Genomic DNA, 57,473 nt, shown 5'->3' on the forward strand with positions numbered 1-57,473 from the left:
CGTGATGAGAAAGGAAGGGATGCCGGTAGTGGTCGTGAGATAGCCGTTGAGCGCACCGATGGCCAGCGCGATCAGCAGCGCAATGCCCGCCCCCACCCAAGAGTTCAGGTGCAGATTGTAATTGAGCATCGTGGCGGCCAGGGCCGCGGTCGTCACGGCGACACCGGAGGAGAGGTCGAATTCATCGCCGATCATGAGCATGCCCACTGCCAGGGCCATGATGCCCATCGTGGACGATGCATAGAGCACCGTGGCCAGCGACTCAAAAGAGCGGAAGGGTGGGGCCACGATCATGAAGAGCGTGAAAATCACGATGGCGCCGAGCAGGCTCGCTAGCTCGGGGCGGCGAATGAGTTTCTGAAAGAAGGAGCGCTGCAGCATGCGTTCATCGGCCGCGCTCGCCGCGGCGGTGTCGCTCATCGCAGGCCCTCCTTTGCCGCGGCGGCGATGGTGTCCACATTGCTGGCATCCACGAAGGAGGGACCAGTATAGACCGGCCGGCCACCGCCGACGGTGGTGCCATTGCGCATATTCAGCCACAGCGAATCCACGGCCAGATAGCCCTGCAGATAGGGCTGCTGGTCCACTGCCCACTCGATGTCTCCAGCGGTGATGGCGCTCACCAGTTCCGCGTTGGTGTCGAAGGTAGAGATCTTGGCCTCGGAACCGGCCTGCTCCTTGGACTTCACGGCGGCCAGCGCGACTGGGGCCACCAGCCCCATCACCCGATCGATACTCGGATCCTCCGTGAGCTTCGCCTGCAGAGTGGAGGTGACGGAGGTGAGGTCCATGCCATTGACATAGAGAATCTCCACCGAACCGCCGGCACCGGCCTTCTCGAGGCCCTTCTTCACGCCCTCGCAGCGCGCCTCTTGGGAGGAGTTGCCCTGTTCGTGGATCACACAGAGCACATTCGATGCATTATCTGCGGCGAGGCGCTCGCCGGCGAGCTCGCCGGCCACGGATTCATCCTGGCCGAAGAAGCCGCTCAGGCCGTAGTTCTGATACTCGTTCATGCCGGCATTGAGCCCCACGACGGGAATGCCGGCATCCACGGCGTTCTGGGCGGCGGGGCCGATCGCCTGCGCATTCGGCAGGGTGACAGCAATGCCGTCTACCCCAGCATCCACCGCCGACTTCACCAGGTTCGCCTGATTCGGTGCCTGCGGATCGGAGGAGTAGCGCAGCTCAATATTGCTCTTCTTGGCCGCATCCTCCGCGCCCTTGCGCACCAGATCCCAGAAGGTATCGCCCGGCGCGCCGTGGCTGACCATCGCCACCACCGCGCGATCGGTATCGGCCCCGCCGAAGCCAGGGCCGCCGCCCGTGCCGCCACCGGAGTCGCTGGGACGCGGGGCGCCGCCGGTAGAAGAGCAGGCGCTGAGAAGCAGCGCCAGCACCCCAATGAGGGCCATGAGAATAGTGGCGGTGGAGGTGGCGTGCCGCGAGAACGGCGAGGACACACGGTGGGAAAGACCTAGCATAACTATTGATTCAACGGAAGCGCCCTCCCCGCTGTCAAATGCGTTTGCCCAGCTCATCCGCCATTTCTTGAACGATTAAGAATGGCTGTTCTGGCTTTTTAGCGCAGAGCTCTCCGAACAAACTCCACCCGCGGCCACACCCTAGAACCCGCACTAGGCCCCGCCCCAGAGCTCGCGGGCCGCGCATCTGCTGCCACCCTGCCGCCGCGCCATACACCAGAAGAGGGGCATTCCCAGTGTCTCCACGGCCACATCTCTAGCCCTAGGGATTAGCGTAGCCTAACCTTGAAATTAGGTGCGTATGAATACTTTTCCTAGTTCAGTGAGGTGGTACTTGTGCCTGATCCCCGCTCCCACGACTCTCAGCTCGCCCTTGAGGTCACGGACCTTCGCTGCGAGCGAGGCTCGGCGAAGAAGCGCGTCCCCGTACTCAAAGGCGTGAACCTGCACATAGCGTCTGGGGAGATTGTCGCGGTCTTAGGTGCCAATGGCGCCGGTAAGACCACTCTCATCAATGTGCTGTCCACTCTGCTTCCCGCATCCTCCGGCACGGCGCGGGTGGCGGGCCTCGACGTCACGACCCAGCCCGCCGAGGTGCGGCGTCACATCAGCATGACGGGGCAGTTCGCCACGGTGGATGAGCGGCTCACCGGAGCGGAAAACCTCATCTACTTCGCCCGTCTCGCGGGGCTGTCTCGCAGCGCTGCCACAGCCCGCACCACCGAGCTACTCAGCGAGTTCCAGCTGGACGCCGCCGCCCATCGCCGAGTGGCGGATTATTCCGGCGGTATGCGCCGCCGGCTCGACATCGCCATCTCCCTCGCCGTCCCGCCCACGCTGCTCTTCCTCGATGAGCCGACCACCGGCCTCGATCCGACAGCGCGGGCCCATGTGTGGGAACTCATCACCCGACTCAGTAATGAGGGCACCTCCATTCTGCTCACCACGCAATATCTCGACGAGGCCGATAGTCTCGCCGATCGCATCGCGGTGCTTGCCGACGGCGTGGTGATTGATGAGGGCACTCCCGCCGAGCTTAAGGGCCGTTATGGCATGCTCATCTGCGAGGTGAGCATGGATAGCGCCGCCCATGCCGAGAAGCTCTGCATGCAGGCCCACAAGGCCGGGCTATCCGCCCAAGTGGAACACAACTGCGTGCGCGCCGAAGCACCCCGTGGGTACCGCGATCTCGTTCGCTTGCTCGGTCTCTGGGAGGGCGAGGACAGCAGCATCGTGGACGTGGCGCTCACCCCGCCCTCGCTCGATGATGTCTACGCCGCCATTGCCGATAGCGGCGATGTAGCCGGACAGCACATAACCCCCTCCCCCAGCAGCGAGCAGCCTGCGAATACGGGCAGCGACCGGCGGGGGCGGCCATGACCTCCACTCGCATCCACCGCCCCCTCGAGGCGACTCCACGGCCTTTCGGGGCGATCGCCAGCATCTGGAAACGAGACATGCTGCGCTTGCTGCGCAATCAGGCGGCGATGATCTCCAGCATCATGATTCCGTCGATATTTATGCTCGCGTTCTATGCGTCCTTTGCCCGCTCCGCGGAGCACTTTATGGATAGCTATGCCGACTTCATCCTCCCTTCCGCCGTCACCCAGGCGATCATTTTCACGGCCGGTGGCTCCTGTCTGGCAGTCGCCGAGGATAAGGAAGATGGTTTCTACTCTCGCCTGCTCAGCATGCCTGTGCCCTCCTGGTCGATTGTGGCCGGCCGGCTCTTGGCCGATCTCACCCGCATGACCTGGTCTGGGGCGATACCCCTGGCGCTCGCGTTTCTGCTTGGGGCGCGCTTTCACGGCGGCATCGGTGCCGCCGCGCTCTTCCTGCTCGCCCTCGCACTCATTACCGTGGTGCTCTCCGCGGCGATCGATGGGCTGGTGCTCATCACCGCCCATCCGGTGTCCACGGCGCTGACCTTCCAAGGGCTCACCATCGCGATACTTTTGCTATCCACCGCCTTCGTCCCCGCGGACGCCCTGCCGGGGCATGTGGGGACGGTAGTCGCCCGTATTCCGCTCTCTCCCATCTTGGATTCCTTGCGCGCACTCGCCGCGGCCGAACCACTGGGCTCCACCGGAGTGGAGGCCGCAGTGTGGCTGGTCGTGCTCAGCGCGGCCGGATTCTGGGGATTTAGTACTGCGCTCAGGAGGGGCCATGTCTCTTAAGCTCACGTCTCTCATGCTGCATACGCGACGCCGTATTCTGCGCACCATCAGAGACCGCGCCAGCATGTCCGCAACACTGCTCACCCCCGTGGTGATGTTTCTGATCATGCGCATTCTCTTTGGGGATCTCATCGCCGCCTCCCAAGGCCGCACCAGCCCCGATCTCGCGGCGGTGTGCCTGCTCATAGTGCTCGGTGCCCAGTGGATGAACTCCACCTACTGCGCCTCCGAAACCGTCCGCGAGCGCACCTCCGGATTTACTGCCCGCATCGCCGTCAGCCCGGGCGGCACGGTCCCATTGGTGTGCGGCGAGACCCTCTATTATGCGATTCGCTTCCTCTCCGCGGCACTGGCGACGCTCATAGTGGGCGTGGCTGCTGGGGCGCGCTTCCACGGCGCGGCGACCATCACCGTTGTGCTGCTGGCAATCGTGATCTCCTCGCTCGTGTCGGCGCTCATGGCCACGTGGATGGCGTATTCCACCACCAATCCGGAATCGCTGATGATGGTCACCCCCCTGCTGATGACGCTGCTCTTCCTCTCGGCCGGAGTGGTGGGAACAGACAGCTTTGTCGAGCCCGTACAACCCTTCGTGCGGCATAACCCCATCACGCATCTCGTGGAGGGGGTCACTGCCCTCAGCGCTGAGAGCGATCCTGGCAATCACCTGCTCATTGCTCTCGCGTGGGCGGTCGGCGCCGGGGTGATCTTCCTCATCGGCGCGAGCCGCACCTACTCCCGCGCCCAGACGCAGCTGAGCTAAATACGACCCCTACTGTGTCTCATATCACCATTGCCTGGAGCACTTTGACCTGCTAGAAGTGGAAGAGCGCGTGTTCTTCTCCGCCCGAGGCGCTAGCGGGACACGCCGGACACACTATTTTTATCCGCACTAGGAAGGAGCGACGGCCCCTATGTTTGACCAACAACAGTTGAAGCAGAAGCTGTCGCCGTACCTTGTTCTCACGCGGATTCAGAGCTCGATTATCTAGATCGACATTCCGCCGCGGGGTACGGCAGACAGCACACACCGACTGTCTCCTCCCCGCGGTTTCTTCTTTCCGCTCCCCGTATACCTCCTCCCCCAGCATCGTCCCTGCTGCCGCTGCGCGAGACGAGCAGGCGAGGTGGCGTCGATAAGCGGCCCTGCTACTGCGGCACAGGACCGAGACAGCGGTGTGGTCACCACCCACCGATACTCACTTAGCTCATCGAAGGAGAGCACCTATGTCACCACAGCGCAGACGACGCGGCCGCCGCAGAAGAGATCCCGAGATCCGTTCGCTGCAGCCGCACTCCCCCATCGTGAAGAACTTCGCCTCAGAGATCGAGGACGGGGTTCTGCTCCAGGCCCAGCAGCTGGCCGCGATGCCCTTTGTGCACCCGCACGTGGCACTCATGCCGGATGCCCACATCGGACTCGGCTCCTCTGTGGGATGCGTATTCGGCACGATCGACGCCGTCATCCCCGCAGCCGTGGGCGTGGATATTGGCTGCGGCATGATCGGCGTACGCACCCAGTTCAGTGCCGCCGATCTTGCCGGCCGCAACCTCGAGCAGCTGCGCGACGCCGTCGAGGCCGCCATTCCCCTCTCCCCGGGAAACTACAACGACTGGCAGCTTGCGGACAGCGCCGATGCTCGCTGCCGCGAACTCAACGAGCTCGCCGAGGCCAACGATGTAGATCTGAGCCACTCCCCGCAGTGGCGGCAGCAGCTCGGTTCGCTCGGCGGCGGAAATCACTTCATCGAGCTCTGCCTCGACGAGGAGGAGCGGGTGTGGATGTTTCTGCACTCCGGCTCGCGGGGTGTGGGCAACCAGATCGCCCGCATGCACATCCGTATCGCCCAGCAGCTCATGGACCGCTGGTGGATTCCGCTGCCCAATAAGGATGTGGCGTACCTGGTCGATGGCACGCCCGAGTTCGATCGCTACATCAAGGATCTCACCTGGGCGCAGCGCTTCGCCTATCTCAACCGCGAAGAAATGATGGACCGCTTTGCCCGCTGCCTCGGGGAGTTCCTCGGTGCCGAGGTGGTGGAGGAGGAGCGCATTAACTGCCACCACAACTACACCGAGAAGGAGGAGCACTTCGGGCGCACCGTGTGGCTCACCCGCAAGGGCGCCATCCGCGCCGACGAGGACAGTCTCGCCCTCATCCCGGGTTCGATGGGCACGGCCAGCTATGTCGTGGAGGGAAAGGGCAATGCAGTAGCGCTGCGGTCCGCACCCCACGGGGCGGGGCGTCGCTTCTCTCGCAGCGAAGCGCGCCGTCGCTTCACCGTCGAGGATCTGGACCAGCGCATGGGCGGGATCGTCTACCGCCACGGCGATGCCTGGGTGGACGAGATTCCCGATGCCTATAAGGACATCGATGCGGTGATGGCCGACTCCGCCGAGTTGGTCCACATCCGCCACACCCTGCGCCAGGTGCTCAACATCAAGGGCACCTAGCGGCGCAGCGAGAAGCGCCACGGGCGGCGCGGCACGCACTGCATCGCGCCGCGCCGCCCTTAACGCTGTTCAATCATCGCCGGTATAGTCACCACACGTGGGTTATTACAGCATCAAAATGCACGCCAGTGCGCACGGCCAGCACATTTCGGGAGCTGAGCGCATCCTGCCGAAGGAGCAGCTCGCGGAGATGGCAGAGATCCTCGTCACGCGCGCGCTGACCCACCCCAAGGGGCAGGCTGCGGAGATCTCGCTGCACGCCACGGCGGTAGCAGAGGAGCAGATCGTTACTGTGCCCGCGCTCGAAACCAGCACGGTGCCCACCGACTCCCCGGCCGCGGCCGACGCGGTGATCGCCGAGGTTCTCCGCGAGGTGGGCGTGGCGGATGCCGCCCCCTTCGTGCGGCTATTGCGCGAGGTATCGGGGCTGCGCGGGGCGATGATCGCCGATGCCGCTACCGGCGCTCGGCGCGAACCCGATCCCCAGCGCGGGGTGCGGGTATCCACCTTCGACGCCACCGCTAGCTCGATGTCTGCGGAGAAGGAACACTATCGCGAGGCACTCACCCTCGCCTCCAAAGCCCTGAGCGCCCCCGGCATTGTGGCGGAGCTGTGCATGTCTGATGACCCCGACTACACCACCGGCTATATCGCCACCGCGGGCCACTACCGGCGCCTGTTGAACATGAAAGAGCAGGGCAGCACACGTGGTACTCGTGTCCTTATATATAGGGGTACGGACGCGGATCTCGCGGCGACAATTAACTATCTTGAGAACATCCCAGTATTAGTTGAATTATGAGCACACTCTCCCACCACTCCCGCGCCGCCAATCAGGTGTGGTCCGCCGAGGGCCTGGCACGCCAGATTCACACCTTCGACGGCTCGCAGCAGCCGCGCGGCACGATCGACGGCGAGTACTATCTCCAGTTCTCCAGCTCGGACTATCTGGGGCTCTCCACTCACCCGCGCATGCGCGAGGCAGCCACCACCGCCATTGAGCACTATGGCACCGGCTCGGGCGGCTCGCGCCTGACCACCGGCACCACCATGCACGGCGCCCTTGAGCGGGAGCTGGCCGAGCATTTCGGCTATGAGGACGCAGTGTGGTTCGGCAGCGGCTACCAGGCCAATCTCTCCACCATCGCCACGTTGGCTCAGCTTGCCGGCAGTGAATTGACGATCTTCTCCGATGCGCTCAATCACGCCAGCCTTATCGACGGCATCCGCATGGCGCGGCACACCGCCGGCTGCCGGGTGACTGTCTTCCCGCACGCCGACTATGACGCACTCTCTGAGCTGACTGCCACCTGCCCCACCACCTTCGGACTCATTGTCTCCGATGGGGTGTTCTCCATGTCCGGTGCGGTCGCCGATCACGCCCGCTTGGAGGAGATCGCGCTCAGCCGCGGCATGTGGCTACTTGTGGACGATGCCCACGGTGTGGGCGCCCTCGGCGAACACGGCCGGGGCAGCCTCGACGGTATCTCTCGCCCCGATGTGCTCATCGGTACCGCCTCCAAGGCGCTGGGCTGTTCCGGCGGTTATGTGCTCTGCGATGAAGACACCGCCACCTTGCTGCGCAATCGGGCCCGCAGCTTTGTGTTTTCCACGTCCTCCCCGCCGGCCACGGTGGCCGCCGCCCGCACTGCCCTGGAGATCCTCACGCAGGAGCCGGAGCACCAGCAGCGCTTGCACGACAATATTGCTTATCTGCGCGCGGGCCTGGCCGAACAGGGGCTGCCCAGCCCCGGGATCTCGCCCATCGTGCCGGTGGTGATTGGGGATGAGCGCGAGGCCATGGCTGTCAGCGAGGCGCTGAAACAACGCCAGATTTTCTGCAATGCCATTCGCTACCCCACCGTGGCCCGCGGTGCCGCCATGCTCCGGCTCACGGTGCAGGCGACGATGGAACATGAGGATATTGACGCCCTCCTCGCCGCCCTCGCTCAGGTGCGCGGCGTCTAGCCGCCCTGGGCCCGCAAGCCCCACGCCGCAACCGGATAGGCGGCGCCAAATATGGGGTATGCAGCGATTCCGGCGTGCCGCTGCGTAGCCCCGAGTGAGGGAGCCACCCCCAGCTATTTCCCCCATATAGGGGCAAGCTCGGAGGACTTATATACTCAATTCTATGACTATCGCACATATTGATTCTGGTTTCCGCCCTCCCGCAGGCGGTTTCAAGCCTGCACCCGTCAACCCCGTGGCGAACGAGTTTGATAATCCCGAATCGACCGGCAAGCCCAAGCCCTACGCTGCGGGTATTCCCGGTGTTGCGCACGCGATGCAGCACGCAGTGCCGAACCGCGGGTTGCTGCCGCTGCTCACTATGAACAAGCCTGGCGGCGTGGACTGTCCCGGCTGTGCGTGGCCCGAGCCGCCGCAGCACGAGCTGGGCATTGTGGAATTCTGCGAAAACGGTGCCAAAGCCATCGCGGAAGAGACCACCCCAGACCGCGCTGATCGTGATTTTTGGGCCTCCGTCTCCGTGCCCGAGATGCGCGAAAAGACCGATTATTGGTTGGGCAAGCGCGGCCGCATTACCGAGCCGCTGCTCTACGATCGCTCCAGCGGCGATGAGCACTACCGCCCCATCTCCTGGGAGGATGCCTTCTCCCTCATTGCGGACAAGCTGAGCACCATTCACCCCGATGAGGCCGTGTTCTACACCTCCGGCCGCGCCTCGAATGAGTCGGCGTACATGATTCAGCTGCTGGCCCGCCGCTTCGGCACCAATAACCTGCCCGACTGCGCCAATATGTGCCACGACTCCACCGGCGCCGCCCTGGGCGAAACTCTCGGCCTGGGCAAGGGCTCCGTGGTGATTGAGGACTTCTCCCGCACCGACCTGATTATCTCGGTGGGACAGAACCCAGGCACCAACCACCCGCGTGCCCTCGGCTCCTTCTCCAAGTGCAAGGAAAACGGCGGCAAGATCCTCGCGATTAACCCCATGCCGGAGACCGGCCTCCGCGGCTTCCGCGATCCCCAGGAGCCCACTGCTCTGGTGGGCAAGCCCGCCAAGCTGGCCGATGAGTTCTTGCAGGTGCGCCTCGATGGCGACCGCGCCTTCTTCCAGGCCCTCAACAAGGAACTGATCCGTCGCGACGCCCTCGATCACAAGTTCCTCGATAACTTCTGCTCCGGTGTGGAGGAGACGATCGAGCACCTCAACTCCCTCGACGATGCCGAGCTGCTGCGCGGCTGCGGGTTGAGCATGGCGGATATCAAGAAGGCCGCCGACATGGTGGAGGAAGCCCGCACCGTGGTGCTTACCTGGACCCTCGGCGTGACCCAGCACGAAAACGCCGTGTACACCATCCGCGAGATGGTGAACTTCCTGCTGCTCACCGGCAATATCGGCAAGCCGGGCGCCGGCACCGCGCCGCTGCGCGGCCACTCCAATGTGCAGGGCGACCGCACTATGGGCGTGTGGGAGAAGATCAAGGAGCCCTTCCGCCTCGCCCTCGAAGAGCGCTTCGGTTTCGACTGCCCCGCCGAGGACGGCCTGGGCACCGTGCCCTCGCTGCAGGCGATGCGCAGTGGCAAAACCAAGTTCTTCCTCTCTCTCGGCGGCAACCTGGTGCGCGTGGCTTCGGACACCTCGGTGGTGGAGCAGGCCATGGCCTCCAATGAGCTGACCGTGCACTTGTCCACCAAGCCCAATGGCTCCCACGCCTGGCCGGGCGAGAAGTCCCTCATCCTGCCGGTTCTGGCCCGCACCGATGTGGATAACAAGCCCTCCGGCCCGCAGAAGGTCACCGTGGAGGACTCCGCCGGCGCCGTGCACGCCTCTGAGGGACACCGCACCGCCAACCACGATCTCTCGCTGCGCAGCGAAATCGAGATCCTGGGCACCATCGGCAAGATGGTGTGCGGCGATGAGTGGTGGCAGCCAATGATCGACGACTACTCGGTGATCCGCGATCACATCGCGGCCACCATCCCCGGCTTCGAGGACTACAACAAGCGCATCGAAAACCCAGGCGGGTTCATGCTGCCTAATGGTCCGCGCCAGCGCGAGTTCAACACCCACGACGGCAAGGCCCACCTCACCGTCAACGAGACCAATGTGATCGACCTGCGTGAGGGCGAGCTGCTGATGAACACCGTCCGCTCGCACGATCAATACAACTCCACCATCTATGGTCTGGACGATCGCTACCGCGGCATCAAGAATGGCCGCCGCGTGGTGTTCATGAACCCCGAGGACGCCCGCGAGCGCGGGGTCCGCGATGGCGACTTGGTGGATCTGGTCTCCCGCTACTCCGATAGCGAGCGCCGCGCCCCGAACTTCCGCATCGTGGAGTTCCCCGTGGCCAAGGACTGCGTGACCACCTACTTCCCCGAGGCGAATGTGCTGGTGCCGCTGGATTCCCGCGCCCACATCTCCCACACCCCGGTGTCCAAGTCCTGCCGCGTGTTCATCGAGCCGCTGGGAAGGAATGTCAATGACTAATTCCTCCCCGGCCAAGGGCAAGAAGGACGACCCGGAGAAGATGGCGGCCATGGAGCACTGGCTCGATCAGGTGTGCTCCGAGCTGGGACTGGATCGCGCCCTGGCCGGCGATAACACCGATCAGCTCCTGGGACTTACTGGGCGTATCGCCCACGGCCCCAGCCGCCCCGGCGCGCCGCTGAGCTGTTTCCTGCTCGGCCTCGCCGTGGGGGCGGACACCGCCGGAGACAGCAGCGAGCTGGATCCCGAGCAGGTGCGCGCTGCAGTACGCGAGCGCGCCGAACGGCTCATCGGGTTGATCGAGGACTAAACCAGTCCGTAGTAGTGGGCAGGAGCACAGCGTCGATAAGCGCCCTGCCCACTACCTGACAAGGTGGAAAGCACAGCTGTGGGCAGAATCATTGATAATCCCCGCATCACTCGGGTGGTGCTGCGCGAGGATGAGATATTTATGAACGAGCGCAGCGATGCGGTGGCGGTAGAAGAACCCCTCGAGCTGCGCGTCGGAGGGACCACCTACACCACCACCATGCGTACCGCCGGCAACGATATCGAGTGGATGCACGGCTTCCTCTACAGCGAAGGGCTCATTAGCAGCGCGGAGGATGTGAAGGAAGCCCGCTACTGCGCTGGGGCCACCGGAGAAGACGGCGCCAACACCTATAACGTGCTGGAGTGCTCCTTGACCAGCGTGCTGCCGCTGCGGCCTCGACTGGGCACCATGACCAGCGCCTGCGGGGTGTGCGGCACCAACTCCATTCAGGAGATCACCCGCGCCGCCCGCTATCCCATCACCCCCATCGCCCCAGACCCACGGCTCATCGCCGCGCTGCCGGAGGCGCTGCGCACCGAGCAAAAAGCCTTTGAGAAAACCGGGGGCATTCACGCCGCTGGGCTCTTCGCCCCCGATGGCACGCCGCTGTTTATCCGCGAGGATGTAGGCCGGCACAATGCCTGCGACAAGGTAATCGGGGCGGCACTAATGGCGGGCATGGAGTTTCCCCTCGCCGGGCACATCATGGTGATGAGTTCGCGCGCCTCCTTCGAGCTGGTACAAAAAACCGTGCTGGCCGGGTGCTCGGGACTGGTCGCGGTATCGGCCGCCACCAGCCTGGCGGTGGACCTCGCCCGCGCCACCGGGCTGCTGCTCGTGGGGTTTGACCGAGGCGATCGCTTCAACCTCTACTCCGGCGAGCTGGCCGCGGTGAACACGGAGAGCTAGCTGCTGGCTCTGCTCTCGCTCCGCGCGCCGCAGGGCGGGCACATCAGCTCCTGATCACTCCCCTGCCGCCGCGATTCATCCCGCACACCCCTACCCCCGCTGCCCTCGCCGCTGGGCGCGGGGCACTACTCTATGTCATGGACGCTGGCACCGAGCGACGGCCGTATGGGATCTGTGTATAAGGCTGTACGCTGCTGCAAGGCGCCCGCCGCGAGCGGCCCGCCCCACCCAGCACGGTGCCACCCACAAGGACGCTGCCCGCGGCTCTCTGCGTCCGCCCTGCTTGTGTTTTCGGTCCTTCCCGGATCGCTAGGGCGCAGTACGCAGCGCCTCGGCGCTGCCGGCAACGCGATCGTGTCGTTGCGCCAGCTAGGCATCGCGTCCACGAGGCGGCAGCCACCGCAGAGCCTCACGGCACCGCAGGGCCTGTGCACACCAGCGGGCCCCGCGCCGCGCACGGGCAGGAAGCAGCACGCCCGTCCGGCCACAGCGTGAGATGAATGGGAAGGCACACGTTCTCGCCCCGCCACCGCGGCGGGCCACCCGCGCCGCAGCAGTGCCGCGCGGCTGGACGACACTGCCCGATAGTGCTTCATTATTGAATAAAGGAGAAGAAACGATGATTCGCCGCTCACTTGAAATCGCCATGGCCTTCATTGGCGTGCTGGTGGGAGCCAGTTTCGCCTCGGGCCGCGAGGCGCTGCAATACTATGTGGCCTTCGGTAACTGGGGCATCTTGGGGGCTGTCCTGGCTTCCTTGGCGATGATGATTGCCGGTGTCACCATTTTGCAGCTGGGCAGTTATCACCGCGCGAAGGAGCACACCAACGTCTTCGACGCGATCTCCGGCCCGGTCACCTCCAAGATCTTGGATGGTGCCACCATGATCACCCTGTTTTGTATCGGCTTCGCCATGTTCGCTGGCGCCGGCGCGAATCTCGAACAGCAATTCGGCTGGCCGGTGTGGGTGGGCGCGATATCGATGCTCATTCTGGTGCTGCTCACAGGATTATTGGACGTGGATAAGGTGACCATTGTCATCGGCGCCATCACCCCCTTCATCATCGTGTTGATCAGTACCGCCACCCTGTGGACGATTGTCCACTCCAACCCGGACTTCTCGACCCTGCACGAGCAGGCCACCCAGATCCCCACCACGCTGCCCAATTGGTGGATTTCCGCACTCAATAACCTCGGCCTGCAGGTGATCGTGGTGGTGTCGATGGCCATCGTGATCGGCGGTAACTTCCTCGATTCCCGCGAGGTGGGTATCGGCGGCATCGTGGGCGGTTTCGTGTTCCTCTTCCTGCTGGCGGTGCTGGTGGGTTCGATGTACATGTCCGTGGACACCGTCATGGAAACGGACATGCCTACCCTGGCGATGATCAATGACATTCACCCGACGCTGGGCTTCATCATGACCTTCGCCATCTACGGCATGATCTACAACACGGCGATCAGTATGTTCTACGCCTTCGCTAAGCGCGTGACCAAGAACAAGCCGCAGAACTTCTATAAGGCCTATTGCATTGCCGTGCTCATCGGTTTCGTGCTCAGCTTCATCGGCTTCTCCAATCTGATCGGCTGGATTTACCCGATTCTGGGTTATATGGGCATCCTCATCATGATCATCATCGGCTGGGCCTGGTGGAAGCACCGCGGTGACCTCGAGTCGGAGACGGAGCTGCGCCGCCGCGCCCGCGAGCTGCTGGGCAAGCGGGTCACCCCCGATGAGAAGCTCACCCGCACCGAGGCTCGGGAGCTGCGTTCGATCGCCTATAACTCCAATATTCCGGAAAAGGAGTTCATCTCCGAGATCCTCACCGAGGTGGACATCGATTCCGATTCGGATGAGGCGGAGCAGATTATCGCCTCCACTACCCCGACTACGCCCTCCTCATAGCCACTCTCCCCGCCTCGGCGGGGAGTTTTTCGCTTATCGACGCCATCCCGCAGCCGCTGTCGCGCGCTGCCGAGCAGCACCCCTCGCTGGAGCGCCGCACTAGGCTAGAGGACATGAAAAATATCGTGATTACCGGTGCCAGTGATGGGGTGGGGGCGGCGACCGCTCGTCAGCTTGTGGAGCGTGGCCACCGGGTGCTGATCGTGGGCCGCAACGAGGAGAAAACAATCCGGCTGGCCACCCAGCTGGACTGCACCTACTTTTTGGCGGATTATCTTGAGTTCGACCAAGTGCGCCGCCTCGCCGCGGATATTGCCGGTCATTGGGACAGCATCGATGTGCTCATGAACAATGCGGGTGGCATGTTCCAGCACTATGGGCTCAGCGCCGATGGCTATGAGCGCACCTATCAGCTCAATCACCTCGCCCCCTTCCTGCTCACAAATCTCTTGGTGCCGCAGCTCACGGAAGGAGAAGGACGGGTGGTGGGCACCTCCTCTATCGCGGCGCTCGTTGGAAAAGTGGATTTCTCTAACCTCATGCACACAGAGGACTACTCGTGGCGCAAGGCCTATCCAGATTCCAAGCTGGCCACCACCTTGTTCTGCGCCGAGATCAACAACCGCTGGGGCGATCGCGGCATCACGGGGCTGTCGCTCCACCCCGGCGTGGTGTCTACCTCCTTTGCCCGCGACGCCAGCCATCTCATGGGGGCGTTCTATAACAGTCGCTTAGCACCAAAGGTGATGGATACCCCGGAGACCTCGGCCACGCGCATGGTGTATCTCGCAGAGACGCCCTTCGGCGAGGGCGTAGAGCCTGGTGGCTACTATGTGCGCAATCGTCGCTTCCCGCTGCCGCCGAAGGGCCGGGATAGCCGGACCGCCGCCCAGCTGTGGGAGGATTCCGCCAAGAAGGTCGGGCTGGACTAGCGCTTTTTAGCGCAGGCGCAGCAGTCGCGAGATGCGGCGGCGGTTGCGCGCCACCCAGCGATACACGATCCCCGCACCAGGCAGGAGACATGCAAGGCCGAGAGTGCGGATACCGAGGCTGCGCCCGTGCTGGCGCAGGGCCATGCCGATGGCAGTATTGCCGCGGTAGAGCCGCAAGCCGGTGGTGTAGAGGGCGTGGTCGGTGATTTCCGCGCGCACGACCCGTGCCAAGCCCTCGTCGCTGGGGCTGGCCGGCTCCACGGCCACCCGCGGGGCAAGCTGGGCGAGCTTGAGCGCGCAGGCCTGGCAAAAACCGCAGTCGCCGTCATAATAAAAAACCGGTTGTGCTCGCATTTTTGTCTCCTACTGATCCTTTATTTGCACCCACGTGACGACAGCACCGAACTGACGTATTTCCCCGCCCGCGGTGCGCACCCGCAACGGGGCACCGAGGCTGCACTCGAGCACCTGCTCCCAGCGATAGCTGCGCGTCGAGCTCGTGCGCCGCCCGCGGCGAAACTCCACTAGCTCGCGGCCTAGCTGCAGCCGCACATCGTCTTCCACATCGATACACCAATAGCCTGCACCGCGCTCACTGCGGTGCAGGCCCTCAGGGCTGCGCTCGACGTCTGCGAGGCGCTCAATACGCTCAATCACGCCCAAGCGGTGGCTCATGCCCTCGGTGTCGAGCAGCACGAGTGGCATGGACACCTCGGCGCGGCGCACCTCGGAGAGAGTCCACACCGATGGCCGCAGCGGGGTGCGCGGGGTGGTGTCTGCGTGTCCCGAGCCGGCAGCGGAGCGTCGAGAAGCGCGCTCGGAGCTCTGCCGTTGCCAGCTGACTACCGTGTTGCCACGCAGGCTAAGCAGCCGCGGGTGGTCCGCGAAGCGCAGCACAAAGCGATCGGTCTCCGATAGTTTCGAGGGCAGCGCGGGCAGGCGCTGGCCGCGCACAGCCTGCAGCGCCTGCACCACCTCCTCATCCGTACTCGTAGCGCTGACACCATGGGTGCTCAGCCCCAGTAGAAGGTGGGCGAAAGGCATTTCCGGCTGGGCCTCCCAGGTACGGCGCAGCTCCTCGAGGATGATCGGGATACGCGTGGGATCACGGTCCACGGCCCCTCCTTTCGCTCCCTGCGGCGTCGGAGCTCACTACCCCGAGACGGCACCGCTGGTCTGGACACGAGCATAGCCCCGGCGCGATACGGAGTCGTTCCGGGGCGGGCCGTTTCGCCTCAGCGGACAGCAAGCGAGAGTATCCCTAGGTGTCACCTGCCCTAGGTGTTTTCTGCTATCCGCTAGAGAAATGATGGGTGCACCCTTCGCCTCACCGGAGCGGGCTATCCCTCGACGCTCACCGAGCCGTCGTCATTGACGTGCACTGACGCGGCGGCGGCACGCGCAAGATTCAGGCGCTGCCAGGACCCAGCGGCGGATTGATCGTCCAGTGGGGCACCAGCGGGAGCGGCAGTCTGGCGCAGCACCTCGGCGCGCTGCTGCCAGGTGAGTTCGGGAAATATCGAGCTCAGCAATACCGGTGCAGCCTCAGGAACGATCATCGGTGCCGCGGTGGTGTAAACGGGTGCGAAACCATAGTCGAGGCGCTCAGTATAGGTATCCACCACCGCAGCGCTGGGGGCGATGCCTGCAGCGCACGCGGAGAGGCTGGACTGGCAGCGCCATTCTAGCTCCGCCCGCAATTCTGCGGCGGCCGCATCGAGGACCTCGCGCATACGTGGATCATTGAGCCGGTCCGCGGCCGCAGCCGTGCCGGTGATGCGCCCGCCGATCACGTCAAGGGGATAGTGCACCCCGAGCACCACGCGGTGATAGCCGGATTCGGCACCGCGGGCGATGAGCTGCGGGGCGAATTCCGGCAGCATATAGGCCAGCAAGGTGGTGGTCCACGTGGCTTGGTTGGTGTGTCCCGAGGGGAAGGATTTACTGTCCTTATAGAGGTTCTCGCCCTCGGGGTTGTAGCGGTTGATCCGCTCGGGAGCCACCTTAAAGGGCCGGTCATAGCCGAAGGCTGCCTTCTCGGCGAAGGTGGAGCTGGCGGGGCCGCCGGCACGTGCCAGCCAGCCGCGCCCGAGGAGCATCTCCGTTTTAGGTAGCCGTCCCGCCGCTAGTGCCTCGCGCACATGCTGGGCGAGCGTCGGCCCGAGAGCATCCGTGACCACCGGCAGCAGCCCCCTTTTATCGGCGAGCGCCCCTTCTTGGGCGGCGGCGATGAGTTCGGGGTTATCGGCGGCGGCGTTATTGATAGCGATGGTGCGCGCGAGGTTGTCCTGCATCACCTCGGGGTGGTTACGCTCGAGATCCCAGAATCCCGCAACCGGCTGCAGGTACACCCCACCGGGATAGGAGCTGATATCGGAGATATAGCCCACGTAGTCGCTGGCCGCGAAGGGCTGCGGGCTCGGCTCAGCTACCTCCGCCTGAGCGAGCGGGGCGGCAATCATCATGACACTTCCGAAAGCGGCGGTCAGCCTGATGACACGACCTCGATGAGGATTCACCATGAGTATGTTTTCTCCTTCAACATTTCAGTGCGGCCGTGCCGCGAATGCGGCGGCGCGGATGTGTGAATGGGCGCCTTTTATCTAGGCGAGGGCGTGAGGATAGGGCTGAGCACCAGGGTTGCCTGCATAGGTGCGATAACTCATTTCTACCCAGAGCGGCGCGGTGGGTTCGAGTACACTGTCGCCCAAAATCCAGTCGGCATGGGCGTAGTCGGGAGTTATCTCCACGGCCATGTAGCCGTGCCGCGAGAAGTCTATGTGCTTGAACCAAGGATTGACGGCGGTGAGTGTGCCTTCGCACGCTCGCATCATATTCATCACAACTTGATGCTGTGGAATCTTCTGAGTCACTGCATCATAGGCGCCTGCTGCACTGATGGAGGTGGTCACAAATTCAGTGGCAGCCACCCGCCGATCCCCATCTCGGTATCCCTGCGGGTGCAGGGGCACATCGTTAGCCCAGCTACTGTGTATGTCTCCGGTGAGAAAGAGGACATTACGGCCTCCGGTGCCGACAATGCTATCGACGATCCGCTGCCGCTCTGCCATGAAACCATCCCACTGATCTGTATTGATTGCCACGCCCTCTTCCGGCAGGCCCACCTGTTTTTGTAGGAAAGAACGAAGATGTGGGTCAAGACCAGCAGGCAGGGTCATCGGCGCAATCATGACTTCATTGCCCACCACCTGCCATCGAGCAGTGGAATTGCCCAACTGTTCAATAAACCACTCAAATTGCTCGCGCCCGAGCATGGAACGCTCTGACTCATTGGCGTGAGCCCAAAAAAGAAGATCATTACGCTCCCAATTGCCACCATAATGCACGAGTGCGGCATCCCGGAAAGTACGTAGATCTGGGACAATGAGATCAAAAAGCCCACCGTAGGAGAAGCTACGATAGATCGTTTCACGTCCTTCTTGGAGGCGGACCGGCATCCACTCAAAGTAGGCCTGCATTCCATTGCGACGCAGTTGTTGATAGTCTTCGCCGAACTCGGGCGCACCGCCGCCTTGACCATCCTTATAGGCGTTATCTGAGAATTCGTGATCGTCCCAGATACAGATCATGGGCAACCGTGCGTGCAGGTCCGCGAGATCTGGATCCTTTTTGTAGTGCCCTTGCCGTATACGGAAGTCTTGTAGGCTGGTGGTGCGATGCGGGGGCTGTACGGGGCGCACTAAAGTGTCGAAGGCGCCAGTGTAGCCACCAGTTTCATACTCGTAGGTGTAATCTCCTAAATGTAGAACAAATTCGAGATCATTGCGATCAGCTATATGCCGGTAGCCGCGAAAAAACCCCGCCTCATAGTTGGCGCAGGAACACACGGCGAAGCGCACGGGATCCATCGCTCCTGCGGCAGGGGCGGTTCGGGTACGGCCGATGCGGGAGGACTCGTCGCGATAAACGAAGCGATAGTAGTATTCGGTGGCCGGTTGCAAGCCGATGACGTCAACCTTTACCGTGTGGTCGCGCTCGGCGCTGGTATGGGCTACCCCCTTGGACACAATGTGCTCAAAGGTCTCATCGGAAGCCACCTCCCAAGCCACCTCCGCCGCGGGCCCCACCCCGGAGCCGGGGAGGGCTTCGGCAGTGGGGGTAATCCGCGTCCAGATAATCACCGCATGGGGCAGCGGATCACCCGAGGCCACCGAATGCTGGAAGTAACCCTCAGCTGGGGCAGTTTCGTTAGCTTTGGCGAGACGAATGGGCGCCACGGCGGCAAGTCCCGTGGCGGATGTCAGTGCAAGAAAATTTCGACGTTTCACCCTTTTGAGGCTAACAGTATCTACATCCCCCACAGCCAGTTTATTGACCATATTGGCCGATGTTCGGCCAAAGTTCCACGCGATGTTACTGCTTCGTAACCCACTAGCCACGCCACAACGTGGCCCCGTTCCAATAACACCAGCGCCCCAGCGGCTACATTACAGTTAGCTCTGTCAGCTCCGCAAGTGTCACACTTAGACGCGGAATACTCAACGCAGCTACCGAATCCGCTTGCACCGGCTGGCGCCGCACGCTGTGGTCATGCAGATGCAGCGCCACCACCTCCCCTAAGCCCCATTCCGCCGCGGGGACCCACGCCTCCTCGGAGCCGTTGATGAGCACCAGGGCGGCGTGCTCGCCGAAGGCGCCGCGAACCACATAGGCCAGACGCTCCTCGCCGCAGTGCAGCACCGTTGTGCGGGCCGCGATCTGGGCATAGTCGCTTTCTCGTAGCCAGGAGTGCTCCCGCCGCAATCGCAGCATATCCCGCACGACATGCCCCATATTCGGGAAGCCAGCGGCGCGGTCATAGTCGAAGACGTTGATCGTATCCGGGGACTTATAGGAGTTCTCCACCCCGTGCTTAGTGCGGCAGAATTCCTGCCCGGCGTGCAGGAACATCACCCCGCGGGAGAGCAGCTGAATCTCGGTGGCGAGGGCATGCCGCCGGACCGGATCACTGACCCCGGTGGCCAGAAGTTTGTCATACATGGTGAGGTTGTCGTGCGCCTCGTTGTACACCACCGATTGGGCCGCGCTGAGATAGGTGCGGGTGGTGGGGGCACCTAGGTGGGCGTCGATAAGCGTCTGTCCCCCGCCGCCACCGGAGATGAATCCACGAGAGTCGGCGTGAAACACCCCGCCTTTGATCACATCGCGGAAGGTGTCATTGAACATCGCCACCCGCGGCAGCAGGCGCGCGTTACTTTGATTCGCGCCGAGCGACTCGGGCGGATGATTGCCCATCTCCCAGCCTTCCCCCAGCAGCACGATGCCGGGGTCGATCGCATCCAGTGCGGCGCGCACCGCCCTGATGGTGGCGACGTCGTGCAACCCCATGAGATCCAGCCGGAAACCGTCGACGCCATAGGTGCTGGCCCAATAACACAAGGAATCCACAATATAGCGGCGCATCATGGATCGCTCCGAGGCCGTCTCATTGCCGCAGAAGGAACCATCGCAGAGCTGGCCATTAGCGTCCGTGCGGAAGAAGTAGCCGGGAACCGTGCGCTGTAAAGGATGCTGCGTCGCATCGTAGACGTGGTTGTACACCACATCCATCACTACCCGCAGGCCACGGGCATGCAGTGCGTCCACGAGTGCACGGAACTCGGTAATTCTAGCCGCAGGGTCAGTAGGGTCGGTGGAATAACTGCCTTCAGGGACGTTATAGTGCGCCGGGTCATAGCCCCAGTTGTATTGGGCATCGAAACCGAGGTCCGCAGTTTCATCGACGGTAGCGAATTCGCTCACCGGCAGGAACTGAATGTGCGTCACCCCGAGCGAGCAGAGATAATCTAGGCCCGAAGGATAACCAGCCGCGGTGCGGGTGCTTTCCTCTGTCAGGCCCAGGAACTTGCCCTTGTGGGTGATGCCGTTATCCTCGCCGATCGTGAGATCCCGAATATGTGCTTCGTAGATCACCGCATCCTCGAGCGCCCCGAAGGAGGGAGCCCGCTGCACCGCGGGCAGCAGATGAGCCGGATCCAGCACGACGCCGCGCACCCCATTGGCCGTGACCGCGGTGGCATAAGGGTCCACCGCGGTGGTGCTGTAATCGGCGAACTCCAGCGCATAGTGGTAGTCCCAGCCCCACACATCGCTATCTACCCGGCAGTGCCAGCTACCGTGCGCACCGCGCTTCAGGGCATAGACTGCCGGCTCGGCCGAAGACGCACTCGCCGCCGGGCTGCCGAGCGGCTGCTCCGGCGGTGCCAGATGCAGACTCACCGAACATGCGGTCGGTGCCCAGAGATAAAAATCCGCCCCCGCGTGCGGATCATGCCGGTCACACACCAGCCCCAAGGGACCGGAGTAATAGGGATAGCGCTGTGAGTGCGCGCCAAGGTGGGCGAGTGAGCGGGCGAGCAGATCCTCGTCGGACACGGTGGCGGTGGCCCCCCTTCCTTGCATCGCTGCACGACGCGAGCTTCCCCCGCGCACGTAGGCACAGTGTGTATGCTACCGCCGGATCGATAGCGATTAATCATCGCACCCCAGTTGCCGATGGATCGTTAAGCTGAAGGTATGAAGCATCAAACGACCAAAAATATTCCCACCATCGGGCTGTCCACGGGAGCCCTGAGCATCACTGCCGGTGTGCTCTTTTTAGCGATTATGGCCCTCAAGGAGGGCTACTCGGATGGCTCGGCGGTGCTCTGTGTGCTCTGCGGGCTCGCGATGGTTATTCACGCCGCGCTGGTCCCCACCTTCCCGCCGCTCGCCCGTTTCTCGCTCTTTGTCGCAGCGGGCATCACCATCGTGGCCACCGAACGCATCTATGACGTCTGGATAGGCATACTGGTAGCCGCCCTGGCCTGCGGCGGCTCGCTGCTCGGCACCTGGGCGGAGCTCTGGGGCCCAGGAGCCACCCGCAGCATAGGACGGCGAGCTCCCCGCGGCGGACTGCTGCACCCTTCCCCCACGCCTGCGCCACCCATCGTCTATTTCCTCATGATGGGCTACGTCGCGCTCGCTGCCTTGGGCATGCTCGCATTCACCCTTCCCACCACAATCCTGCTGCTCGTTCTCGGGGCCGGATTCGTGGCTGCAGTGTGCTACTACCGCTGGAACTTCACCCAGCGCCTGGCACTGAGCATCGCCGCGCTCGGCACCATCAGCACCCACATCGGCGCACTGCTTATCATCAGCAAAAACGTGGTGGGCGCGATCTATATCTGGCCCATCCTGGCCCTCCCCGTCTCTCTTATCGCCATGGCGCTGGTCTTTAACACCCGCCCCCAGCCACAGCCATAACGAAGATAGACATAGACAAAACCCGCCTCTTCCCCGGAACAGATCCGGAAAGAAGGGGCGGGTTATCTAGTCTTGAGACAGATGCCCAGCGCTGCCTAGTGACTACTCACTAGCCGGCGCCGAGCGATGAACGCCTTAGGGGCGCTGCATCTTGCCATCCTTATCCTTGAACGGGAAGCCCAGGTGGCGCAGCAGGGCGCGGCCTTCCTCGTTGTTGGTGGCGGTGGTGACCACGGTGATGTCCATACCACGCGGACGGTCAATCTTGTCCACGTCGATCTCGTAGAACATGGACTGCTCAGTGAGACCGAAGGTGTAGTTGCCATGACCATCGAACTGCTGATCAGACAGACCACGGAAGTCACGAATACGCGGCAGAGCCACGGTCAGCAGACGATCCAGGAACTCCCACATGCGGTCGCCACGCAGGGTGACGCGGGCGCCGATGGGCATGCCCTCACGCAGCTTGAAGTTCGCGATGGACTTCTTGGCGCGACGGATCTGCGGCTTCTGGCCGGTGATAGCGGTGAGGTCCTCGAGAGCACCGTTGATCATCTTGGAGTCGCGGGCGGCGTCGCCCACACCCATGTTGACCACGATCTTGGTCAGGCCGGGGATCTCCATGACGTTGGAGTGGTTGAACTCCTCAGCCAGCTTCTGCTTGATGTCCTCGCGGTAACGGGTCTTCAGACGCGGGGTGTAGTTCTCCATTGTTAGATGTCCTTCCCGTTGCGCTTGGAGATACGAACCTTCTTGCCGTTCTCGTCGAAGCGGTAGCCAACGCGGGTCGGGTTGCCATCGGAGTCGAGCACCATCACGTTGGACACGTGGATGGGAGCCTCCTGGGTGACAATTCCGCCGGACTCAGCACCAGCTTCAGGTGCGGAGTTGACGACGTGCTTCTTGATGCGGTTGACGCCCTCGACGAGGACCTTGTTCCGCTTCGGGAAAGCTTGGATGACCTTGCCCTTAGCGCCCTTATCCGGACCAGAGATCACGATGACGTTATCGCCCTTGTGGATCTTCATAGTCTTAGATCACCTCCGGAGCGAGAGAAACAATCTTCATGAACTTCTTGTCGCGCAGCTCACGAGCAACGGGGCCGAAAATGCGGGTACCGCGGGGCTCATTGTCGTTCTTGATGATCACTGCAGCGTTCTCATCGAACTTGATGTACGAGCCGTCCGGGCGACGGGTCTCCTTCTTGGCGCGAACGATGACAGCCTTGACGATCTCGCCAGACTTCACGTTGCCATTCGGAGCAGCTTCCTTGACGGTGGCGACAATGACGTCGCCAATTCCTGCGAAGCGTCGGGTGGAACCGCCGAGCACACGGATGCAGAGAATCTCTCGTGCACCAGAGTTGTCGGCGACCTTCAGACGCGATTCTTGTTGAATCACAGTGGGTCTCTCCTGACCTGGATATAACGCGTGTCAGATTTCCGTCCTGTACACGCACGGTCTATGTCTTTCTGCGCACAACCACTACTACCCGCCCTAATGAGCGGGGAACGACCATTCGGCTCGGAACGCACCGAATGTATGCCGTCGCGTGACGGTTGCAACCCAGATATTCAACCACATGCCCACCGTGTGCACCAAATTTTTCTCGCCACACGCAGATGCTTGTCGACGCCCACTCGCAGCCACCCCACCCGCGCCCGCGGGGCTTACACCGCAGGGCGGGTTAAGCGCGGCGAGCCCGCTGATGCTGCGGCTCGGGATCGACCAAGTAGCCGCGCAGACTGCGGGCCAGCTCCTCCTGCCAGGTCGATAGCCCCTCGAGGGCGTTATCGGCGAGCGTGGAGGTGACGGCAATATGGCGCACCATGCCGTAGCTCACCAGCGCCAATACCCGCGGGTCACGGGCAGAGATACACGGCACATCGGAGGCGGCGCCGCGCCCACCGATTCCGAGGCGGACTTCATCGGCGGTTTGGATGCGTTGGATGATCTTCTCCAGCAGGGCGATGATGCGCAGCTGGCCACTGCCAAGGCGCTCAATAGTGAAGGTATAGGCGTGGGAGTAATCCGCTCGCAGCACCGCTTCTAAAAGCTCGCTAGCGGCGGCCTGCTCAGCGGAGGCCACCAGCGCGGCGATGAGATCCTCCACGGTCTCTGGGGCCGGATTGAGTGCGGAGACCACACTCAAGAGCTCCTCGGTGAGCAGCGTGGTGGTCAGATCAGACAGGGCCTTATATCGGGCATAGAGCGTGGGCCGAGAAATGCCAGCCCGGCGCGCCACACCAGACATTGTGGTGCGTTCGAGGCCCTCCTCGAGCACACTCTGGCGCGCAGCATCCAAAATTGCAGCGTCAATATCGCCAGTCCCTGTCGGCATAAAACGTCGCCTTTCTTCTCTACGCACTCACGGGACACGTCACAACGCGTCACCAGAAACTGTAAGGCTAGCCGCACCGCACAGGTCAGATTGTTGAACATGCAGCATTTTTCCTGCGTATAGCCTGCCAGCGTGGAACTCTTGCTCCAGGAAACAACAATAGCGCAGATTAGAGCACCCCATTCCCAATAGGGACCACAAAACTTCTCACTAATATTCAGTATAATGCATATTATAAATCGCGAAGGGGTGTACATTCTGGCCCCGTTTCGTATTACAGGGGCTCGTGTTGTGTAACTCCACCGAGCGGCCCGCACCCCCTCTCAGATGCGCCCCTAGCTCCAAGGTGGCGCCGATAAGCGCGTCCCGCCCGCGCATGCGGGCCAGCTCAGGAGGGGGTTCCATTCTTAACGAAAATACTTACACTAAAGAAACATGAGTACTTCACCGAATACCTTGAATGGCAAGACTGCACTCGTTAGTGGCGGCACCCTCGGCATTGGGGCGGGAATCGCCCGCGCTCTCGCCTCCCAAGGCGCACACGTAATCGTCACCGGCCTGACCGAGGAGGAGTGCGCCGCTTCCGAGTTTGAGGCACATGTCCTCGATGTACGCGACGCCGAGGCCTGCACCCAGCTCCTCGAGAGCTTCGACAGCCTGGACATCCTGGCCAGCAACGCCGGCATCTATCCGCAATCCTCCATTGCGGAGATGAGCGATGAGGACATTGACCTCATCTTCGACGTCAACGTCAAGGGCACCATCCACATGGTGCAGGCCGCTACCCCGCTGCTCGCGGCCTCCGGTGCGGGGCGCGTGGTGATTACCTCCTCGATCACGGGTAACTACACCGGCTATCCGCTGTGGTCCCACTATGGCGCCACCAAGGCCGCCCAGATGGGCTTTGTGCGTAGTGCCGCCATCGAGCTGGCACCGCAGTCCATCACCGTCAACGCCGTGCTTCCCGGCAATATTCTCACCCCGAGCCTGAAGGAGATAGGCGAGAAATACATCGCGGACATGGAAGCCACCGTGCCGCTGGGATTCCTCGGCACCCCCGAAGACATCGGCCACGCCGTCGCCTTCCTCGCCAGCGATGCCGCCCGCTATATCACCGGTCAGGGCATTGTGGTCGATGGCGGCCAGATCCTGCCTGAATCACCCGATTTCTAAAACACCGACACCGCCCCGCTGTCAAATATCCAGCGGGGCGGTGCTGTGTGTTGAGGGCTAAGGAGGCGCGGCGCTGTGGGGGCCGCGGTTTAACGGCTCAAGGTGAGCAGCTGCATGCCCCAGCCGGCCGGCTGTACCGCTTCGACTCGCCACCCCGCGCCTGTGACCACGTCCGTGATCTCCTCTTGAGAGGGAACACAGCCACCGCTAGCGCAGAGCCGCTGCAAATCGTTTTCGCACGCTTCCGCATGGATTCTGTGCGTGACCATGAGCTCTTCCACGATCCAACACGTGGAGATTCCTGCCGCCGCGATGCGTTCCAGCAGCTCTCCGAGCTGCTCGATCGGCCCCAGCGCGCAGGGAGTAATCACCATCGCGCTATCCCCCTGCCATGTCGCAGCACGCGTGATGCCTGCGTGCTCTAGCTCGCCCTGCGCGGCCTGATCGCGCTGGTCTAGCTCGCGCTCATCGTCTACAACGACCGTGACGGCCGCGTCCTTGCGGCTCGCGATCTCGGCGGCGTACACCTCTGCATCGGGGCCGCCAATACTGAGCGTGCGCTGCGGAGAGATGGCGGCCGCCACAGCGGGCGCCGTCCACGGCGCGGTGGAACTATCCAACGGATGACGCTGAGGGGCAGCGGCTGCGGGAGATGCACCACGAGGCTGACCGCCGCGCAGTGCTTCCCCTAGCCCCATAACCTCAGGCTTAAAGTCCGTGGCGAGGAGATAGCTCATGGTCTCGTAGTCCAGCACCTCGGCAAGCTCGGAACTCAGAGCAAAGCGTCCATCCTGCTCAATAACAAGGCCGGTAGTGGACAGATAGCGGAGCAAGCGCTGCGCCGCATGGGTATCAAGTTCGCAGCCGGACTCAGTGATCTGCGCTGGGGTAGCGCCATCTGTGAATTCCCACAGCCGCGCCACCACACCCGAGCGGAGTGCGGCCTGCGCTGCAAAGATGGGGAGAATGTTGCTCATTCCCCTGAGCTTTTCTCGTATAGCCGTGAGCGTGTTGAGCGGAGCGCCGTCCTCAGCCACGGTGGATGTGTGCTCCCGCCAGTAGCCGACAATCTCGGTGTTCTCTCGCCCCACGCCGAGTTCCTTCGCGAGGGCACGAATCTGCTTCAGGGCACCCGCTTCCCCGGCCGCCCACACAAAGCCTTCACCATCAGGCAGGCTATCTCGCAGGCTGAGAGCCCGCTCCGCGAAGGACTCCCCTTCCGCGACCACCGCCCAGTGGATGTCTGCATCGGCATCGCTCGGAAGCGACATAATGTCCGAACGTTCAGCAACCTCAATCACCGCGATCACGCGATGCCCCTGCGGTAGATCTTCGAGGCAGCGAGAGATAGCCGGCAGCGCGGTGTGATCGCCGCAGAGAAAAAGCCAGTCCGTGTGTGTCGGCAGCGCGGCACTTCTCTTCGGACCCACCACATATACTTTGTCGCCAATAGTTGCCTTGGCACTAAATGTCTCAGCGAGACCGTCGTGGTGGCGGGCGAAATCGATATCAACGGTGCCCGCCTCTTTATCGAATCGGCGCACGGTATATGTGCGGAAGAGGTTCTTTACTTCTTCCGTCCAATCGAGGGCGCCATTACCCAGCGGCGGCGGATAGGGACGATCGCCGGTGACAGGGTGAGGAAAGACCAATCGGACGTCATCATCAAAACCCGTACTGATGAACTCCGGATTATCTACGCCATACCCGGCAAAGGCCTGGAGCTGCTCACCAGCGAGAGTGATGCGCCGGAGATTGGGCGTAATATCACGAACCTGCACCACCTCGAGGTCGCGCAGGGTAATGGGAAATATATCTTGCTGTCTATGTGTCCGAGCCATACAATGCCTTTCTCATTTGCCTTTCTCATTTATATATAGATGGCTGTGGATATTTCTGCGAAGAGCCTCGCCAATTATCTGCCGCAGCTAACTGGGCACGAGAAATACTCAACTGCCCCACCATGCTATCGACATTTGTCGACACTGAACAGACCCCTTTTCTACATCTAGGAGCCACTCTCAGACTTCGAACAGGAAACTCCTTAAGAGTTTTAAGCATGTAGAAATAGACGGCCATTAATTTCCCCTGACACGGCACAGGATCGACGGACATTGGGGCGCACTCGACCATGACGTCCTGCTCGAGCAGCGAACGCCGGCTGCACTAGCTGCGAGCGCGAGAGCACCCTGCCACAGGAGGCGTAGCCTACCCCTCTCAGCGCCCCATAACCACTCAGCGGAAACCCTTAGACATTGCACAGTCTAGCCTTAACTTACTATGGTGTCCCTACGCTAATATTTTCGCTTAGTGTGGCTCTACCTAAGGATATTTTATGCGACTGCGACGACTCGCGGGCCTCGGTTCCCTGGGGCTGCTGCTCCTCGCCAGTGTGGTGGCGAGCCTGTTTTTCGGCGCCCGCACGATCCCCTTCACCGCCGTTAGTGATTCCCTCCAGGCATGGCTCGGAGGAGGGGGCGTTCCTTCAGGAGTGGACCCCATTGATGCTCAAGTTATTCGTGAACTACGGGCGCCCCGCACCCTCCTGGGCATAGCCGTAGGCCTCGCTCTCGGCGCCGCCGGCGCCATCATCCAAGGGCTTACCCGCAATCCGCTCGCCGACCCCGGAATTCTTGGTATCTCGCCAGGAGCGTCTCTCGCCGTGGTCCTCAGCTTCGCGGTGCTCGGGCCTCAGTCCATCTTTGCAACTGCTGGGTGGGCTTTTGTGGGTGCCGGGATGGCCACGCTCGCTATTTTCACGGTGGCGGCGCTCGGCGGTGGGCGCATCAATCCCCTCACACTCATCTTGGGTGGCGCCGCGCTGTCCGCAGTGCTTAACTCCATAACCGGCTCTATGGTGCTATTCAGCGACGCTCAACTTAATGTGCTGCGGCTCTGGACAGTAGGCTCCATCGCTGGGCGGAACATGGAATTTGTGACCACCTCGGCACCCATTCTGGTTCTTCTCGCCTTTGCCGCCAGCGCTATCGGACCCACCCTCAACCTGCTGAACTTGGGCGATGACGCCGCCCGAGCACTCGGAGCTAATCCGGAGCGCTCCCGCGCTATCGGCATGGTACTCATCGCCCTGCTTGCCGGCGTGGCCACATCGGTTGCCGGACCTATAGGTTTCGCGGCCCTCATCGTTCCGCACATCGCACGGACCATCACCGGTCCCGACTACCGCTGGATCATCCCCTACTCCGCGCTCTGTGGTGCCGTTTTGCTCCTCAGCGCGGATGTAGTCGGGCGAGTAATCGCCCGGCCAGGAGAACTGGAAGTCGGTATCGTTCTCGCTTTTGTCGGCGCGCCCTTCTTCATCGTCATCATGGCCAGAAAGAAGGTGTCACGACTATGACAAGCATCCGTATCTGGCCGATGCGCGTTCGGTGGCGGCCGTGGGTGTTCCTCATGTCGCTCGCGCTCACTGTGGCCACCATCCTGCTCGTGGCCATCTCCATCGGAGAGGGTGATTATCCCCTGTCGCCGTGGCGCGTCCTTCAGCTTCTCAGCGGTGCCCCCGGCCGGGAGATTGAGCAGGCCGTGGTGTTTGGCTGGCGCCTACCCCGAGCTCTCACAGGAGTAGCGGCGGGAGCCGCCCTTGGTATCGCTGGCGCAATCTTCCAGAACGTCACACGCAATCCCCTAGCTAGTCCCGACATCTTGGGCATCACTGCGGGCGCATCCGCCGCAGCTGTCACCGTCATCACCTTGGGATCCAGTAGTTCGAATGCCTTGGTTGTGTGGCTCGCTGAGGCAGGTATTCCACTGGCCGCCTTGTGTGGCGCTGTCATCACCGCCCTCGCAATGTGGATGTTGGCATGGAAGCGCGGCATCGATACCTACCGCTTGGTGCTCTATGGCATTGTGATCTCCGCCCTGCTCCACGCCTATATTCGTCTCCTCTTGGTGCGGGCGCATATCCGCGATGCCGCCACCGCACAACTATGGCTGTCGGGGTCCATCGCTAACGCCAGCTGGCAACGCAGCCTCCCTCTCTTCGTACTCGTCATCGTTATTGTCCCTGTACTGGCATGGGCGACATTCACCTTGTCGGCCTTAGCGTTGGGCGATACCACCGCCGTGGCTCTCGGCCTACGTCTGGGCCCCGCTCACGCCGGCCTTCTCGGTCTTGCGGTAGCACTGACCGCTGTGGCGGTATCTGCTGCCGGCCCGATTGGTTTTATCGCCTTCGTCGCGCCACAAGTGGCCTTAAGACTGAGTAGACGCCCCACCCCGCCGCTCTACGCCTCAGCGGCTACCGGCTCCGTATTGCTTCTTCTCGCAGACATCATCACCCGCTTGTTGCCGCGAGAACTGCCGGTGGGACTGGTGACCTCCACGATTGGCGGCATCTTCCTCATCTATATCCTCATCCACCAAAGCCGAAAGGTTGGCCTATGACTCGCCTTATCGCGCGCGCCCTTCATGCATCCTATGGACGCACCGACGTACTCAAGGGCGTCGATCTCAGCATCGGCTCCGGCATAACCACCATCATCGGCCCTAATGGCTGCGGCAAATCGACACTGTTGAAAGCACTCTCGCGCCTCATCCCCTCCACCGGCGCGATCGAACTCGACGGCAAAGACCTGCGGACGCTGCCGCGCAAAACCCTCGCCCGCACCATTGCTGTTTTACCGCAGTCTCCTATCGCCCCGGAAGGCGTGGTCGTCTCCGATTTGGTGGCGCGCGGGCGCCATCCACACCAGTCATGGATACGCCAATGGTCCGATGACGATGCCGACCATGTGGAGAAAGCTCTCACGCTCACGCACTGCGTAGAGCTGGCTGATCGTCGCTTGGATTCGCTATCGGGTGGGCAACGGCAGCGCGTATGGATTTCCATGGTGCTCGCCCAAGAAACATCCATGATTTTCCTCGACGAACCAACCACCTACCTCGATCTCACCCATTCGATCGACGTTCTCAACTTGGTAGCTCGCCTGCGCGATGCGGGCACAACAATCGTGATGGTGCTGCATGATCTTAACCTCGCGGCTCGATACTCAGACCATCTCATCGTCGTGAACGACGGAGAGATACGGGCTGCCGGCCCACCCGGGGAGATCGTGACCCCCGCGATGGTGAAAGATGTCTTCAATCTCGATGCGCTCGTGATCGACGATCCCGCCACCGGCAGTCCCCTCGTTGTTCCCGACGCACCGCGCTGGTGAACAGACCCCTCCCCTCAACCCAGTCCTTAGGAAGGACCACATTATGAAGAAGACCCTTATGGGAGGCCTCGCGGCTCTCCTCGCTATCAGCACCCTCAGCGCATGCGCTGGGGAAACCATTGATGCCCCCTCGAGCTTCTCGGAAAGCTCCGACGCTGTCGCCGATGCCTCCGCGTTCCCCGTCACCATCGGGCACAAGTTTGGAGAAAGCACCGTCAATGAGGCCCCACAGCGGGTGGTGTCGGTGGGCTATACCGACCAAGATGCTCTCCTCGCACTCGGTATCACCCCTGTTCTGATTCGCGAATGGGAGGGCATGGCTCCGAAAGGTGAAATCACCGGCGAGTGGGCCTCTGACCGCGCCGAAGGCGAGACTGAGATGCTCACCGCCGACGACATCAATGTGGAAAAGGTGGCAGAGGCAAAACCTGACCTGATCGTCGCCACCTACTCAGGCATTGACCAAGAGATGTACGACAAGCTCTCGGTCATCGCTCCAGTGATCGCGCAGAAGGGGGAGTACCCCGACTACCAGCAACCGTGGCAGGTCTCCACCCAAGAGATCGGACAAGCTGTCGGAAAGGGCGCCGAAGCCGAAGAAATGGTGCACAAACTCGAGAAGCGTTTCAGCGATGCTGCACGTCCGGAATGGAAGGGCAAGAAGGTGATAGTGGCAACCTGGGACGGCAAAGATCTCAGTGTCTTCTCCTCTCAGGATCCTCGCAGCCGATTCTTTGAAGAGCTCGGGTTCGTCATTCCTTCCTCTGTCGATGATGCAGCCGGAGATTCCTTCTACGCCTCCATCTCTCCAGAAAACGTAGACATCCTCAACGATGCCGATGTCATCATCTGGGACCAGCTCTCCTACGCCCCGAATGGCAAGGAAACCGTCACCGAAGATTCCCTCTTCGACAATATTGACGCGGTGAAAAATGGCCACAGCGTTTACCTCGAAGACCAGGTTGAAAAAGCCTTCGGCTGGCAGACTGTGCTGAGCCTGAGCTATGCCCTCGACAACATTCAGGAGCCCCTAGCCGAGGCCACCCCCAAGTAGTTTTCCGCAATACTCACCACCGCCCTGCAGGCACAGCTGCTGCGAGGCGGTTTCTATAGCTATGGCGGCGCGGCGGGTAGCATATGAGAGCCGCTAGTCCCGCGCAATCATCACAAAAAGCAACTCGGCTCGGATCACGGCATCGGAGAGGTCAACGTTGCATGCCTCGCTGATATGCGCGAGCCGGCTGCGCACGGTGTGACGATGCGCCCCCAGCGCCGCCGCGGTATCTCCGATATGCCCGCCGAGTCGTAGGTACAGCTCGAGGGTGCGGGCATATTCCGTGCCGTCGCGCTCATCGGCGGCGGCGAGCACATCGAAGGTTTCCGCGCCGCGGGCCTGCAAGGCGCTGAGCACTTCGGGCCGATGCAGCCAGGAGGCTTTCACATTGAAGGGGCCCACATGCGCGCCGGTGGCTGTCGCCCGGGCGCGGCGCATCAACTCGGCCACATGCTCGCGGCTGAGCTCATTCCACCGGATAGCCGCCCCCATGGCGATCGCTACCTCGCGCGCCTCTGGACCGAAGTGCTCCACAATGTCGTGGTCATCGCGGGAGCCGCGAAATAGGAAAAGCTGCATGTCGGTGTCCAGCGGCAGGCTAAAGAGCGCTCGGGAATGGGCCTGTAGCCGTGAGTCGAGCGTGGTACGCGCCGCCATCAGGGCTGCGGGATCATCCGCACGCACCACCACGGCGCGAACGCGCCCCTGGGAATCCACGGCATGGCGCATGGCATGAGCCACCGAGGAGCCCTCTTGGTCGATGCCGAGCAGCAGCGCCAGCGCCAGCGAGTTCATCTCTGAGCGGGCGGCCCGCAGGAAGGTGGGACGCTGCAACAAGATATCCGCCAGACCGCCACAGTGCTGGAGCACACTGCGCTCTCGGGTGTGGAAGCTGCTGCGCCGCACCACCATCATCAGGTTCACGCGCTCTCCCTGTTCAGAAAGCCGCTGGGTAAGGTGCACCAGTTCTCCTGTCCGCCCGGCCCGCGAGTGGCGGTGGCCGGCCGCAATATTGGCCACCAAAAGCTCCCCCGCGTCGATACCACCGAAGGGCACATTTACCAGCACTCGGGCGTCATTATCCGCAATCGCGATGGCCGCGTGCAGCGAGGCCGAGGCGCTGCCGAGAAGACGCCGCACATCGCCGCTGACGGCGTCCTTATTCAGCTGCTGCTGCACGCGCTGCTGCCAGCGCTCCCCCTGGGCGGCCCGGCGCGCCTGCTCCTTGTGCACCGCATGAATCACCGAGATAAAAGGGATGTGCGGGGGAACTTCAAAGACGGAAATGCGGTGCCGCTCCGCCGCGGCGAGAAGTGGCTGCGGCACCCTCTCAAAGGCATAGCCAGTGCCAAAGCCGATGGCCACCGCCCCGGCGTGGACGAGGGTATCCACATAGTCGCCCAGTGCTTCAGGAGTGTCCGTAAAGGACATACCGAGGGTGAGAATGATGGAGTTGGCGATGATAAAATCGGCGGGGTTTTTCAGCTCATTGGTTTGAATGTCTAAAAACTGGGTGCTCCACTCGTTGTGTGGGGTGAGTTCGAGGCTCTGCCGTTGCAGCAGCCAGTCAGTAGTCAACGGAGAGATCGCGGTGCCGGACAGCGCCGGTTCTGCCGCACGCACAGGATTCGCCATGGCGTCCAATCTATATAAATTTTTTGGACTAGATGGCGATATTCCTCGGGCGGGCTCGGGGTGCATACTCAAGGCTACCGGCGTTGGCGCGATATAGGTCACAGTTAATAGTGGGTTCGCGCCCACGCATCACGCTTTCAGAGTCCCCAACCACGCTCAAAGGAGTTGCCCATGCACGATTTCACCTATCGCCTTCCCCAGGAATGCGCCGTGCATACCAGCCTGCCGGGACCGCGCTCCGCTGCCTTGAGTGAGCGTCGCGAAGCTGCGGTGGCCCGCGCCCTGTCCCCGGGACTGCCCGGCTTCGTCGTAGACGCCGATGGCGGTGTGCTTGTCGACGCCGACGGCAATTCTTTTATCGACTTTGCCTCTGGCATCGCCGTCACCTCGGTGGGCGCCTCCAATAAGAAGGTGGCGGAGGCGGTGGCCGAGTCGGCCACCCACTTCACCCACACCAGCTTCATGGTCTCACCCTACGAGTCCTATGTGGCCGTGTGCGAGAAGCTAGCCGAGCTCACTCCGGGCGATCATCACAAGAAGTCGGTGCTGCTCAACTCCGGCGCCGAGGCTGTGGAAAACGCGGTGAAGATCGCCCGCGCCCACACCCGCAAGAACGCCGTGGTTGTCTTCGATCACGGCTACCATGGCCGCACCAACCTCACCATGGCGATGACCGCCAAGAACAAGCCCTATAAAACGGGATTCGGCCCCTTCGCCGCCGAGGTGTACCGCGCCCCGATGTCCTATCCGCTGCGCGATGGTCTCGATGGGGCTAGTGCCGCCGCCCGCGCCACCACCATGATGGAGCAGGAGATCGGCGTCGAGAATCTCGCCTGCGTGGTGATCGAACCGATCCAGGGCGAGGGAGGCTTCATCGAACCGGCTCGCGGCTTCTTGCCCGCCCTGCAGGCGTGGTGCCGGGATAACAATGTGGTCTTCGTGGCCGATGAGATCCAAGCCGGCTTCTGCCGCACGGGCCAGTGGTTCGCCTGCGAGGAAGAGCAGGTGGTGCCGGATCTCGTGGCCATGGCCAAGGGGATTGCCGGCGGTCTGCCGCTCTCGGCAGTCACCGGTCGCGCCGAGATGATGGACGCGCCCGTGGTGGGCGGGCTTGGCGGCACCTATGGCGGTAACCCCATCGCCTGCGACGCCGCGCTGGCCGCCATCGGCGAAATGGAGGAGCACGATCTAGCGGGGCGCGCCCGCGAGATGGAACGCATCATCCGCGAGGTCTTGGAGTCCCTCACCGACCTCGACACTGTCGCTGAGGTCCGCGGCCGCGGCGCAATGATCGCCATCGAGCTGGCCACTAGTGACGGAGAGCCCCTTGGCGCCCTCACCAGTGAGGTGGTAGCTGCCTGCAAGGAACAGGGCATTCTCATTCTCTCGTGCGGCATCGATGGCAATGTCATTCGCCTGCTGCCCTCCCTCGTTATCAGTGAGGCGCTGCTCCGCGAAGGCCTAGACATTCTCGCCGCCGAAATTCGCGCCCGTTCCTAGCCCCGTTATTGCCCTCCCCCACCAGCCCGACTCGCGGCTGGGCTGGTGGAACAAGAGGCTGGGCGCGTATCAGCGCCCCACATACACCGCACCAGAGGCCCCACACGGGCGCCTAGTGCGGTTTCTCTTAGGCCCATATACCTTTTCGATCTTCTTAAGGAGTGATCTATGAGCACACAGACTCGCACCAGCGCGGACAGAGAACACCGCATCACCCCGCTGCAAGGAGTGGCGCTGATTTTCGGCACCAATATCGGTGCCGGCATCCTCTCCCTGCCTTATGCCGGCAAAAATGGTGGGTTCTTAGCGCTCGTGATCGCGCTACTCATCGCCGGCACTCTCACCACGATCTCCATGCTCTATGTGGCCGAGGTGTCGCTGCGTACCCAAGAGCCGCTGCAGCTCTCCGGCCTCGCCGAGAAATACCTCGGCAATCTCGGCCGCTGGCTAGTTTTTAGCGCCATCCTTATCAACGGCATCGGCGCGCTCATCGCCTACGCCGCCGGCTCGGGCCGGCTCCTGCACAATCTCCTCGACATCTCCCCCACTTTCGGCACGCTGCTATTTTTCCTCCTGGGATCGGTGGTGATGTGGAAGGGACTGCACGCCACCGGCATCGCCGAGGGCGCGATCACCACCGGCATGGCCGCCATCATCGCCATCCTCTGCGGCTGGACCTTCTTTGGCCCGGGCATTGACCTGGAGAATCTGTGGATTCTGCGCCCCTACTACATTGTGCCGATCATGAACTTGGCGGTGTTTACCTTCCTCGCCCAGTATGTGGTGCCCGAGCTGGCGCGCGGGCTCGCCGAGGATAACCCCTCCTCCATTCCGCACGCCATTGTTGCCGGCATGTGCATCACCGGTTTCACCCTCACGCTCGTGCCCTTCGCCGCGCTCGGGCTGCTCGGCGGCGATGTCACCGAGGTCGTCACCCTCGCGTGGGGCGAGAAGCTTGGCGACGTCGCCTACCTGCTGGCCAATGTCTTTGCCCTGCTGGCCATGCTGACTTCTTTTTTGGCCATCGGCTTCACCACAATGCGCAATGTGTTAAACATCGCCCACTGGCCGGAATATGGCTGGCAGCGCGTCGCCGCCGTCGGCATCACCGTGCTCCCGCCGCTGCTCATCTCTCTGGCGGGCTTCGGCGGCTTCGTCAGTGCGCTCAGCTATGCCGGCGGCTTTGCCGGGGCAATCATGTCTATCGTGCCGGTGCTCTTACTCAATACCGCCCGCACCCACGGCGACAAGCCCGCCGCATGGCAAACCACCTGGCAGGCGCATCCGCTGATCCAAGGCACCATCGTTGTGGTCTACATGGCCGCCTTCCTCTTCAGCATCGCGCTGCTGCTGCACCTCGTTCCGGAGGCCTGGCAATAGGCCACATCACCGCTACGCCCTCCCCACCCCACGCGATAGGGGGCTGGGGAGGGCGGCGTCGATAAGCGTGCGAGCCCCTTTAGTAGGGATCGAGGACGAGGGCATCATCGACGGTAACCATCTCGTCACTCTGCAGGCCCCGCTTCAGCCCCTCGCTGCGAAAGAAGGCGGGATTGCACCACCACGTCAGCGTCATAACCAGCACGCCCAGCACCAAAATGGTTATTCCGAGCACGAACACCAAGCTCATGCCGAAGATCTCGGAACCCGAGCCATAGGCGGGATCCATGGCGTCGTGGGAGGTCTGGAAGAAGAAAATGAGCAGAAGCGCCCCGCCGATAAAGGGCGCCCAAAACTATGTGAGTGCCGTGGACCAGTGCTAAGTAGGCGGCGTAGATAAGCACAAAAAACCGGCCACCACCTCATGGGCGGGGCCGGTTTTTCTTATGCCGCTACAGACTTAGCGGGCCTTCTCGACGATCTCGACGAGACGGTAGTGCTTGTCCTTGGACAGCGGGCGGCACTCTTCGATGCGGACGCGGTCGCCGATGCCGGCGGTCTCGTTCTCATCGTGTGCCTTCACCTTGGAGTTGGTGCGGATGGTCTTGCCGTAGAGGGCGTGCTGCTTGCGGTCCTCGAGCTCCACCACGATGGTCTTCTGCATCTTGTCAGAAACCACGTAGCCGAGACGGACCTTCTGAGCGCCCTTTTCCTTCTTGTTCACGTTTGCCTCACTCATTGTTAAGCCTCAGCTCCCGGAACCACGGACAGGCCCAGCTCACGCTCGCGGATAACCGTGTAAATGCGGGCGATGTCGCGCTTGACCGTGCGCAGGCGGCGGTTGTTGGTCAGCTGACCGGTAGCCAACTGGAAGCGCAGGTTGAACAGCTCTTCCTTGGCCTCGTTCAGCTTGGTGGTCAGTTCTTCTGCGGAAAGCTCACGCAATTCGTGTGCAGGGGTACCGGTAGCCATTAGAACTGGTCCTCCTTCCTAACGATGCGGAACTTCATGGGCAGTTTTTGACCAGCGCGACGCAGTGCCTCCAGGGCAACTGCCTCGTTCGGGTAGCTCATCTCGAAGAGGATGCGACCCGGCTTGACGTTGGCGACCCACTTCTCCACGGGGCCCTTACCGGAACCCATACGCACGCCGAGCGGCTTCTGGGTCAGGGGGCGATCCGGGAAGATGTTGATCCACACCTTGCCACCACGCTTGACGTGGCGGTTGATGGCAATACGTGCGGCCTCAATCTGACGGTTGGTGACGTAGGCCGGCTCGAGAGCCTGGATTCCGTAGTCACCGAAGGTTACGCGAGTGCCGCCCTTGGCCATACCGCGACGGTGCGGGCGGTGCTGGCGACGGTACTTCACGCGCTTGGGAATAAGCATGAGGTTTAGCCCTCCTTCTTCTCTGCGCGCTGACGGCGCTGGCCACCGCGGCGCGGACGCTCGCGACGGTCGCCGCGGCCACGACGGGCCTGCGGTGCGTTGAGCTCGGACTCGCGCTTGCCACCGACGACGTCACCCTTGTAGATCCACACCTTCACGCCGATGCGGCCGAAGGTGGTGTGGGCCTCGTAGGTGCCGTAGTCGATCTCGGCGCGCAGGGTGTGCAGCGGAACGCGACCCTCGTGGTAGCGCTCGGTGCGGGACATCTCGGCACCGCCGAGACGACCGGCGCACTGCACCTTGATGCCCTTGACGTGCGGCTGGCGCATCGCGGACTGGATGGCCTTGCGCATAGCACGACGGAAAGCAACGCGGTTAGCGAGCTGCTCGGCGATGGACTGAGCCACCAGCTGAGCGTTAGCGTCGATGTTCTTGACCTCGAGGATGTTGAGGGCGACCTGCTTGCCGGTCAGCTTCTCCAGCTGGCCGCGGATGCGGTCGGCCTCGGAACCACGACGGCCGATCACGATGCCCGGGCGGGCGGTGTGAATATCGACGCGGACGCGATCGCGGGTGCGCTCGATGACAACATCGGCGATACCAGCGCGGTCAAGACCCTTGGAGAGGAACTCGCGGATCTTGATGTCCTCAGCGAGGTAGTCTGCATAGTTCTTGTCGGCGTACCAGTGGGACTTCCAGTCAGAAGTGATACCCAGCCGGAGGCCGTGGGGATGGATTTTCTGGCCCATGCTTAGGCACCTTCCTTCTGGCTCTCGACAACCACGGTGATGTGGCTGGTGCGCTTGCGAACTTGGAAAGCACGACCCTGGGCGCGAGGACGGATCCGGCGCATGGTCGGGCCTTCGTCTGCCCATGCCTGGGAGATAACCAGGGTCTTCGGGTCCAGACCAAAGTTGTTTTCTGCGTTAGCCGCAGCGGAAGCAACGACCTTCGCGACCGGATCGGAAGCGCCCTGGGGGGCGTACTTCAGGATCGCGAGTGCTTCGGACACGGACTTGCCGCGGACCAGGTCCACGACACGACGTGCCTTCATCGGGGAGACCCGGACGAAGCGCGCGGTAGCGCGGGCGGTAGTGATTTGGTCACTCATCGCTTACCTACGTCCCTTCTTGTCATCCTTGACGTGACCCTTGAAGGTCTTGGTCGGTGCGAACTCGCCTAGCTTGTGGCCCACCATGGAATCATCCACGAACACCGGCACGTGCTTGCGACCGTCATGGACGGCGAAGGTGTGACCGATGAAATCGGGAAGAATGGTGGAACGACGAGACCAGGTCTTGATTACCTTCTTGGTACCGTTTTCGTTCTGAACATCCACCTTGTTGAGGAGGTGCTCATCGACGAACGGGCCCTTCTTGAGGCTACGTGGCATCTAAATTCCCTCCTCTTAACGCTTCTTGTTGGAACGACGACGGCGAACGATCATGTCGTTGCTGTAACGGTTCGGCTTGCGGGTACGAACTTCCTTCTTACCCCAAGGCGACACAGGGTGGCGACCACCAGAGGTGCGGCCTTCACCACCACCGTGCGGGTGGTCAACCGGGTTCATCACGACACCGCGAACGGTAGGACGTACGCCCTTCCAGCGCATACGGCCAGCCTTGCCCCAGCGGATGTTGATCTGATCCTGGTTTCCGACCTCGCCGATGGTGGCGCGGCAGCGCACATCCACGCGGCGGATCTCGGAGGAGGGCATACGCAGCACGGCGTACTTTCCTTCCTTACCGAGCAGCTGGATCGAGGCACCAGCGGAACGAGCCAGCTTGGCACCAGCGCCCGGCTTCAGTTCCACGCAGTGAATGGTGGTACCGGTCGGGATGTTGCGCAGCGGCAGGTTGTTGCCGGGCTTGATATCAGCATTGGGGCCGGATTCAACGATCGCGTGCTGCTTCAGGTTCTTCGGCGCCACGATGTAGCGCTTCTCGCCATCGGCGTAGTGAAGCAGAGCGATGTTGGCGGTACGGTTCGGGTCGTACTCGATGTGAGCGACCTTGGCCGGAATACCGTCCTTGTCGTTACGGCGGAAATCAATCACGCGGTAACGACGCTTGTGTCCGCCGCCCTTGTGGCGAACGGTGATGTGACCGTGTACGTTACGGCCACCGGTCTTGCTCAGCGGGCGCAGCAGAGACTTCTCCGGGGTGGAACGAGTGATTTCCTCGAACTGGGAGACAGAGCTCTGACGGCGACCCGGCGTAGTCGGCTTGTACTTACGAATAGCCATACTTTCTCAGTCCTTAATGTCTCGACTCGCGGGTTACGCGGCCGAACCGCCGAAGATGTCGATTGCGTCGCTGCCTTCGCGCAGAGTCACGTAGGCGCGCTTGGTTGCCTTGCGCTGGCCGTAGCCGCCGGTGCGGGTGCGCTTGCGCTTACCCTCACGGTTGGCGGTGTTGACGCGAGCCACCTTGACACCGAAGATCTCCTCGATGGCGTGACCGATAGCGCGCTTGTTGGCGCGGGGGTCCACCAGGAAGGTGTAGGTGTTCTGCTCCATCAACTCATACGACTTCTCGGAGACAACCGGAGCGATGATGATGTCGCGGGGATTGGCGATCTTAGCCATTACTTCTCCTCCTTCTCGACGCGCTGTGCGCGGGTCACGAAGGCGTTCAGTGCCTCAACCGAGAACACGACGTCGTCGGAGTACAACACATCGTAGGTGTTGAGCTGATCGGCGACGAGGGTACGAACGTGCGGCAGGTTGTTGACGGACTTGCGCGCGGTGATGTCCTCGCGAGTCACGACAACCAGAATCTGACGACGGTCGGTGAGACGCTCGAGGAAGCCCTTGGCCTTCTTGGTGGAAGGCACCTGGCCCGGCACGAGCTCGGAGACCACGTGGATGCGGTCGTGACGAGCGCGGTCCGAGAGAGCGCCACGCAGAGCGGCGGCGATCATCTTCTTCGGGGTGCGCTGAGCGTAGTTACGCGGCTTGGGGCCGTGGACAATGCCGCCACCGGTCCAGTGCGGAGCACGGATGGAACCCTGGCGAGCACGGCCGGTGCCCTTCTGGCGCCACGGCTTCTTACCACCGCCGCGGACTTCGCCGCGGGTCTTGGTGGAGTGAGTGCCCTGACGCTTGGCGGAGAGCTGTGCATTCACAACCTGGTGCATCAGCGCAATGCTGGCGTCCTGGTCGAAAATGGATGCGGGCAGCTCAACCTGGCCGTCGGTGCCACCGTCAGCGGTGTGGACGTCAAGCTTGAGATTGGTCATGCGTGTGCACCGCCCTTCACTGCGGTCTTAACGGTTACGATTCCACCGCGTACACCAGGGATAGCACCCTTGATGAGCAACAGGTTGGAATCGGCGTCGATCTTCTGAACCTTCAGGTTCTGGGTGGTGACGCGGTTGTTACCCATGCGTCCAGCCATACGCTTGCCCTTGAAAACGCGACCCGGGGTAGCGCAGGCACCGATGCCACCGACGCGGCGGTGAGCGGCCTGGTTACCGTGGGCTGCGCCCTGGCCAGCAAAGCCGTGACGCTTCATACCGCCGGCGAAGCCGTGGCCCTTGGAGGTGCCGGTGACATCCACGAAGTCAATGCCTTCGAAGATCTCCACGGTCACGTCCTGGCCGACCTCATATCCGCTCACATCGTCGAGACGAATCTCGGTGAGGTGGCGGCGAGGGGTAACGCCAGCTTTCTTGAAGTGACCAGCGCCAGGCTTGTTCACCTTGCGAGGGTCGATGTCGCCATAGGCGATCTGGATGGCGTTGTAGCCATCGGTTTCAACGGTTCGGATCTGGGTAACCACGCAGGGCCCAGCCTCGACGACGGTCACCGGTACCACGCGGTTTTCCTCGTCGAAGACCTGGGTCATGCCGAGCTTGGTACCCAGAATGCCCTTGATCTCTTGTTCACTCATTATCTATTCTCCGTGCCAAAAAGTTTCGTCGATCACTGAATGTTCACGTCGACGCTGGCCGGCAGATCGATGCGCATGAGGGCATCAACCGTCTTCGGCGTCGGGTCGAGGATATCGATCAGGCGCTTATGCGTGCGCATCTCGAAGTGCTCGCGAGAGTCCTTGTACTTGTGGGGAGAACGAATAACGGCGTACACGTTCTTTTCAGTGGGCAGTGGCACAGGGCCGACAACACGGGCGCCTGTGCGGGTGACCGTCTCCACGATCTTGCGTGCAGACGCATCGATCGCCTCATGGTCATAGGCCTTGAGCCGAATGCGGATTTTTTGTCCCGCCACGCTAATCCTCTTCCTCGCTTGTCCCACATCGAATTCGAGTGGTGGGAATCGCTTTCATGTTCTCTATAACGTTGTCCGGCCGGTCAGTTGGGGCTGGTCGCAACGCCAGTGTTACTTGTCGGTTTCTCACAAAGTAGGAAAGAAAGTTGGGTGCATGATGTAAACATCACGCCCAGTGCTTTGTATCCCTACGTGCTAGTTCCGCTTCCCCCTAGTTCACACTGGATGAGAGCGAGACGATGACCGTAGTTATCCAAGCTGGAAGGGATTGTTCATCCGGTTTCCATACTGCCGCTGTTTACTTACCATGCCCCTTCTTCGCGATCCGGTCTCCACGCAACCTTGTGCGCGGACTCCATCTCTACGGCCGCATCCAAAGATGCGACAGAAGGTGGTTCATGCTTGCCCTACCAGCGCCGGCCAACCCCTATCCACCCTGCTAGAGGGCAGTTTTGAGGCGCCGCCGTGTTAAGGCAACTCAAGTATTAAAACACAGAGCTCCCGATAAGCGCAAGTAGTTGCCGATTCTCCGCTCCGCGGCACGCTTATCGACGCCGCCCTCCCCGCACCGTTAGTCCCTGCCCTAGAAGCTATGGACACTGGGCGATGTAACGCTTCACACCCCGCGCGCGTTTCAGCTTATGTGCCGTGCGCATCGCGGCGTGCGACCGTCTGCCTCTTTTCGCGCCGTGTCTGCAGAGACCCCGAGGGGACGCCACCCCACGCCCCCTCGGGACGTGGTCGCCCGACACGGCGCCCCACGCCTGCGAGCCCCAGCTCACAGGCGTGTGTATAGATTAGAGTGAGAGATCCCCCTCTCCCCATCACGTCACGAACAGAATGAGATCAATGAAGCCTTCCTCCCTTTTCGCCACCGTTGCCGCCGGTATCATGGCCGCAGCCGTCGTTTTCGCCCCCACCGCCAGCGCCACCACCCACTCCGGTGATTCTATTTTGATGGACACCGCCGATGGCAGCACCTATGGCTGCACCCTCACCGATATCCGCCTCGACAACAACGGCCGCGCCTGGGGCGTCACTGCTGGCCACTGCTTCGAGGAAGCCGATGTTATCTCCGTGCGCTCTGCCGGCGATGACCAGGTGCTCGCCACCGGCACCGAATTGGCTGAACTCAAGACCTTCTACGGCCACAATAACGAGCTTCTTCCCCCGCAGGTACAAGACGTTGCGGTATTCCCACTCGCCGCTGACGTGGACTATGACACCACCACCATCCACTCCTATTCGCACCACCGCCCCATCCTGAGCGAGCTGGTCAAGGGCAATCCCTTCTACGATGCATGGAACTCCCCGTGGGAGCTCGGCGAGCCGCAGGCCATCACACCTGATCTCGTCGGCCGCACCGCCTGCCAGGAAGGTGGCTCCTTGGGCCGCACCTGTGGCGTGATCGTCTACTCCGATCCCGAGTCCTCCACCGTGGTGGCCATTGTGCCCACCATCCAGGGCGACTCCGGCGGCCCGCTGCACGTGGCCGGCGCGGACGGAAAGCGCCACGTCATTGGCGCCCTGTCCGGCGGCACCATCCTGCTCGTCAATTCCTTCTCGGACCCGAGCCATTTCCCGCTCTTCGGCTAAATAGCGCCGCGCGACTGCGCACCTCACCCCCGATCGTCCCTGCGATGGTCGGGGGTTTCGTTGTGTTTATCCCCTGTCGTTCGGATGTGGGTAAACCGCACAGAATTCCACTTAAGAACACTGAAAAATAGCGATATGAGGTGTAAAAGGCGTTCTTTTCTCACCTATTTTTCTTCGTTACTGAACTGATACCTAGCGAAGGGTGCCAAACCAGCAGGTTAGGTCTAAAATGGCGAGGGCGGCCTTAATTATTAAGTCCGCACGCATGCCGAACACCTTCGGCCCTGCATACTGGGCCGTCTCACCTAAGGATTGATTCTCTGGTGAGAAAGGATCCGGCATAGAATTTTCGATACTTTATACAAAGGAGATTTTCTCATGGCTGAGAACGAGAAGAAGAAGACCGGCACCGACATCGACGTCAAGAACGATTCCGTTTTGGACACCCAGCGCGGCCGCACCAGCATCGACGACGTCGTGGTTGCCAAGATCGCTGGCATCGCTGCCCGCGAGGTCTCCGGTGTGCACGACCTAGGCGGCGGCGCTGCTCGTATGGTCGGCGCTCTGCGCGACTCCTTCAACGCTGGCACCGACGTGCGCCAGGGTGTGGACGTTGAGGTTGGCGAGACCGAGGCTGCTGCCGACGTCGCCATCATCGCCGAGTACGGCGTAGCCATCCACGAGCTGGCTGAGGCTATCCGCCAGAACGTTATCGACGCTATCGAGTCCATGACCGGCCTGAAGGTCACCGAGGTCAACGTTGTGGTTCACGACGTCAACCTCCCCAAGGACGAGAACGAGGACGAGGAAGAGTCCGCCGCTCCTCGCGTCAACTAAGCGCGACTGCGAACAGCCTCATCAGCGTTCATAACCATATGTCTCATACACCGCATCGTCTTGACCAGACACACGCGGCAGAACTGAGCGATGCTCTCCTCGGAGTGGACGGGGTTGACTCCCTCCACTCCGGGCGATACGGGCAGATTGCGCTTCTTTATCCCGGTGTTCGTTACCCGGGTTTGGCTCAGCGCACGTCCGATTATGGCGACCAGCGACTGGAGATCCATCTCGTGGTCACCCAGGATGCCCTCTCTGATCTACAGGGCGTGGCACAACGGTGCCGCGAGGTTGCATCCCCTTATGTTTCTGGCGCTATCGATGTCACCATCGCCGACGTCGCCGCGTAGCGGGTTCACCCCTTCCTAGGGCGTGGACCCCACATCATTTCTAGACTTCAAGGACACATTCCATGAGTAAATTTGAACTCGGAATCGTCATTGGCCTCGCGCTTGCCTTCGCTGGCATTTTCGGCGGCTTCGGCGGTTTCTTCCTTGCGCTCGCGCTGGGCGCCCTCGGCGGCGTCCTCGGGTCCCACTTCGGTGGCGAGATCGACCTGCGACGCGCATTCGACTCCGTGAACAATCGCGGAAGGGGATAGCACGTGACGGCCCCCAGTACTACTGATGGCCGCGGCCGCACCAGCATCGACGAACGCGTCACTCGCACGATCATCCTCGAAGCGCTGAACGCTGTCCCCGGCACAGTGAAGCTCGAGCGGCTCGGCCGCCGCAGCTTCCCGCGTATCGACGCCCTCGTGGACAACGAGTACCGCACCGTCTCTGTGGAGGCCTTCATCGCCTGCTCCTTCCCTGCCCCAGTGACCTCTGTGGCAGAGATGGCCCGCCGCGCTATCGCCGGCGCGGTGAAGACCTATCTCGACTACGAGTGTGAATCAGTCTCCGTGGTTGTTGGCACCGTGGTCCGTGGCGAACAGCGACTCTCTCTCGAAGAGCTACGCCACTACGATCCCATCCCCACCCCCGTGGAGCTGGTGAATCGCCGCCCCGAAAAGCTGACCGCCATCACCACCGCTGACTATTACCCCGGCGTGAAAGGCCGCGAGGTGAGCGTCGATAAGCAAAGTGCTGCGCTGGCTGAGATCGAGGTAGCTGAGCGTTCCCCGCTTCAGCCCATCGAGGTCAATCGCAGCGCCGAGCCGCGTCCGGTACGCACACCGCAGCGCCAAGAGCCGATCGTGGTGAAAGCTCCCAAGAGCGTCACCGCGGTGCCGGTACAGGCGCCGAAACGCGCCACCCCGCACTCGCCGCGTGTCCGCCCGCGCCCCGATATCACTCCGGTGCGAGTGAACACGGTGCCCGTGCGTCCGGCGCAGCGCCCGCAGCCGACCGAGCCCTTCCACCCCAGCGCCCCGGAGCGCCCAGCACTCACCCCAGTGCAGGCCCGCCGCGTGCCCGTGGTGAAGGTGCGTGCGCCGAAGCCGATCGAGCCTTTCCGCCCGAGCGCGCCGAAGCGTCCGCGTCTTATCGAGCCGCGTCGTAACCCGCAAAAGCCCACCATCCGTCCTGTGGTTAATCCCAGTGCGGTCTACCAGCCCAATCCCCAGAAGAGGAGGTCCGCACGATGAAAGCACAACCCGCAGCCCGCGGAGTAGCGATCTTCATCGGCCTGCTCCTCGTCGCCGCCGGCGCTATCGCCGGCCGGGAACTTTGGGTCCTGCTCTCCGATACCAACCAGAGCAGCTGGATCGAACCCGTGCTGATTTATCTGCGCGATGTCGATCAGTGGGCCACGTGGATGTTTGCAGTCGCCGGGGCGTGCGCCGCACTTGCCCTGATCCTGCTGTTTATCGCATTCAAACCGCGCTCCACCACGCACCTCGAATACAGCTACGGTGATACAACCCTGCATATTCGTCGCATGGACTTCGCCCGCCTGCTCACCGCCACCGCCCTCAGCATTCCTGGGGTGCGCGCCGCGGAGAGCACCGTGCGGAAGAAGAAGGCGAGCGTGCAGGTACAGACTGACTTCGCCGACGAAGCCATGCTGGACAAGTTGCGCGCGGAAGAGGAGAAGCACGTTCATGCACTCTCCTCCTCCATGAAACTAAAGATCACCACTCACAACGACGGAAAGGAAAGCTAGATGACTACCCGCCTTTCTTTTATTGACCGTCTCGTGGTGTTCCTCGTAGCTCTGCTCCTCGGCGTCTTTGCTGCCCCGTTTATCGGTACGCTTTTCGACGCCCAGTGGGCCGAAGACATCTTCGCATGGCTTGACATCCCCAATTGGCCCGACGCCGTGGAGGGCAGCGGCTGGATCATCGGTCTAGCCGTAACCATCGCCGTGGCCGTCCTCATCGGATTGCCGCTGATCATCGCCAACCTGCGCACCCATCGTTTCTCCAGAGGCACCGCTTCCCGGGATTCGGTGGAGGCTGCCGGCACAGGACTCGGCGGTACCGAGGATCTGCACGGACGCATTAGTGTCGAGGTCGCTGACCTCGCCGATGCCGCCGCAGAGTCCATCGAGACCATCGACGGCGTGGAGCGCGTCCGCACCAAGGTATACGTCGATCGCTCCGAGCCCACCATGCAGTTCACGATCCTGGTGAAGCCAGCCTCGCTCCACAGCGGCCTGCTCCCGGAGCTCGACTCCATCCGCCACAGCCTCGACGAGGCCCTGCCGGAAACCAAGATCGCGATCCGCTACATCCTGGAGATGCTGCCGAATCAGCGCCGCATCTCCACCAATAGCACCGTCTAGGAGTCCTCGGGCTTCCTCAACACGGAACTTAAACCACCAGCGCCCCTCTCGCTACTGCGAGCAGGGGCGCTGCTGCGTCTCTGCCCCGCATGCCGGTCTTTGCCTCGCACGCTGCAACCACGGTCCACGCGTGCAGTGCGCCCTCCCCTAGCGTCACAGTGCCCGCCGCGCGGCTGCGCCTGTGCGCCGGGCAGCCGCGATGGGGTGGGCATGGTCCGCTCCACCTGCACGGGTAGGGGCACTCCTCGGCTATTTCGCTCTCGTGGTGACCACTGGGAACCACCAGCCGCCGCTCAGCGGCGCTGAGATACCCCGTGGCGGCTGCAAGGGCTTGCTTGAGCGGCCCCCGCTGCGGCCCCACTCACAGCGCGCCACAGGGTGGTGAGCGGGGCAGGCGGAGCTTTCGCGGGGCTGCAATTGCGCGAGCGGCGTCGTACAGGCATGAAAAATCCCCCTAGGAGAACCTAGGGGGATGAGTTCGCTCTAGCGAGCAGCTAAGGGCTGGCTAGGACGTGAAGACCATTACTTGATGATCTTGGTAACGCGACCAGCGCCCACGGTGCGGCCACCCTCACGGATAGCGAAGCGCAGACCCTCGTCCATGGCGACGGGCTGAATCAGCTCGACGGACATGTCAACGTTGTCGCCAGGCATAACCATCTCGACACCGTCGGGAAGCTTCACGACACCGGTAACGTCGGTGGTGCGGAAGTAGAACTGCGGACGGTAGTTGTCGAAGAACGGGGTGTGGCGGCCGCCCTCGTCCTTGGACAGGACGTAGACGGAACCCTCGAACTGGGTGTGGGGGGTGTAGGCGCCCGGCTTGGCCACAATCTGGCCACGCTCGACGTCCTCGCGCTTGGTACCACGCAGAAGCAGACCACAGTTGTCGCCAGCCTCGGTGTAGTCCATCATCTTGCGGAACATCTCGATACCGGTGACGGTGGTCTTCTGGGACTTCTCGCGGATACCCAGGATCTCGACCTCGTCGTTGACCTCGAGCTTGCCGCGCTCCACACGACCGGTAACCACGGTGCCGCGGCCGGTGATGGTGAAGATGTCCTCGATCGGCATCAGGAAGGGCTTGTCGGTCTCGCGGACCGGATCCGGGATGAAGTCATCGCAAGCCTGCATGAGCTCAGCAACGGAGTCAACCCACTTCTGGTCGCCCTCGAGAGCCTTCAGAGCGGAGATGTGAACGATCGGAGCTTCCTCGTCGTACTCCTGGTCGGCCAGCAGCTCGCGGACCTCCATCTCGACGAGCTCGACGATTTCCTCGTCATCCACCATGTCGCACTTGTTCAGTGCAACCAGGATGGAGGGCACGCCAACCTGACGAGCGAGCAGCACGTGCTCACGGGTCTGCGGCATGGGGCCGTCAGTAGCGGCAACCACGAGGATTGCGCCGTCCATCTGAGCAGCGCCGGTAATCATGTTCTTGATGTAGTCGGCGTGGCCCGGGGCGTCCACGTGTGCGTAGTGGCGCTTCTCGGTCTCGTACTCAACGTGAGAAACGTTAATGGTAATACCGCGCTCGCGCTCCTCGGGGGCGTTGTCAATCGCCTCGAAAGCGGAAGCCTCGTTCAGCTCCGGGAACTTCTCTGCCAGAACCTTGGTGATAGCTGCGGTGGTGGTGGTCTTACCGTGGTCGACGTGACCGATAGTACCGATGTTTACGTGCGGCTTGTTACGCTCGAACTTAGCCTTTGCCACTTCTGTGTCCTCCTGGACTTCGCGGTGGCTACGACTCTCGCAGCCACAAGTTGTGTGCTATTTCCTCATAGGCTCAATGCGGTTGCATCTCGCTGAAGAAGATATAGCGGGTCATTTATTGCCAGTTACATGATAATAGGTGTGGTGATGGCAGATTTCAAACCATCCCCACTTCCATTCCGGCCCATTGCCACCATCGTCCTTCGTCCCTGATGGATAACGATATGGGTGCGTTAGGGCCAACGCAGGTAACGGCCTGCTCAACGGGTCTCTCTCATGGAGAGCGTGCCCGCTCAGCGGGCCGTTACCCGCAGTTCCCGGCTAGGTCTGGCACAAACCTAGCTGGAAACCAGGGCACAGCCGGAGCTTAGGCGCCAGTGCGCTCGGCGATGATGTCCTGCGCCACGTTGGTGGGAACCTCTGCGTAGGAATCGAAGATCATCGTGTAGTTAGCACGACCCTGAGTCTTCGAACGCAGGTCACCGACGTAACCGAACATCTGGGACAGCGGAACGAGGGCCTTGACAACCTTCGCGCCGGAGCGGTCGTCCATGGACTGAACCTGGCCACGGCGGGAGTTGATATCGCCAATAACCTCGCCCATGTACTCCTCGGGGGTGATGACCTCGACGGCCATCAGCGGCTCGAGCAGTGCCGGCTTTGCCTTGGCAACAGCTTCCTTCAGCGCCTGGGAACCGGCGAGCTTGAAGGCCATCTCAGAGGAGTCAACCTCGTGGTACTGGCCGTCGAGCAGGGTGGCCTTGATGTTCACCAGCGGGAAGCCAGCGAGGAAGCCGTACTGCATAGCGTCCTGGATACCGGCGTCCACGGAGGGGATGTACTCCTTCGGGATGCGGCCACCAGTGACCTGGTTGTCGAATGCGTAGGTCGCGGACTCGCCCTCTTCGAGCTCCTCTGCATCGGGTGCGTAGGGCTCGATGGAGATGATGACCTTCGCGAACTGACCGGAACCACCGGTCTGCTTCTTGTGGGTGTACTCGAGCTTCTCCACGGGCTTGCGGATGGTCTCGCGGTACGCCACCTGCGGGGCACCCACGTTGGCCTCAACCTTGAACTCGCGCTTCATGCGGTCCACTAGGACGTCGAGGTGCAGCTCGCCCATACCGCCGATGACGGTCTGGCCGGACTCCTCGTCCAGGTTCACGGTGAAGGTCGGGTCCTCTTCGGCCAGCTTCTGGATAGCGGTACCCAGCTTCTCCTGGTCGGCCTTGGACTTCGGCTCGATGGCCACCTGGATCACGGGATCCGGGAAGTCCATGGACTCGAGGATGATCGGGTCATTGGCGTTACAGAGAGTGTCACCAGTGGTGGTCTCCTTCAGGCCAATGAAGGCGTAGATGTTACCAGCGTGTGCCTTCTCAACAGGGTTCTCCTTGTTGGCGTGCATCTGGAACATCTTGCCCACGCGCTCCTTGCGGTCCTTGGTGGAGTTCAGGACCTGCTCGCCCGGCTCGGCGGTACCGGAGTACACGCGGATGAAGGTGAGCTTACCGAAGAACGGGTGCGCTGCGATCTTGAAGGCAAGAGCGGACAGCGGGGCATCGTCGGAGGGCTTGCGGGTCAGCTTGACCTCTTCCTCGCCCACCTTGTGGCCCACGACCTCGCCCACGTCGAGCGGGTTCGGCAGGAAGTCCACAACAGCGTCGAGCAGCGGCTGGACACCCTTGTTGCGGTAGGCGGTACCGCAGTACACGGGGTAGATCTCGGAGTTGACGGTCATCTTGCGGATGGCGCCCTTGATCTCGTCCATGGTCAGCTCTTCGCCGCCGAAGTACTTCTCCATGAGCTCTTCGTCGGACTCAGCCACGGCCTCGAGCAGCTTCTCGCGGTACTCCTCGGCCTTCTCCTGCAGATCGGCCGGGATCTCCTCGACGGTGGCTTCGGTACCGATATCGGTCTTGCCACGCCAGGTGAGGGCCTTCATCTCGAGCAGGTCGACAACGCCGTCGAAGTCGTCCTCAGCACCGATCGGGAGCTGCATAACGAGCGGCTTCGCGTTCAGGCGGTCCACGATGGTCTGGACGGTGAAGTAGAAGTCCGCACCCATCTTGTCCATCTTGTTCACGAAGCAGATACGCGGAACGTCATACTTTGCAGCCTGACGCCACACCTGCTCGGACTGCGGCTCAACGCCTTCCTTGCCGTCGAAGACAGCAACAGCGCCATCGAGCACGCGCAGGGAGCGCTCCACCTCAACGGTGAAGTCAACGTGACCCGGGGTGTCGATGATGTTGATCTGGTTACCCTCCCAGAAGCAGGTCACTGCTGCGGAGGTAATGGTGATGCCGCGTTCCTTCTCCTGCTCCATCCAGTCGGTGGTGGAGGCACCGTCGTGGGTCTCGCCGACCTTACGGTTAATACCGGTGTAGAACAGAATACGTTCGGTGGTGGTGGTCTTACCGGCATCGATGTGGGCCATGATGCCGATATTGCGGACCTTCTTTAGATCCTTAAGCACTTCTTGTGCCACAGTAAATCCCCAATTGTTGGTTGGTGTAGGCCGCCAAATGGCGCCCTGAGTGGATACAGTTGTCTCATTCTCAGCTATCCGCGCGAGCGTATCGCCCGTTAGCTAGTCGACGCCATCTCTATGGCGGCTCATCGCCCGTGCTGTTCGGGCTCGCCTCCACCAGTGAAATGCAGAGCATCTCCCAGTGGGGCGCCCATCAAGCAGGACACGAAAAATGACACTACCAGCGGTAGTGGGCGAATGCGCGGTTAGCTTCAGCCATCTTGTGGGTGTCCTCGCGGCGCTTCACGGAAGCACCGAGGCCGTTTGCGGCATCGAGGATCTCATTAGCGAGACGATCAACCATGGTGTGCTCGCGGCGCTGACGGGTGAAGGTCACCATCCAGCGGAGCGCGAGAGTGGTTGCACGGCCGGGACGAACCTCGACCGGAACCTGGTAGGTGGCGCCACCCACGCGGCGGGAACGAACCTCGAGGTCGGGCTTGATGTTTCCAACAGCCTTCTCCAAGGTGCCCACCGGATCGGTGCCGGTCTTTTCCTTGCAGATCTCGAGAGCGCTGTAGACGATGCGCTCAGCGGTGGACTTCTTGCCGTCCAGCAGAACCTTGTTGATCAGCTGGGTGACGAGCTCGGAGTTGTAAATCGGGTCCTTAACTACAGGACGTACAGGTGCCTTGCCCTTACGCATGTTTTACTTCTCCTTCTTCGCACCGTAGCGGGAACGTGCCTGCTTGCGGTCCTTCACACCCTGGGTGTCAAGTGCGCCGCGCACGATCTTGTAACGAACACCGGGGAGGTCCTTCACACGACCACCACGCACGAGCACCATGGAGTGCTCCTGCAGGTTGTGGCCCTCGCCCGGAATGTAGGCGGACACCTCGATACCGGAGGTCAGACGCACACGGGCGACCTTACGAAGTGCGGAGTTCGGCTTCTTCGGGGTGACGGTGTACACACGGGTGCACACGCCACGGCGCTGCGGAGAGCCCTTAAGAGCCGCGGTCTTCACCTTTGCGGTCTTATCATGTCGGCCCTTGCGGACCAGCTGCTGAATAGTTGGCATGAACTTCTTTCTGTATCTGACTAACGCGTCGAATAGACAGCTACCTGGATTCCCATGGTGAGGCTATGGTGCTGGAGCTACTCCACAAGGACATCACCGGCGGCCGCAGGAGGCGCCCGCCTAGCAGTCCCTCAGTGAACACTGCGGGCTTGCGCCCACTGTGCCCTCTACGCAGTCTTCGGGTGTTCTCTTTATTTTTTCCTTGCCATCGCATCCCGGCGATGAAAGAACCAATAATCAAGACACGGCAAACCCAGTCAGCCGCTCTCGCTGGCCTACTGGGTGGTGTGTCAGGGATGGTTCTTGCAGCACACAGGCACTGTATGGCAAGCCGCCCAAAAAATCTTTTTCAAGCTTGGGCAAGTATAGTTCACACCCATCCCACAATCAAGCGCCCCACCTGCAGAATCGCTGAGCACCACTTCCCATCGAGGAGTAATTCCCCGGCTTAGCTCTTGGTGCGCGCGCTATCCTTGAGCTCCCGAGCAAGCGCCGTAAGCGCCTCTTGTCCGGATTCATAGCTGCCATCGTTGGGCTCGGCCATGATGGCGATCGGCAAATCCTGGTTGTCGGGGCCCAGCACGATCCCGAATTGGCGCACGAGATAGCGCCCAGCATCATCGGGACCCCAGCCGCCTTTGAAACGCGGTTCGGGCAGGACGGCAAGCCCATAGGGCTGGTGCTCAGCACTATCACCCATGGCCTCGAAGACGGTTTCTGCCCCTTCCAGAGTGGGCAGGCTGGCACCGAAACGCACCTGATCCTTCAACGCCCACTCGGTCTGGCCATAAGGAGTGAATTGGCCCCGATGGAAGGCGTTGTAGTCGGTCTCGGTATCGCCGCCATCGCGCAGCACCTCATTGGCCGCGAGGGCGGCTTCTTCTCCACCGCCGATGGCATTCCACAGAATCTCTGCCGCGGCATTGTCCGAGACCGCGATAGCTGCCTCCACCACACTGGGATCAGCCACACCGGCGCGCTCGGCGGCAATGGCGATGGCCACCTTGGAGGTGGACCATGCGGCTCCCGTGGTGAGGCTGCCATGCACCTCGCCATCGACAGCGATACCCAAGGGGCCATAGCGTTTCTCCAGCTGCGAGACGGCGTCGTCAAGCGCTGCATGATCGATGCGCGGAACCTCGGCGCGGGTGGATGAGGAGGAGGGCCGTGAGCTCGAAGAACTGGACTCTGTGACGGGGCTGTCGGGGTCCATACCGATGGTGCATCCGGCGAGGCTGCACGCCGCGATCACCGCCATTCCGCCGCGCAACGGCCATAAAATTCTCATATCTCACCTTGTCTGTGTGCTCCGAGGTTCGGCATTAGCTTAGACCGTAGGTGTCGTAACACACAGAACAGCCCTCCTACCCGTTCTTCGCCGCTGGTGTATTCAGCGGTTATGGGAAGGCTCCTCTCCCACTTTGAGGAGCCGCTCCCCGCCGAATTCTGTGGCGGATGATGAAGGGTAGAAGGGCTGTGTACTGATGCAGACCGAGGGCCGAACTAGGCGTGGTAGTTCGTATCCTCCAGCGGCACATTGGCGCCGGTGAACTCCTGGTAGCTTCCGTCCGGATCGTAGATCGCATCGCCGAAGGGCGAGATCGAGTACGCCGGGCTGCTAGCGGCTTCGGTGGGCTTGACCGCAATGTTGCGGTAGCGCGAAATACCGGTGCCGGCCGGGATCAGCTTACCGATGATCACGTTCTCCTTGAGGCCAATGAGCTTGTCCGAGCGCTTATTAATAGCGGCATCGGTGAGCACACGGGTGGTCTCCTGGAAGGACGCGGCGGACAGCCACGACTCGGTAGCCAGCGAGGCCTTGGTGATACCCATGATCTCGCTGCGGAGCTGTGCGGCCTCGCCACCCGACTTGCGGGCCTCGAGGTTGGCAGCCTTCGCCTCGGAGAGGTCCACCAAGGTACCGGGAAGGAACTCGGTGGAGCCGGACTCGATCACGGTGCCGCGGCGCAGCATCTGGCGGATGATGATCTCGATGTGCTTATCGTGGATCGCCACACCCTGGGTGCGGTACACCGCCTGCACCTCATCAATAAGGTGCTTTTCGACGCCGCGTCGGCCGAGGTGCTCGAGCACATCGTGCGGATCGGCCGGGCCGCGGAGCAGGCGCTGGCCCACTTCCACCCGGTCGCCTTCGCGCAGGGTGCGCTCGATGGTGGACTGGGGGTTGGACTCCATGGGCACGCGCACCTGGGCAAGACCCTGACGCTTGGAAAGCTTCTCGTAGACCACATCATCGGAACCGTCGTCCGGCACGATGGTGAGGGTGTAGAAGTTACCAGTGTCTTCCAGCTTGACGGAACCAGCCACCGAGGCAATCGGAGCGCGGTTCTTCGGTACACGGGCCTCGAAGAGTTCCTGCACACGGGGCAGACCGCCGGTGATGTCGCCACCGACACCACCCTGGTGGAAGGTACGCATGGTCAGCTGGGTACCGGGCTCACCAATCGACTGGGCGGCGATAATACCGACGGCCTCGCCGATCTCCACCTGCTTACCGGTGGCCATGGACTTGCCATAGCACTTGGCGCAGACGCCGGCCGGGGTTTCACAGGTGAGCACCGAACGCAGCTTGATGACCTGGATCCCGCCAGCGATGAGCGTAGTGACTTCCTCTTCGCCGATGTAGGTACCGGCGGGCAGCACAACCTCGCCCTCGTCGGTGGTGGCATCGGCGGCGAGCACGCGGCCGTACACACTGGTCTCGTTGAGCGGATCCGGGGTGTAGCCGGTGATCTCGCCGGACGCATCGGTGACCGGCTCGGAGATGGCCACGCGAATACCCTGGCGGGTCTCGCAGTCATCCTCGCGCACAATCACATCCTGTGCGACGTCTACCAGACGACGGGTCAGGTAACCCGAGTCGGCGGTACGCAGAGCGGTATCGGCCAGGCCCTTACGGGAACCGTGGGAGTTGTTGAAGTACTCGAGCACCGACAGGCCCTCACGGAAGGAGGTCTTGATCGGGCGGGTGATGTAGTCACCCTTCGAGTTCACAACCATGCCCTTCATACCGGCCAAGGTCCAGATCTGACGCATGTTACCGGCTGCGCCCGACTTCACGATCATCGGAATCGGGTTCTCGTCCGGGTAGAGGTCCTCCACGGCCTGACCCACGGTGTCGGTGGCGTCCTTCCACAGCTCCACCAAGCGGTCATAGCGCTCACGCGGGGTGAGAGCACCCTTCTCCCAGTACTTTTTCTCGATCTCTCGGGCCGAGGCCTCGTAGCGCTCGAGAATCTCGTGTTTGTTCGGAAGCACCAGCACGTCGGACATGGTGATGGTCACACCGGAGCGAGTTGCCCAGTAGAAACCAGCGTCCTTCATCTTGTCCATGGTCTGGGCCACGGTGATCATGGGGTACTTGGCGGCGAGATCGTTAATCACATCGCCGAGCATGATCTTGTCCTGGCCGCCACCCTTACGCACCATGATGCCCTCAAGGTACGGGTAGTTCCACGGCAGCAGCTCGTTGAACATGATGCGTCCCAGCGTGGTGTGGGCGGTCCACACCTGGCCGGGCTGCCAGCCATCGGGGAACTGCTCTGCCTCGACCTCGGCGGTCGGGCGCAGGTGCGAGATGCGCACCTTGATCGGGGCCTGCAGCCCCAACACGCCACGGTCGCGGGCCATGATGGCCTCCGCGTAGGAGGAATACACGCCCTGCTCGGGGCCATCCTCGGTGGCAGCGCTGTAGGCGCCTTCGCCGCCGAGCTGATCCGGGGTCTTCTCCAGGGTCAGGTAGTACAGGCCGGTCACCATGTCCAGACGCGGCATAGCCAGCGGCTTACCGGAGGCCGGGGACAGGATGTTATTCGAGGCGAGCATCAGGATGCGGGCCTCGGCCTGAGCCTCGGCGGACAGCGGCAGGTGCACCGCCATCTGGTCACCGTCGAAGTCGGCGTTGAAGGCCTCACAGGCCAGCGGGTGCAGCTGAATAGCCTTACCCTCGACGAGCACCGGCTCGAAGGCCTGAATACCCAGGCGGTGCAGGGTGGGGGCGCGGTTGAGCATCACCGGGTGCTCGGAGATGGCCTCTTCCAGCACGTCCCACACCTCGGGGCGCTGCCTCTCCACCATGCGCTTCGCGGACTTGATGTTCTGGGCGTAGTCGTGCTCCACCAGACGCTTCATCACGAAGGGCTTGAACAGCTCCAAGGCCATGAGCTTCGGCAGACCACACTCGTGCAGCTTCAGCTGCGGACCGACGATAATCACGGAACGACCGGAGTAGTCCACGCGCTTACCCAACAGGTTCTGACGGAAGCGGCCCTGCTTGCCTTTGAGCAGGTCAGACAGAGACTTCAGCGGACGGTTGCCCGGGCCGGTGACGGGACGGCCACGACGGCCGTTGTCGAAGAGCGCATCCACGGACTCCTGCAACATGCGCTTCTCGTTGTTCACGATGATCTCGGGCGCGCCAAGATCGATCATGCGCTTGAGGCGGTTATTGCGGTTGATCACACGACGGTAGAGGTCGTTGAGGTCCGAGGTGGCGAAGCGGCCACCGTCGAGCTGCACCATCGGGCGCAGCTCCGGCGGGATCACCGGGATGCAGTCGAGCACCATGCCGGCCGGATCGTTACCTGAGCGCTGGAAGGCGGCAACCACCTTCAGGCGCTTGAGGGCACGCATCTTCTTCTGACCCTTGCCGTTATTGATGATCTCGCGGAGGCTCTCGGCCTCGGCATCGAGGTCGAAGTTACGCACGAGGGTCTGAATGGCCTCGGCGCCCATGCCGCCGGTGAAGTAATCCTCGTAGCGGTCGACGAGCTCTTCGTAGATGGTCTCGTCGATGATCATCTGCTTCGGGGCCAGCTTGGTGAAGGTCTGCCAGATCTCGTCGAGACGATCGATCTCACGCTCGGCCTTCTCGCGGATGTGCTGCATTTCCTTCTCAGCAGCATTCTGCACTTTGCGGCGGGCATCGGCTTTCGCACCGGCCTCTTCCAGTTCCGCGAGGTCCTCTTCCATCTTCTGAGCGCGCTCAGCGATCTCAGACTCGGCATCGGCCTCCACGTCCTTCTTCTCCAGCAGCATCTCAGCTTCCAAAGTGGTCAGGTCGGCGTGGCGGGCCTCATCGTCCACCGAGGTGATGATGTTGGCAGCGAAGTAAATAATGCGCTCCAGGTCCTTCGGAGCAAGGTCCAGAAGGTAGCCCAAGCGAGAGGGAACGCCTTTGAAGTACCAGATGTGAGTCACTGGCGCGGCCAGCTCAATGTGGCCCATACGCTCGCGGCGCACCTTGGACT

The 57,473-nt window shown here is 62.1% G+C and carries 57 protein-coding genes (2 of these 57 running past the window's edge); 26 read left to right on the forward strand and 31 right to left on the reverse strand.

Going from position 1 to position 57,473, the window contains the following annotated elements; all coding sequences use genetic code 11:
* Both GBB14_RS05985 and GBB14_RS05990 read right to left on the reverse strand, forming a co-directional pair.
* Positions 1–381: the 5' portion of an ABC transporter permease gene (locus tag GBB14_RS05985; RefSeq protein WP_218364877.1), read on the reverse strand. It extends 621 nt beyond the left edge of the window; only the first 381 of its 1,002 coding nucleotides appear in the window; the start codon lies at positions 379–381; its stop codon lies off the left edge, out of view.
* A gap of 35 nt (positions 382–416) precedes the next feature.
* Positions 417–1,415, reverse strand: a complete 999-nt coding sequence (locus tag GBB14_RS05990) for a substrate-binding domain-containing protein (protein ID WP_151529076.1) — start codon at positions 1,413–1,415, stop codon at positions 417–419.
* A gap of 405 nt (positions 1,416–1,820) precedes the next feature.
* Between GBB14_RS05990 and GBB14_RS05995 the strand changes: the two genes are divergently transcribed.
* The 11 genes from GBB14_RS05995 to GBB14_RS06045 all read left to right on the forward strand — a co-directional run bounded on the left by GBB14_RS05995 (position 1,821) and on the right by GBB14_RS06045 (position 14,631).
* Positions 1,821–2,864, forward strand: a complete 1,044-nt coding sequence (locus tag GBB14_RS05995; protein WP_225976660.1) for an ATP-binding cassette domain-containing protein — start codon at positions 1,821–1,823, stop codon at positions 2,862–2,864.
* Positions 2,861–3,661, forward strand: coding sequence for an ABC transporter permease (locus GBB14_RS06000; protein ID WP_151528931.1), 801 nt, complete (start codon positions 2,861–2,863; stop codon positions 3,659–3,661). Before GBB14_RS05995 ends, GBB14_RS06000 begins: the two co-directional genes overlap by 4 nt.
* A complete protein-coding gene (locus tag GBB14_RS06005) occupies positions 3,651–4,424 on the forward strand; it encodes an ABC transporter permease (RefSeq protein ID WP_151528932.1) in 774 nt (257 codons plus the stop codon). Before GBB14_RS06000 ends, GBB14_RS06005 begins: the two co-directional genes overlap by 11 nt.
* Positions 4,425–4,888: 464 nt before the next feature.
* On the forward strand, positions 4,889–6,115 hold the full coding sequence (locus tag GBB14_RS06010) for an RtcB family protein (RefSeq protein WP_151528933.1): 1,227 nt from the start codon (positions 4,889–4,891) through the stop codon (positions 6,113–6,115).
* A gap of 97 nt (positions 6,116–6,212) precedes the next feature.
* On the forward strand, positions 6,213–6,917 hold the full coding sequence (locus GBB14_RS06015; protein WP_151528934.1) for a 6-carboxyhexanoate--CoA ligase: 705 nt from the start codon (positions 6,213–6,215) through the stop codon (positions 6,915–6,917).
* Positions 6,914–8,083 (forward strand): 8-amino-7-oxononanoate synthase, encoded by a 1,170-nt coding sequence (locus GBB14_RS06020; RefSeq protein WP_151528935.1) that lies wholly within the window; start codon positions 6,914–6,916, stop codon positions 8,081–8,083. The genes GBB14_RS06015 and GBB14_RS06020 overlap by 4 nt, the downstream gene beginning before the upstream one ends.
* Before the next feature lie 163 nt (positions 8,084–8,246).
* The gene (locus GBB14_RS06025) at positions 8,247–10,574 is read left to right on the forward strand and encodes an FdhF/YdeP family oxidoreductase (protein ID WP_192796140.1); all 2,328 of its coding nucleotides are present in this window, start codon (positions 8,247–8,249) and stop codon (positions 10,572–10,574) included.
* Positions 10,567–10,884 (forward strand): DUF6457 domain-containing protein, encoded by a 318-nt coding sequence (locus GBB14_RS06030; RefSeq protein WP_225976659.1) that lies wholly within the window; start codon positions 10,567–10,569, stop codon positions 10,882–10,884. Before GBB14_RS06025 ends, GBB14_RS06030 begins: the two co-directional genes overlap by 8 nt.
* 78 nt (positions 10,885–10,962) lie before the next feature.
* Entirely contained in the window at positions 10,963–11,796 is an 834-nt protein-coding gene (gene fdhD, locus GBB14_RS06035; protein WP_151528937.1) for a formate dehydrogenase accessory sulfurtransferase FdhD, read from the forward strand.
* 619 nt (positions 11,797–12,415) lie between these two features.
* On the forward strand, positions 12,416–13,699 hold the full coding sequence (locus GBB14_RS06040) for a hypothetical protein (protein WP_151528938.1): 1,284 nt from the start codon (positions 12,416–12,418) through the stop codon (positions 13,697–13,699).
* A 113-nt stretch (positions 13,700–13,812) separates the two neighbouring features.
* The gene (locus GBB14_RS06045; RefSeq protein WP_151528939.1) at positions 13,813–14,631 is read left to right on the forward strand and encodes an SDR family NAD(P)-dependent oxidoreductase; all 819 of its coding nucleotides are present in this window, start codon (positions 13,813–13,815) and stop codon (positions 14,629–14,631) included.
* Between the two features lie 6 nt (positions 14,632–14,637).
* Here GBB14_RS06045 and GBB14_RS06050 read toward each other — a convergent pair whose 3' ends face one another.
* From GBB14_RS06050 to pulA, 5 genes are all read right to left on the reverse strand, one after another.
* Positions 14,638–14,985, reverse strand: a complete 348-nt coding sequence (locus GBB14_RS06050; RefSeq protein ID WP_151528940.1) for a DCC1-like thiol-disulfide oxidoreductase family protein — start codon at positions 14,983–14,985, stop codon at positions 14,638–14,640.
* A gap of 9 nt (positions 14,986–14,994) precedes the next feature.
* Positions 14,995–15,747: a hypothetical protein gene (locus tag GBB14_RS06055; protein ID WP_151528941.1), complete on the reverse strand. Its 753-nt coding sequence runs from the start codon at positions 15,745–15,747 to the stop codon at positions 14,995–14,997.
* Positions 15,748–15,971: 224 nt separating this feature from the next.
* Positions 15,972–17,153, reverse strand: coding sequence for a phosphatase PAP2 family protein (locus tag GBB14_RS06060; RefSeq protein ID WP_370513217.1), 1,182 nt, complete (start codon positions 17,151–17,153; stop codon positions 15,972–15,974).
* Between the two features lie 81 nt (positions 17,154–17,234).
* The gene (locus tag GBB14_RS06065) at positions 17,235–18,920 is read right to left on the reverse strand and encodes an alkaline phosphatase (protein WP_225976658.1); all 1,686 of its coding nucleotides are present in this window, start codon (positions 18,918–18,920) and stop codon (positions 17,235–17,237) included.
* Between the two features lie 154 nt (positions 18,921–19,074).
* A complete protein-coding gene (gene pulA, locus GBB14_RS06070; protein WP_192796139.1) occupies positions 19,075–21,027 on the reverse strand; it encodes a type I pullulanase in 1,953 nt (650 codons plus the stop codon).
* A 141-nt stretch (positions 21,028–21,168) separates the two neighbouring features.
* Here pulA and GBB14_RS06075 point away from each other — a divergent pair, with 141 nt between their 5' ends.
* Positions 21,169–21,897 (forward strand): hypothetical protein, encoded by a 729-nt coding sequence (locus tag GBB14_RS06075; RefSeq protein ID WP_151528943.1) that lies wholly within the window; start codon positions 21,169–21,171, stop codon positions 21,895–21,897.
* 135 nt (positions 21,898–22,032) lie between these two features.
* On the opposite strand, the gene rplE is transcribed toward GBB14_RS06075, so the two are convergent.
* The 4 genes from rplE to GBB14_RS06095 form a co-directional block, all read right to left on the reverse strand.
* On the reverse strand, positions 22,033–22,608 hold the full coding sequence (gene rplE, locus GBB14_RS06080) for a 50S ribosomal protein L5 (protein WP_151528944.1): 576 nt from the start codon (positions 22,606–22,608) through the stop codon (positions 22,033–22,035).
* A 2-nt stretch (positions 22,609–22,610) separates the two neighbouring features.
* A complete protein-coding gene (gene rplX / locus GBB14_RS06085) occupies positions 22,611–22,925 on the reverse strand; it encodes a 50S ribosomal protein L24 (protein WP_151528945.1) in 315 nt (104 codons plus the stop codon).
* 4 nt (positions 22,926–22,929) lie between these two features.
* On the reverse strand, positions 22,930–23,298 hold the full coding sequence (gene rplN, locus GBB14_RS06090) for a 50S ribosomal protein L14 (RefSeq protein WP_151528946.1): 369 nt from the start codon (positions 23,296–23,298) through the stop codon (positions 22,930–22,932).
* Positions 23,299–23,584: 286 nt separating this feature from the next.
* The gene (locus GBB14_RS06095) at positions 23,585–24,238 is read right to left on the reverse strand and encodes a helix-turn-helix domain-containing protein (RefSeq protein ID WP_151528947.1); all 654 of its coding nucleotides are present in this window, start codon (positions 24,236–24,238) and stop codon (positions 23,585–23,587) included.
* 435 nt (positions 24,239–24,673) lie between these two features.
* Between GBB14_RS06095 and fabG the strand changes: the two genes are divergently transcribed.
* Complete coding sequence (gene fabG, locus GBB14_RS06100) at positions 24,674–25,411, forward strand: 3-oxoacyl-ACP reductase FabG (RefSeq protein ID WP_151528948.1); 738 nt, start codon at positions 24,674–24,676, stop codon at positions 25,409–25,411.
* 89 nt (positions 25,412–25,500) lie between these two features.
* On the opposite strand, the gene GBB14_RS06105 is transcribed toward fabG, so the two are convergent.
* Positions 25,501–27,252: a siderophore-interacting protein gene (locus GBB14_RS06105; RefSeq protein ID WP_151528949.1), complete on the reverse strand. Its 1,752-nt coding sequence runs from the start codon at positions 27,250–27,252 to the stop codon at positions 25,501–25,503.
* Positions 27,253–27,746: 494 nt separating this feature from the next.
* Between GBB14_RS06105 and GBB14_RS06110 the strand changes: the two genes are divergently transcribed.
* From GBB14_RS06110 to GBB14_RS06125, 4 genes are read left to right on the forward strand one after another with little or no spacing between them, the layout of a single operon-like run.
* Positions 27,747–28,769 carry an iron ABC transporter permease gene (locus GBB14_RS06110; RefSeq protein ID WP_151528950.1) on the forward strand — a complete coding sequence of 341 codons (1,023 nt, stop codon included), beginning with the start codon at positions 27,747–27,749 and terminating at the stop codon, positions 28,767–28,769.
* Positions 28,766–29,815: an iron chelate uptake ABC transporter family permease subunit gene (locus tag GBB14_RS06115; RefSeq protein ID WP_151528951.1), complete on the forward strand. Its 1,050-nt coding sequence runs from the start codon at positions 28,766–28,768 to the stop codon at positions 29,813–29,815. Before GBB14_RS06110 ends, GBB14_RS06115 begins: the two co-directional genes overlap by 4 nt.
* Positions 29,812–30,588 carry an ABC transporter ATP-binding protein gene (locus tag GBB14_RS06120; RefSeq protein WP_151528952.1) on the forward strand — a complete coding sequence of 259 codons (777 nt, stop codon included), beginning with the start codon at positions 29,812–29,814 and terminating at the stop codon, positions 30,586–30,588. Before GBB14_RS06115 ends, GBB14_RS06120 begins: the two co-directional genes overlap by 4 nt.
* 43 nt (positions 30,589–30,631) lie before the next feature.
* Complete coding sequence (locus GBB14_RS06125; protein WP_151528953.1) at positions 30,632–31,642, forward strand: iron-siderophore ABC transporter substrate-binding protein; 1,011 nt, start codon at positions 30,632–30,634, stop codon at positions 31,640–31,642.
* 93 nt (positions 31,643–31,735) lie between these two features.
* On the opposite strand, the gene GBB14_RS06130 is transcribed toward GBB14_RS06125, so the two are convergent.
* Positions 31,736–33,277, reverse strand: coding sequence for a PucR family transcriptional regulator (locus GBB14_RS06130; protein WP_192796138.1), 1,542 nt, complete (start codon positions 33,275–33,277; stop codon positions 31,736–31,738).
* A 171-nt stretch (positions 33,278–33,448) separates the two neighbouring features.
* Between GBB14_RS06130 and gabT the strand changes: the two genes are divergently transcribed.
* On the forward strand, positions 33,449–34,777 hold the full coding sequence (gene gabT / locus GBB14_RS06135) for a 4-aminobutyrate--2-oxoglutarate transaminase (protein WP_151528955.1): 1,329 nt from the start codon (positions 33,449–33,451) through the stop codon (positions 34,775–34,777).
* 168 nt (positions 34,778–34,945) lie between these two features.
* On the forward strand, positions 34,946–36,157 hold the full coding sequence (locus tag GBB14_RS06140; RefSeq protein WP_151528956.1) for an amino acid permease: 1,212 nt from the start codon (positions 34,946–34,948) through the stop codon (positions 36,155–36,157).
* 79 nt (positions 36,158–36,236) lie between these two features.
* Here the strand turns inward: GBB14_RS06140 and GBB14_RS06145 are convergent, their stop codons facing one another.
* The 12 genes from GBB14_RS06145 to rpsJ form a co-directional block, all read right to left on the reverse strand.
* Positions 36,237–36,446, reverse strand: coding sequence for a hypothetical protein (locus GBB14_RS06145; protein ID WP_151528957.1), 210 nt, complete (start codon positions 36,444–36,446; stop codon positions 36,237–36,239).
* Between the two features lie 171 nt (positions 36,447–36,617).
* Positions 36,618–36,896 carry a 30S ribosomal protein S17 gene (rpsQ, locus tag GBB14_RS06150; protein WP_151528958.1) on the reverse strand — a complete coding sequence of 93 codons (279 nt, stop codon included), beginning with the start codon at positions 36,894–36,896 and terminating at the stop codon, positions 36,618–36,620.
* 2 nt (positions 36,897–36,898) lie between these two features.
* Positions 36,899–37,129, reverse strand: a complete 231-nt coding sequence (gene rpmC, locus GBB14_RS06155) for a 50S ribosomal protein L29 (protein WP_018018666.1) — start codon at positions 37,127–37,129, stop codon at positions 36,899–36,901.
* The gene (gene rplP / locus GBB14_RS06160; protein WP_018018665.1) at positions 37,129–37,545 is read right to left on the reverse strand and encodes a 50S ribosomal protein L16; all 417 of its coding nucleotides are present in this window, start codon (positions 37,543–37,545) and stop codon (positions 37,129–37,131) included. The genes rpmC and rplP overlap by 1 nt, the downstream gene beginning before the upstream one ends.
* 5 nt (positions 37,546–37,550) lie before the next feature.
* The gene (gene rpsC / locus GBB14_RS06165; protein ID WP_018018664.1) at positions 37,551–38,294 is read right to left on the reverse strand and encodes a 30S ribosomal protein S3; all 744 of its coding nucleotides are present in this window, start codon (positions 38,292–38,294) and stop codon (positions 37,551–37,553) included.
* A 2-nt stretch (positions 38,295–38,296) separates the two neighbouring features.
* The gene (gene rplV / locus GBB14_RS06170; protein ID WP_151528959.1) at positions 38,297–38,656 is read right to left on the reverse strand and encodes a 50S ribosomal protein L22; all 360 of its coding nucleotides are present in this window, start codon (positions 38,654–38,656) and stop codon (positions 38,297–38,299) included.
* 3 nt (positions 38,657–38,659) lie between these two features.
* Positions 38,660–38,938 (reverse strand): 30S ribosomal protein S19, encoded by a 279-nt coding sequence (rpsS, locus tag GBB14_RS06175; RefSeq protein ID WP_018018662.1) that lies wholly within the window; start codon positions 38,936–38,938, stop codon positions 38,660–38,662.
* 15 nt (positions 38,939–38,953) lie between these two features.
* Positions 38,954–39,790: a 50S ribosomal protein L2 gene (gene rplB / locus GBB14_RS06180; RefSeq protein WP_018018661.1), complete on the reverse strand. Its 837-nt coding sequence runs from the start codon at positions 39,788–39,790 to the stop codon at positions 38,954–38,956.
* Positions 39,791–39,823: 33 nt separating this feature from the next.
* Entirely contained in the window at positions 39,824–40,132 is a 309-nt protein-coding gene (gene rplW / locus GBB14_RS06185) for a 50S ribosomal protein L23 (RefSeq protein WP_151528960.1), read from the reverse strand.
* Entirely contained in the window at positions 40,132–40,785 is a 654-nt protein-coding gene (gene rplD / locus GBB14_RS06190) for a 50S ribosomal protein L4 (RefSeq protein WP_151528961.1), read from the reverse strand. Before rplD ends, rplW begins: the two co-directional genes overlap by 1 nt.
* Complete coding sequence (gene rplC, locus GBB14_RS06195; RefSeq protein WP_151528962.1) at positions 40,782–41,438, reverse strand: 50S ribosomal protein L3; 657 nt, start codon at positions 41,436–41,438, stop codon at positions 40,782–40,784. The genes rplD and rplC overlap by 4 nt, the downstream gene beginning before the upstream one ends.
* Before the next feature lie 32 nt (positions 41,439–41,470).
* Entirely contained in the window at positions 41,471–41,776 is a 306-nt protein-coding gene (gene rpsJ, locus GBB14_RS06200; RefSeq protein WP_003854291.1) for a 30S ribosomal protein S10, read from the reverse strand.
* A gap of 849 nt (positions 41,777–42,625) precedes the next feature.
* Here rpsJ and GBB14_RS06205 point away from each other — a divergent pair.
* The 7 genes from GBB14_RS06205 (at position 42,626) to GBB14_RS06235 (ending at position 46,936) form a co-directional block, all read left to right on the forward strand.
* Positions 42,626–43,372: a trypsin-like serine protease gene (locus GBB14_RS06205; RefSeq protein ID WP_151528963.1), complete on the forward strand. Its 747-nt coding sequence runs from the start codon at positions 42,626–42,628 to the stop codon at positions 43,370–43,372.
* Between the two features lie 378 nt (positions 43,373–43,750).
* Entirely contained in the window at positions 43,751–44,209 is a 459-nt protein-coding gene (locus GBB14_RS06210; protein WP_151528964.1) for an Asp23/Gls24 family envelope stress response protein, read from the forward strand.
* 38 nt (positions 44,210–44,247) lie between these two features.
* Positions 44,248–44,559, forward strand: coding sequence for a hypothetical protein (locus GBB14_RS06215; protein WP_151528965.1), 312 nt, complete (start codon positions 44,248–44,250; stop codon positions 44,557–44,559).
* 62 nt (positions 44,560–44,621) lie between these two features.
* Positions 44,622–44,810 carry a hypothetical protein gene (locus tag GBB14_RS06220; RefSeq protein ID WP_151528966.1) on the forward strand — a complete coding sequence of 63 codons (189 nt, stop codon included), beginning with the start codon at positions 44,622–44,624 and terminating at the stop codon, positions 44,808–44,810.
* 3 nt (positions 44,811–44,813) lie between these two features.
* On the forward strand, positions 44,814–45,797 hold the full coding sequence (locus tag GBB14_RS06225) for a hypothetical protein (RefSeq protein WP_151528967.1): 984 nt from the start codon (positions 44,814–44,816) through the stop codon (positions 45,795–45,797).
* Positions 45,794–46,315 carry a DUF6286 domain-containing protein gene (locus GBB14_RS06230; protein ID WP_151528968.1) on the forward strand — a complete coding sequence of 174 codons (522 nt, stop codon included), beginning with the start codon at positions 45,794–45,796 and terminating at the stop codon, positions 46,313–46,315. The genes GBB14_RS06225 and GBB14_RS06230 overlap by 4 nt, the downstream gene beginning before the upstream one ends.
* A complete protein-coding gene (locus GBB14_RS06235) occupies positions 46,316–46,936 on the forward strand; it encodes a hypothetical protein (protein ID WP_151528969.1) in 621 nt (206 codons plus the stop codon).
* Between the two features lie 522 nt (positions 46,937–47,458).
* On the opposite strand, the gene tuf is transcribed toward GBB14_RS06235, so the two are convergent.
* From tuf to GBB14_RS06265, 6 genes are all read right to left on the reverse strand, one after another.
* Positions 47,459–48,649 (reverse strand): elongation factor Tu, encoded by a 1,191-nt coding sequence (gene tuf, locus GBB14_RS06240; protein WP_151528970.1) that lies wholly within the window; start codon positions 48,647–48,649, stop codon positions 47,459–47,461.
* 367 nt (positions 48,650–49,016) lie between these two features.
* The gene (gene fusA / locus GBB14_RS06245) at positions 49,017–51,140 is read right to left on the reverse strand and encodes an elongation factor G (protein WP_151528971.1); all 2,124 of its coding nucleotides are present in this window, start codon (positions 51,138–51,140) and stop codon (positions 49,017–49,019) included.
* A gap of 220 nt (positions 51,141–51,360) precedes the next feature.
* The gene (gene rpsG / locus GBB14_RS06250; RefSeq protein ID WP_151528972.1) at positions 51,361–51,828 is read right to left on the reverse strand and encodes a 30S ribosomal protein S7; all 468 of its coding nucleotides are present in this window, start codon (positions 51,826–51,828) and stop codon (positions 51,361–51,363) included.
* Between the two features lie 3 nt (positions 51,829–51,831).
* The gene (rpsL, locus tag GBB14_RS06255) at positions 51,832–52,203 is read right to left on the reverse strand and encodes a 30S ribosomal protein S12 (RefSeq protein ID WP_151528973.1); all 372 of its coding nucleotides are present in this window, start codon (positions 52,201–52,203) and stop codon (positions 51,832–51,834) included.
* Positions 52,204–52,651: 448 nt separating this feature from the next.
* Entirely contained in the window at positions 52,652–53,491 is an 840-nt protein-coding gene (locus GBB14_RS06260; protein ID WP_151528974.1) for a hypothetical protein, read from the reverse strand.
* 215 nt (positions 53,492–53,706) lie between these two features.
* Positions 53,707–57,473 carry the 3' portion of a DNA-directed RNA polymerase subunit beta' gene (locus tag GBB14_RS06265; RefSeq protein ID WP_151528975.1) on the reverse strand. It continues 250 nt past the right edge of the window, so 3,767 of the gene's 4,017 nt are visible here — the last part of the coding sequence; its start codon lies beyond the right edge, outside the window; it ends in the stop codon at positions 53,707–53,709.

This window comes from Corynebacterium sp. 51B, assembly GCF_008930785.1.
In the GTDB taxonomy this organism is placed as follows: domain Bacteria; phylum Actinomycetota; class Actinomycetes; order Mycobacteriales; family Mycobacteriaceae; genus Corynebacterium; species Corynebacterium megadyptis.

Coding starts and splice junctions, on each gene's coding strand:
- GBB14_RS06040 (WP_151528938.1), top strand. CDS start 12,416: ATGATTCGCCGCTCACTTGAAATCGCCATGGCCTTCATTGGCGTGCTG.
- GBB14_RS06230 (WP_151528968.1), top strand. CDS start 45,794: ATGAAAGCACAACCCGCAGCCCGCGGAGTAGCGATCTTCATCGGCCTG.
- GBB14_RS06140 (WP_151528956.1), top strand. CDS start 34,946: ATGAGCACACAGACTCGCACCAGCGCGGACAGAGAACACCGCATCACC.
- GBB14_RS06060 (WP_370513217.1), bottom strand. CDS start 17,153: ATGGTGAATCCTCATCGAGGTCGTGTCATCAGGCTGACCGCCGCTTTC.
- rplE (WP_151528944.1), bottom strand. CDS start 22,608: ATGGAGAACTACACCCCGCGTCTGAAGACCCGTTACCGCGAGGACATC.
- rplC (WP_151528962.1), bottom strand. CDS start 41,438: ATGAGTGAACAAGAGATCAAGGGCATTCTGGGTACCAAGCTCGGCATG.
- rpsC (WP_018018664.1), bottom strand. CDS start 38,294: ATGGGCCAGAAAATCCATCCCCACGGCCTCCGGCTGGGTATCACTTCT.
- GBB14_RS06005 (WP_151528932.1), top strand. CDS start 3,651: ATGTCTCTTAAGCTCACGTCTCTCATGCTGCATACGCGACGCCGTATT.
- GBB14_RS06020 (WP_151528935.1), top strand. CDS start 6,914: ATGAGCACACTCTCCCACCACTCCCGCGCCGCCAATCAGGTGTGGTCC.
- rpsQ (WP_151528958.1), bottom strand. CDS start 36,896: ATGAGTGAGGCAAACGTGAACAAGAAGGAAAAGGGCGCTCAGAAGGTC.
- GBB14_RS06215 (WP_151528965.1), top strand. CDS start 44,248: ATGTCTCATACACCGCATCGTCTTGACCAGACACACGCGGCAGAACTG.
- rpsG (WP_151528972.1), bottom strand. CDS start 51,828: ATGCGTAAGGGCAAGGCACCTGTACGTCCTGTAGTTAAGGACCCGATT.
- rplX (WP_151528945.1), bottom strand. CDS start 22,925: ATGAAGATCCACAAGGGCGATAACGTCATCGTGATCTCTGGTCCGGAT.
- GBB14_RS06120 (WP_151528952.1), top strand. CDS start 29,812: ATGACTCGCCTTATCGCGCGCGCCCTTCATGCATCCTATGGACGCACC.
- GBB14_RS06210 (WP_151528964.1), top strand. CDS start 43,751: ATGGCTGAGAACGAGAAGAAGAAGACCGGCACCGACATCGACGTCAAG.
- GBB14_RS06000 (WP_151528931.1), top strand. CDS start 2,861: ATGACCTCCACTCGCATCCACCGCCCCCTCGAGGCGACTCCACGGCCT.
- rplB (WP_018018661.1), bottom strand. CDS start 39,790: ATGGCTATTCGTAAGTACAAGCCGACTACGCCGGGTCGCCGTCAGAGC.
- GBB14_RS06030 (WP_225976659.1), top strand. CDS start 10,567: ATGACTAATTCCTCCCCGGCCAAGGGCAAGAAGGACGACCCGGAGAAG.
- rpmC (WP_018018666.1), bottom strand. CDS start 37,129: ATGGCTACCGGTACCCCTGCACACGAATTGCGTGAGCTTTCCGCAGAA.
- rplV (WP_151528959.1), bottom strand. CDS start 38,656: ATGAGTGACCAAATCACTACCGCCCGCGCTACCGCGCGCTTCGTCCGG.
- GBB14_RS06125 (WP_151528953.1), top strand. CDS start 30,632: ATGAAGAAGACCCTTATGGGAGGCCTCGCGGCTCTCCTCGCTATCAGC.
- rpsS (WP_018018662.1), bottom strand. CDS start 38,938: ATGCCACGTAGCCTCAAGAAGGGCCCGTTCGTCGATGAGCACCTCCTC.
- GBB14_RS06025 (WP_192796140.1), top strand. CDS start 8,247: ATGACTATCGCACATATTGATTCTGGTTTCCGCCCTCCCGCAGGCGGT.
- GBB14_RS06130 (WP_192796138.1), bottom strand. CDS start 33,277: ATGGCGAATCCTGTGCGTGCGGCAGAACCGGCGCTGTCCGGCACCGCG.
- GBB14_RS06045 (WP_151528939.1), top strand. CDS start 13,813: ATGAAAAATATCGTGATTACCGGTGCCAGTGATGGGGTGGGGGCGGCG.
- GBB14_RS06095 (WP_151528947.1), bottom strand. CDS start 24,238: ATGCCGACAGGGACTGGCGATATTGACGCTGCAATTTTGGATGCTGCG.
- GBB14_RS06260 (WP_151528974.1), bottom strand. CDS start 53,491: ATGAGAATTTTATGGCCGTTGCGCGGCGGAATGGCGGTGATCGCGGCG.
- GBB14_RS06145 (WP_151528957.1), bottom strand. CDS start 36,446: ATGGATCCCGCCTATGGCTCGGGTTCCGAGATCTTCGGCATGAGCTTG.
- GBB14_RS06105 (WP_151528949.1), bottom strand. CDS start 27,252: ATGGCTCGGACACATAGACAGCAAGATATATTTCCCATTACCCTGCGC.
- rplW (WP_151528960.1), bottom strand. CDS start 40,132: ATGGCTAAGATCGCCAATCCCCGCGACATCATCATCGCTCCGGTTGTC.
- GBB14_RS06110 (WP_151528950.1), top strand. CDS start 27,747: ATGCGACTGCGACGACTCGCGGGCCTCGGTTCCCTGGGGCTGCTGCTC.
- GBB14_RS06205 (WP_151528963.1), top strand. CDS start 42,626: ATGAAGCCTTCCTCCCTTTTCGCCACCGTTGCCGCCGGTATCATGGCC.
- GBB14_RS06115 (WP_151528951.1), top strand. CDS start 28,766: ATGACAAGCATCCGTATCTGGCCGATGCGCGTTCGGTGGCGGCCGTGG.
- GBB14_RS06235 (WP_151528969.1), top strand. CDS start 46,316: ATGACTACCCGCCTTTCTTTTATTGACCGTCTCGTGGTGTTCCTCGTA.
- rpsL (WP_151528973.1), bottom strand. CDS start 52,203: ATGCCAACTATTCAGCAGCTGGTCCGCAAGGGCCGACATGATAAGACC.
- rplP (WP_018018665.1), bottom strand. CDS start 37,545: ATGCTTATTCCCAAGCGCGTGAAGTACCGTCGCCAGCACCGCCCGCAC.
- GBB14_RS06050 (WP_151528940.1), bottom strand. CDS start 14,985: ATGCGAGCACAACCGGTTTTTTATTATGACGGCGACTGCGGTTTTTGC.
- GBB14_RS06220 (WP_151528966.1), top strand. CDS start 44,622: ATGAGTAAATTTGAACTCGGAATCGTCATTGGCCTCGCGCTTGCCTTC.
- gabT (WP_151528955.1), top strand. CDS start 33,449: ATGCACGATTTCACCTATCGCCTTCCCCAGGAATGCGCCGTGCATACC.
- fabG (WP_151528948.1), top strand. CDS start 24,674: ATGAGTACTTCACCGAATACCTTGAATGGCAAGACTGCACTCGTTAGT.
- rplD (WP_151528961.1), bottom strand. CDS start 40,785: ATGACCAATCTCAAGCTTGACGTCCACACCGCTGACGGTGGCACCGAC.
- GBB14_RS05990 (WP_151529076.1), bottom strand. CDS start 1,415: ATGGCCCTCATTGGGGTGCTGGCGCTGCTTCTCAGCGCCTGCTCTTCT.
- GBB14_RS06075 (WP_151528943.1), top strand. CDS start 21,169: ATGAAGCATCAAACGACCAAAAATATTCCCACCATCGGGCTGTCCACG.
- GBB14_RS06010 (WP_151528933.1), top strand. CDS start 4,889: ATGTCACCACAGCGCAGACGACGCGGCCGCCGCAGAAGAGATCCCGAG.